The 57,671-nt window shown below is 62.0% G+C and carries 49 protein-coding genes and 2 pseudogenes (2 of these 51 cut by a window edge); 21 read left to right on the top strand and 30 right to left on the bottom strand.

Annotation, left to right across the window (positions count from 1 at the left end; genetic code table 11):
* Positions 1-129: the end of a GntR family transcriptional regulator gene (locus ABQM86_RS00820; protein WP_207595627.1), read on the top strand. The gene continues 570 nt to the left of window position 1, outside the view; only the last 129 of its 699 coding nucleotides appear in the window; its start codon lies off the left edge, out of view; the stop codon is at positions 127-129.
* Here the strand turns inward: ABQM86_RS00820 and ABQM86_RS00815 are convergent, their stop codons facing one another.
* Entirely contained in the window at positions 130-855 is a 726-nt protein-coding gene (locus ABQM86_RS00815; protein WP_207595626.1) for a LysR family transcriptional regulator substrate-binding protein, read from the bottom strand.
* Between the two features lie 33 nt (positions 856-888).
* Here ABQM86_RS00815 and ABQM86_RS00810 point away from each other — a divergent pair, with 33 nt between their 5' ends.
* Positions 889-1,338, top strand: coding sequence for a DUF5997 family protein (locus ABQM86_RS00810; RefSeq protein WP_280625351.1), 450 nt, complete (start codon positions 889-891; stop codon positions 1,336-1,338).
* Between the two features lie 52 nt (positions 1,339-1,390).
* On the opposite strand, the gene ABQM86_RS00805 is transcribed toward ABQM86_RS00810, so the two are convergent.
* Entirely contained in the window at positions 1,391-1,774 is a 384-nt protein-coding gene (locus ABQM86_RS00805) for a VOC family protein (RefSeq protein WP_369745711.1), read from the bottom strand.
* A 100-nt stretch (positions 1,775-1,874) separates the two neighbouring features.
* Here ABQM86_RS00805 and ABQM86_RS00800 point away from each other — a divergent pair, with 100 nt between their 5' ends.
* The 4 genes from ABQM86_RS00800 (at position 1,875) to ABQM86_RS00785 (ending at position 5,548) form a co-directional block, all read left to right on the top strand.
* Positions 1,875-2,438, top strand: a complete 564-nt coding sequence (locus tag ABQM86_RS00800) for a hypothetical protein (RefSeq protein WP_280625343.1) — start codon at positions 1,875-1,877, stop codon at positions 2,436-2,438.
* Between the two features lie 112 nt (positions 2,439-2,550).
* Positions 2,551-3,669 carry an iron ABC transporter permease gene (locus ABQM86_RS00795; RefSeq protein WP_207595622.1) on the top strand — a complete coding sequence of 373 codons (1,119 nt, stop codon included), beginning with the start codon at positions 2,551-2,553 and terminating at the stop codon, positions 3,667-3,669.
* A complete protein-coding gene (locus ABQM86_RS00790) occupies positions 3,666-4,487 on the top strand; it encodes an ABC transporter ATP-binding protein (RefSeq protein WP_337340142.1) in 822 nt (273 codons plus the stop codon). Before ABQM86_RS00795 ends, ABQM86_RS00790 begins: the two co-directional genes overlap by 4 nt.
* A gap of 41 nt (positions 4,488-4,528) precedes the next feature.
* On the top strand, positions 4,529-5,548 hold the full coding sequence (locus ABQM86_RS00785) for an ABC transporter substrate-binding protein (RefSeq protein WP_369745710.1): 1,020 nt from the start codon (positions 4,529-4,531) through the stop codon (positions 5,546-5,548).
* A 53-nt stretch (positions 5,549-5,601) separates the two neighbouring features.
* On the opposite strand, the gene ABQM86_RS00780 is transcribed toward ABQM86_RS00785, so the two are convergent.
* The 7 genes from ABQM86_RS00780 to amiA form a co-directional block, all read right to left on the bottom strand.
* Positions 5,602-7,263, bottom strand: coding sequence for an amino acid ABC transporter ATP-binding/permease protein (locus tag ABQM86_RS00780; protein WP_369745709.1), 1,662 nt, complete (start codon positions 7,261-7,263; stop codon positions 5,602-5,604).
* On the bottom strand, positions 7,260-8,978 hold the full coding sequence (locus ABQM86_RS00775; protein ID WP_369745708.1) for an ABC transporter ATP-binding protein/permease: 1,719 nt from the start codon (positions 8,976-8,978) through the stop codon (positions 7,260-7,262). The genes ABQM86_RS00780 and ABQM86_RS00775 overlap by 4 nt, the downstream gene beginning before the upstream one ends.
* Before the next feature lie 13 nt (positions 8,979-8,991).
* Entirely contained in the window at positions 8,992-10,071 is a 1,080-nt protein-coding gene (locus tag ABQM86_RS00770; RefSeq protein WP_369745707.1) for a hypothetical protein, read from the bottom strand.
* 68 nt (positions 10,072-10,139) lie between these two features.
* Entirely contained in the window at positions 10,140-11,531 is a 1,392-nt protein-coding gene (locus ABQM86_RS00765; protein WP_369745706.1) for a YcaO-like family protein, read from the bottom strand.
* Positions 11,528-12,637, bottom strand: a complete 1,110-nt coding sequence (locus ABQM86_RS00760) for a CocE/NonD family hydrolase (RefSeq protein WP_369745705.1) — start codon at positions 12,635-12,637, stop codon at positions 11,528-11,530. Before ABQM86_RS00760 ends, ABQM86_RS00765 begins: the two co-directional genes overlap by 4 nt.
* On the bottom strand, positions 12,634-13,365 hold the full coding sequence (locus tag ABQM86_RS00755) for a hypothetical protein (RefSeq protein WP_369745704.1): 732 nt from the start codon (positions 13,363-13,365) through the stop codon (positions 12,634-12,636). Before ABQM86_RS00755 ends, ABQM86_RS00760 begins: the two co-directional genes overlap by 4 nt.
* A gap of 74 nt (positions 13,366-13,439) precedes the next feature.
* A complete protein-coding gene (amiA, locus tag ABQM86_RS00750; RefSeq protein ID WP_242703463.1) occupies positions 13,440-13,541 on the bottom strand; it encodes a streptamidine family RiPP in 102 nt (33 codons plus the stop codon).
* 104 nt (positions 13,542-13,645) lie between these two features.
* Here amiA and ABQM86_RS00745 point away from each other — a divergent pair, with 104 nt between their 5' ends.
* A complete protein-coding gene (locus ABQM86_RS00745) occupies positions 13,646-14,869 on the top strand; it encodes a YncE family protein (protein WP_369745703.1) in 1,224 nt (407 codons plus the stop codon).
* Positions 14,866-16,599 (top strand): prolyl oligopeptidase family serine peptidase, encoded by a 1,734-nt coding sequence (locus ABQM86_RS00740; RefSeq protein WP_369745702.1) that lies wholly within the window; start codon positions 14,866-14,868, stop codon positions 16,597-16,599. Before ABQM86_RS00745 ends, ABQM86_RS00740 begins: the two co-directional genes overlap by 4 nt.
* On the opposite strand, the gene ABQM86_RS00735 is transcribed toward ABQM86_RS00740, so the two are convergent.
* From ABQM86_RS00735 to ABQM86_RS00725, 3 genes are all read right to left on the bottom strand, one after another.
* Positions 16,571-18,085 (bottom strand): APC family permease, encoded by a 1,515-nt coding sequence (locus ABQM86_RS00735; RefSeq protein WP_369745701.1) that lies wholly within the window; start codon positions 18,083-18,085, stop codon positions 16,571-16,573. The genes ABQM86_RS00740 and ABQM86_RS00735 overlap by 29 nt on opposite strands.
* Before the next feature lie 23 nt (positions 18,086-18,108).
* Entirely contained in the window at positions 18,109-18,990 is an 882-nt protein-coding gene (locus tag ABQM86_RS00730) for a universal stress protein (protein WP_369745700.1), read from the bottom strand.
* A 104-nt stretch (positions 18,991-19,094) separates the two neighbouring features.
* Entirely contained in the window at positions 19,095-20,522 is a 1,428-nt protein-coding gene (locus ABQM86_RS00725) for a flavin monoamine oxidase family protein (RefSeq protein ID WP_369745699.1), read from the bottom strand.
* A 55-nt stretch (positions 20,523-20,577) separates the two neighbouring features.
* Between ABQM86_RS00725 and ABQM86_RS00720 the strand changes: the two genes are divergently transcribed.
* Entirely contained in the window at positions 20,578-21,285 is a 708-nt protein-coding gene (locus ABQM86_RS00720) for a TetR/AcrR family transcriptional regulator (protein ID WP_369745698.1), read from the top strand.
* A gap of 274 nt (positions 21,286-21,559) precedes the next feature.
* Here the strand turns inward: ABQM86_RS00720 and ABQM86_RS00715 are convergent, their stop codons facing one another.
* The 3 genes from ABQM86_RS00715 to ABQM86_RS00705 all read right to left on the bottom strand — a co-directional run bounded on the left by ABQM86_RS00715 (position 21,560) and on the right by ABQM86_RS00705 (position 22,392).
* Positions 21,560-21,844: an SOS response-associated peptidase family protein gene (locus ABQM86_RS00715; RefSeq protein ID WP_369745697.1), complete on the bottom strand. Its 285-nt coding sequence runs from the start codon at positions 21,842-21,844 to the stop codon at positions 21,560-21,562.
* Positions 21,799-22,005 (bottom strand): SOS response-associated peptidase family protein, encoded by a 207-nt coding sequence (locus ABQM86_RS00710; protein WP_369745696.1) that lies wholly within the window; start codon positions 22,003-22,005, stop codon positions 21,799-21,801. The genes ABQM86_RS00715 and ABQM86_RS00710 overlap by 46 nt, the downstream gene beginning before the upstream one ends.
* Positions 22,006-22,068: 63 nt before the next feature.
* A complete protein-coding gene (locus ABQM86_RS00705; RefSeq protein ID WP_369745695.1) occupies positions 22,069-22,392 on the bottom strand; it encodes a hypothetical protein in 324 nt (107 codons plus the stop codon).
* A gap of 144 nt (positions 22,393-22,536) precedes the next feature.
* On the opposite strand from ABQM86_RS00705, the gene ABQM86_RS00700 reads away from it, so the two are divergent.
* A complete protein-coding gene (locus ABQM86_RS00700) occupies positions 22,537-22,881 on the top strand; it encodes a hypothetical protein (RefSeq protein ID WP_369745694.1) in 345 nt (114 codons plus the stop codon).
* A gap of 340 nt (positions 22,882-23,221) precedes the next feature.
* Here ABQM86_RS00700 and ABQM86_RS00695 read toward each other — a convergent pair whose 3' ends face one another.
* Positions 23,222-23,371: a hypothetical protein gene (locus ABQM86_RS00695; protein ID WP_369745693.1), complete on the bottom strand. Its 150-nt coding sequence runs from the start codon at positions 23,369-23,371 to the stop codon at positions 23,222-23,224.
* 80 nt (positions 23,372-23,451) lie between these two features.
* Between ABQM86_RS00695 and ABQM86_RS00690 the strand changes: the two genes are divergently transcribed.
* Complete coding sequence (locus ABQM86_RS00690) at positions 23,452-26,190, top strand: RHS repeat-associated core domain-containing protein (protein WP_369745692.1); 2,739 nt, start codon at positions 23,452-23,454, stop codon at positions 26,188-26,190.
* A 1,434-nt stretch (positions 26,191-27,624) separates the two neighbouring features.
* Positions 27,625-28,494: pseudogene (locus tag ABQM86_RS00685) on the top strand (YhcG family protein); the annotation flags it as partial.
* A 283-nt stretch (positions 28,495-28,777) separates the two neighbouring features.
* Here ABQM86_RS00685 and ABQM86_RS00680 read toward each other — a convergent pair.
* On the bottom strand, positions 28,778-30,478 hold the full coding sequence (locus tag ABQM86_RS00680; protein ID WP_369745691.1) for an AAA family ATPase: 1,701 nt from the start codon (positions 30,476-30,478) through the stop codon (positions 28,778-28,780).
* Positions 30,479-30,798: 320 nt separating this feature from the next.
* Between ABQM86_RS00680 and ABQM86_RS00675 the strand changes: the two are divergent.
* Positions 30,799-31,371, top strand: a pseudogene (locus ABQM86_RS00675) (LCP family protein); the annotation flags it as partial.
* Between the two features lie 388 nt (positions 31,372-31,759).
* Complete coding sequence (locus tag ABQM86_RS00670) at positions 31,760-33,223, top strand: sugar transferase (RefSeq protein WP_369745690.1); 1,464 nt, start codon at positions 31,760-31,762, stop codon at positions 33,221-33,223.
* Here the strand turns inward: ABQM86_RS00670 and ABQM86_RS00665 are convergent.
* Complete coding sequence (locus ABQM86_RS00665) at positions 33,217-34,602, bottom strand: O-antigen ligase family protein (protein WP_369744947.1); 1,386 nt, start codon at positions 34,600-34,602, stop codon at positions 33,217-33,219. The two genes, ABQM86_RS00670 and ABQM86_RS00665, sit on opposite strands and share 7 nt — an antisense overlap.
* Before the next feature lie 84 nt (positions 34,603-34,686).
* On the bottom strand, positions 34,687-35,796 hold the full coding sequence (locus tag ABQM86_RS00660; RefSeq protein WP_280623401.1) for a hypothetical protein: 1,110 nt from the start codon (positions 35,794-35,796) through the stop codon (positions 34,687-34,689).
* A gap of 410 nt (positions 35,797-36,206) precedes the next feature.
* Here ABQM86_RS00660 and ABQM86_RS00655 point away from each other — a divergent pair, with 410 nt between their 5' ends.
* Genes ABQM86_RS00655 through ABQM86_RS00640 form a run of 4 tightly spaced genes read left to right on the top strand, consistent with a single transcriptional unit; the run spans position 36,207 to position 40,460 of the window.
* The gene (locus tag ABQM86_RS00655; protein WP_369744948.1) at positions 36,207-37,232 is read left to right on the top strand and encodes a glycosyltransferase; all 1,026 of its coding nucleotides are present in this window, start codon (positions 36,207-36,209) and stop codon (positions 37,230-37,232) included.
* The gene (locus ABQM86_RS00650; RefSeq protein ID WP_280623403.1) at positions 37,229-38,272 is read left to right on the top strand and encodes a glycosyltransferase family 1 protein; all 1,044 of its coding nucleotides are present in this window, start codon (positions 37,229-37,231) and stop codon (positions 38,270-38,272) included. The genes ABQM86_RS00655 and ABQM86_RS00650 overlap by 4 nt, the downstream gene beginning before the upstream one ends.
* Positions 38,269-39,327 carry a polysaccharide pyruvyl transferase family protein gene (locus ABQM86_RS00645; RefSeq protein ID WP_369745689.1) on the top strand — a complete coding sequence of 353 codons (1,059 nt, stop codon included), beginning with the start codon at positions 38,269-38,271 and terminating at the stop codon, positions 39,325-39,327. Before ABQM86_RS00650 ends, ABQM86_RS00645 begins: the two co-directional genes overlap by 4 nt.
* Positions 39,324-40,460: a hypothetical protein gene (locus tag ABQM86_RS00640; protein ID WP_369744952.1), complete on the top strand. Its 1,137-nt coding sequence runs from the start codon at positions 39,324-39,326 to the stop codon at positions 40,458-40,460. The genes ABQM86_RS00645 and ABQM86_RS00640 overlap by 4 nt, the downstream gene beginning before the upstream one ends.
* Before the next feature lie 28 nt (positions 40,461-40,488).
* Here ABQM86_RS00640 and lepB read toward each other — a convergent pair whose 3' ends face one another.
* The 4 genes from lepB to ABQM86_RS00620 all read right to left on the bottom strand — a co-directional run bounded on the left by lepB (position 40,489) and on the right by ABQM86_RS00620 (position 44,184).
* Positions 40,489-41,193, bottom strand: coding sequence for a signal peptidase I (gene lepB / locus ABQM86_RS00635; protein WP_369744953.1), 705 nt, complete (start codon positions 41,191-41,193; stop codon positions 40,489-40,491).
* Positions 41,194-41,195: 2 nt separating this feature from the next.
* The gene (locus tag ABQM86_RS00630) at positions 41,196-42,314 is read right to left on the bottom strand and encodes a PqqD family peptide modification chaperone (RefSeq protein ID WP_369745688.1); all 1,119 of its coding nucleotides are present in this window, start codon (positions 42,312-42,314) and stop codon (positions 41,196-41,198) included.
* A gap of 152 nt (positions 42,315-42,466) precedes the next feature.
* Positions 42,467-43,108, bottom strand: a complete 642-nt coding sequence (locus ABQM86_RS00625; RefSeq protein WP_280623408.1) for a hypothetical protein — start codon at positions 43,106-43,108, stop codon at positions 42,467-42,469.
* Between the two features lie 191 nt (positions 43,109-43,299).
* Positions 43,300-44,184: a helix-turn-helix domain-containing protein gene (locus tag ABQM86_RS00620; RefSeq protein WP_369744957.1), complete on the bottom strand. Its 885-nt coding sequence runs from the start codon at positions 44,182-44,184 to the stop codon at positions 43,300-43,302.
* A 140-nt stretch (positions 44,185-44,324) separates the two neighbouring features.
* Here ABQM86_RS00620 and ABQM86_RS00615 point away from each other — a divergent pair, with 140 nt between their 5' ends.
* A complete protein-coding gene (locus ABQM86_RS00615; protein WP_280623410.1) occupies positions 44,325-45,854 on the top strand; it encodes a polysaccharide biosynthesis tyrosine autokinase in 1,530 nt (509 codons plus the stop codon).
* Positions 45,851-45,994 (top strand): hypothetical protein, encoded by a 144-nt coding sequence (locus tag ABQM86_RS00610; RefSeq protein WP_369745687.1) that lies wholly within the window; start codon positions 45,851-45,853, stop codon positions 45,992-45,994. Before ABQM86_RS00615 ends, ABQM86_RS00610 begins: the two co-directional genes overlap by 4 nt.
* 360 nt (positions 45,995-46,354) lie before the next feature.
* Here the strand turns inward: ABQM86_RS00610 and ABQM86_RS00605 are convergent, their stop codons facing one another.
* The 4 genes from ABQM86_RS00605 to mobC form a co-directional block, all read right to left on the bottom strand.
* A complete protein-coding gene (locus ABQM86_RS00605; RefSeq protein ID WP_369745516.1) occupies positions 46,355-48,976 on the bottom strand; it encodes a LuxR C-terminal-related transcriptional regulator in 2,622 nt (873 codons plus the stop codon).
* A gap of 1,584 nt (positions 48,977-50,560) precedes the next feature.
* Positions 50,561-51,793, bottom strand: coding sequence for a hypothetical protein (locus ABQM86_RS00600; protein ID WP_369745686.1), 1,233 nt, complete (start codon positions 51,791-51,793; stop codon positions 50,561-50,563).
* A gap of 30 nt (positions 51,794-51,823) precedes the next feature.
* Positions 51,824-53,461: a relaxase/mobilization nuclease domain-containing protein gene (locus tag ABQM86_RS00595; protein WP_369745685.1), complete on the bottom strand. Its 1,638-nt coding sequence runs from the start codon at positions 53,459-53,461 to the stop codon at positions 51,824-51,826.
* Between the two features lie 2 nt (positions 53,462-53,463).
* On the bottom strand, positions 53,464-53,856 hold the full coding sequence (gene mobC / locus ABQM86_RS00590; RefSeq protein ID WP_369745684.1) for a plasmid mobilization relaxosome protein MobC: 393 nt from the start codon (positions 53,854-53,856) through the stop codon (positions 53,464-53,466).
* A 221-nt stretch (positions 53,857-54,077) separates the two neighbouring features.
* Between mobC and ABQM86_RS00585 the strand changes: the two genes are divergently transcribed.
* Positions 54,078-54,380: a hypothetical protein gene (locus ABQM86_RS00585; RefSeq protein WP_011777147.1), complete on the top strand. Its 303-nt coding sequence runs from the start codon at positions 54,078-54,080 to the stop codon at positions 54,378-54,380.
* A 297-nt stretch (positions 54,381-54,677) separates the two neighbouring features.
* On the opposite strand, the gene ABQM86_RS00580 is transcribed toward ABQM86_RS00585, so the two are convergent.
* From ABQM86_RS00580 to ABQM86_RS00570, 3 genes are all read right to left on the bottom strand, one after another.
* Positions 54,678-55,280 carry an Imm26 family immunity protein gene (locus ABQM86_RS00580; RefSeq protein ID WP_280628196.1) on the bottom strand — a complete coding sequence of 201 codons (603 nt, stop codon included), beginning with the start codon at positions 55,278-55,280 and terminating at the stop codon, positions 54,678-54,680.
* Complete coding sequence (locus ABQM86_RS00575; RefSeq protein WP_369745683.1) at positions 55,237-56,532, bottom strand: IS110 family transposase; 1,296 nt, start codon at positions 56,530-56,532, stop codon at positions 55,237-55,239. The genes ABQM86_RS00580 and ABQM86_RS00575 overlap by 44 nt, the downstream gene beginning before the upstream one ends.
* Positions 56,533-56,932: 400 nt before the next feature.
* On the bottom strand, positions 56,933-57,671 hold the 3' portion of the coding sequence (locus tag ABQM86_RS00570) for a zeta toxin family protein (RefSeq protein ID WP_369745682.1). 284 nt of this gene lie beyond the right edge of the window; the window shows 739 of its 1,023 coding nt (coding positions 285-1,023); the start codon falls outside the window, past its right edge; its stop codon occupies positions 56,933-56,935.

The raw sequence follows: 57,671 nt of genomic DNA, 5'->3' as shown, positions 1-57,671 counted from the left end.
GACTGGCTCACAGAAAACGAGCGCATCTGTTCAGCGCTGGAGGCTGGAGAGCTGGAACGGGCCGGCGACCTTCTTCTGGCCTATCTCAACCGTTCAGAGCAGCAACAGACCGCAATTCACGGCGCGTAGCTAGCGCTTGCCCTTCTTGCGCGAACCTTTGCCCCGGCCCTTGTCAGGATTCGGGGCGTAACGCTGCGCGACTGCAGGCTTCCTGGGGCCTCCCCCGCGGCGGTCGGGCTTGGGTTCCTTCTTGGGCTTCTCCTGCTGGGCCGAGGGTTGGCGTGAACTCTGCGCGGTCCGCCCACGCACAATTCCAATGAACTCCTCGATCACGGGACTGTCGGTTCCAACCAGCCAAGCCAGGCCGATCTGCGTCCCGGGAGCGCCGGTCAGGCGGCGCATAACGGTGTCCTTGGCGTTCAAGTGCCGTGCAACTGACATTGGCAGGATCGCCAGCCCAGCACCGGACGCGACAACCTGGAGGGCCATGTCCGGCCCGCCCATTTCCTCGATGTCGAGGAAGTTCTCGTCGGAAAGATCTTCAAGTGCCACCTCTTCGAACACGGAGATCTCGTGCCCCTTGGGAGCGACCACCACTGGCTGCTCTTCATAAAGAGGGATGACGTTCAGGCCTTCACGGTCCACGGGCAACCGAACGAAGCTCAGGTCAGCGGAACCGTCATGCAACACCGAAACCTGGGCGTCGTCGTCGGACATGAACGAGTGCAACGGAAAGTTGGGCATGCGCTCTTCCCACCGTCGGATCCATTTCCCAGGGGTCACACCCGCAACGTAGGCGAAGCGGAGGCCGGCAAGGGGCCCGGTTGTTTCGGCGGAATCTTCAGCGTCTGGCACACACTCACAGTACCGGCCAGATACCCTTGAAGCATGACGTCCTCGAACTCCCAGTCCATGAAGCCGGCAACAGTTGCCAAGAAACTCGGCATCTACCTGCCCGCTACACCCCAAGAGTTCCAGGATTCGTCCATCACCCGTGACGAATTCGCCGAACTCCAGGCCAATCCCCCGGAATGGCTCGCCGAACTTCGCCGGAACGGCCCGCACCCCCGCCCGGTCGTCGCGCAGAAGTTGAACGTCTCCATCAGCGGCCTCGCCCGCGGCGGCGTTGAAGATGCGCTCACGACGGCGGAAATCACCGAGCTGCTGCAGGCTCCGCCGCAGTGGCTGGTCACCGAGCGCGCCACCCACGCTGCCGTCCGCTCCGAAGCCCAGCGGGTCAAGGACGAAGCCGCCAAGAAGGCCGCCACCAAGGAAGCCCGGGACAACGCCGCCGCAAAGCGCGACGCCCCGAAGACCTCCAAGCGCGACCACGCTTAAGTCTGTCTGAGCTGTGGCCGGGACCAATGGTCCCGGCCACAGCTGTTTAAGCTCAGTCTTGGTGAAGCTGAATGAAGTTGCCGCACCCGTCGTCGAAAACCGCACTGACGCCTGAGGGATCCTCGGTGGGCTCGCCTTGGAAGGTCACACCGGCAGCCAGCAAGCGCTCGTACTCGGCCTGGACATCAGGCACCCCGAACGTAATGGCCGCCAGCCCGGACTCGTGCAGGGCGTTCATGTAATTGGAGGCGATGGGGTTGTCGCTGGGTTCCAGCAGCAGGCCAGGCGACGTGCTGTTGTCCGCTCCGGGATCCTTGATGATGAAGAGGTTGTACTCGGGCATGGCCATCAAGGTCTCGAAACCCAGCGTCTCCGTGTAGAAAGCATGGGCTGCTGCCGGGTCTTTGACGTGGATGCTGCACATTTTCAGTCTCATGTTGCCTAGGCTACGCCCCGGGGCAACATGACCCCTCGCGCCAACGCGGGCACTGCCGCATACTGAAGGCAAAGCAGCGAATTCGCCTGGAGGTGGTCCGATGCCCGCCATGATGCTCCTGTGGGGTGTTGCTCTGGTTCTCGCAACCGCAGCAACCACGTATGTCCTGCACAGGAAACTGACCTACGGCCGCGGCGCGGAGCCGGACGGGCTTTTTTGGGACGTGTTCGGCGGGCTCGTCGTGGTGGCGCCCGCCATCTTGGTCCCCGCGGTGCAATGGCCGCCGGCAGGGCTCATCATGATTTCCATCGGCCTCGCCACGGCGGCAGCAACCTTGGTCAGCATCCGCAAAGTGGAACGGATCCACGCCGCCGAGCCCCGCCGTCGTGCCGGTTTTGCCGACGACGCCGCCCGCCACGAGTACGTCCTGGAGCAGTGGAGCCGGTATGAACTGGACCCCGCACGCACCATCGATTTCCCCGCCATGACGGACGTGAGGTCAGCGGAGACTGCTGCGCTCACCCGGGCCATGCGGGAGGCCGAATACTGCAAGGTGACGGCTGGAACTGACTACCGGGCCGCCGTCGAACGCCTCGCAGAGGCGCTCGAAGAAGCTGAGCGCGCTGCAGGGGTCCCCGCTGCCGGAGTGCCCGCGCCGAGGTAACACTCAACAGCAATCCCACCCGACAACACGGGCACTGAGTACCAACCCGGCAATCACATATATGCGAATCATTCTCATTTAAGATAGTGTCAGGGCGTGATTGGACTCCTCCATGACCGCTGACCTCGAACGCCCAGTCAGCGGCAACCGCCCCGCCCCATCAGCCGGCCCCGCCCGCCCACGCAGGTCAGTGCTTGAACGGTTGCTGACACCAATGCTGGTGCTCGGAATCGTTGTGCTTCTGGTGGTTTCGGGCAGCACCGGGCCGCTGCAAACAACGTTTTTGGAATCGCTGCGGATCATGGCCGGGCACCTGATCCCTGGCCTGCCATGGATGTCGGACGGCTCGCTCACCGTGTCCCAGGACCAAGCCGTGTGGAGCTTCCGGCTCCCCCGGGCGCTCCTGGCCGGCATTGCCGGGGCCAGCCTCGCGCTGGCCGGAGCCCTGCTCCAGGCGAACGTCCGCAACCCACTCGCCGAGCCTTACATTCTGGGTGTTTCAGCCGGGGCGGGAGTGGGAGCCGTTCTGGCCATCGTGGCAGGCTCGACGGCGGTGGGCGGGCTGGGCTTGAACGCGTCGGCATTCGCGGGAGCTGCGGCGGCGACGGCCCTGGTGTACTTGCTCGCGAAACAGGATGGCGTGATTGCACCCTCCCGGCTCATCCTGGCAGGCGTGGCGTTGGGCTCACTCCTCTCCGCGATCACCAACTTCCTGACCATCACCACCGACGCCCAGAACGTCTACAGTGTGCTGTTTTTCCTGTTGGGCAGCGTTTCCGCAGCCACCTATCCGCAACTGCTGCTGCCGGGCGTGGCACTCGTGGCCATCAGCGTCTTCGCGATGTTCCGATCCCGCGCGCTGAACGCCTTCTTGGCCGGCGACGAAACGGCCACGGCCCTGGGCGTCAACGTGGAATCGCTGCGCCGGACCCTCTTGCTGGCCACGGCATTACTGACTGCCACCACGGTTGCCGTGTGCGGCGGCATCGGATTTGTTGGCTTGGTGGTGCCGCACGCCGCGCGCATGCTGGTGGGCTCCGATCACCGCCGCATGCTGCCCGTCACCATCTTTGGCGGGGCCCTTTTCCTCATGCTCACTGACCTGCTGGCCCGCACGGTGGCGCAACCGGCCGAGATTCCCTTGGGCATCCTCACCGCTGCCGTCGGAGCGCCCTTCTTCCTGTGGCTCATGCGCGGCAACGGCGCTGTACGGGGTGGCATCAAACGATGAAGGTGGAATTCCTCAACGTCAGCATCGCCCTTGGCGGCACTCCGGTGGTTCACGACGTCACTTTTACTGCACCCAGCGGCTCCGTGGTTGGCATTCTGGGGCCCAACGGATGCGGCAAATCCACTCTTTTGCGTGCCCTGTACCGGGTGAACAAACCCACCTCGGGGACCGTCACCATAGGCGGCCGGGATGTCCGCGCCCTTACCTCCCGGCAGGCCGCGCTCCGCGTGGCCGTGATGGCCCAGGAATCCAGTCAGGACTTTCCCATGACGGCCCGCGAGGTTGTGATGCTGGGCCGCGCCCCGCATCAGCGCGGGTTTGGTGCGGATTCAGACCGGGATCACCACCTCGTCCACCAAGCAATGCTCGACGTCGGAGCCTCCTCCCTGACGGACCGCTACTTCGCGGGGTTGTCCGGCGGGGAAAAGCAGCGGGTCCTCCTGGCGCGGGCACTCGTTCAGGAAGCACCGGTCCTGGTCCTGGACGAACCTACCAACCACCTCGATGTCGCCTTCCAACTGGAGCTCATGCATCTGGTCACTTCGCGGGGAAGGACCGTGCTGGCCGCCCTGCATGACATGAACCTGGCGGCTGAATTCTGTGACCAGGTGGCAGTGCTGCAGTCCGGGCGGCTGCAGGCTTTCGGTCCGCCGTCAACGCTGCTGGACTCCCAACTGGTCCGCCGCTGCTTCGGTGTTGAATCCCGGACGCTGGAGCATCCTTTGACCGGGCGGGCGCTGATCGCCATTGCAGCGAAGACGCCGGAACAGACGCCCCCACCCAGCCAGGATGCGGACTTCTCCGCCGCCCGCCATTGAACGTACCCATCACCCGATACAACCCAACTGGAGGCACACACATGAAGAAATCCACCCTGCCCAAAACCGCTGCGGTCCTGAGCGTGATGACACTCAGCGGAATGCTGTTGTCCGGCTGCGGTCAAGCAGTCAGCCAAACACCTGCCAAGGAAAACGCCGGTGTCGCCGCGCAGCCCGCGGGAGCAATCGAGAACTGCGGCCGCACCCTGACCTTCACCTCCGTGCCCCAGCGGGTGGTGGCCATGACTCCCGGACAGTCCGAGCTGTTGGTGAAGCTGGGCGCCGCGGACAAGGTAGTGGCTGAGGCACAGAGCAAAGGCAGCGAGCTGCTGCCGGAACTTAAAGAGCGCGGTAACGTGCAGCAGTTGAGTGATCAGATGCCGCCGTCGCGCGAAGTCCTGTTGGGCGCCAACCCCGATTTCGTCTACTCCCCCACAGCGTATGAGTTCACTGCCGAGCAGGGCTTTGCGAGCATCGAACAACTCAAAGCTGCAGGCGCTGAGTCCTACATAGCAACGGCGGGCTGCATGGAACGCCGGAGCAAGGCCGAGGTCAAGGACATCCTCACGGATATCGAGAACATCGGCGCTGTGGTTGGCGCGGGTGAGCGTACGTCAGCCGTTCGGACGGAAGCAGCTGAGATGCTGGCTTCGGTTGCATCCAAGGTGGAAGGCAAAGAGAAGCCCACCGTGGTGGAGCTGTTTGTTGAGGGGAACTCCATTGCGGCCATCGGGGCGGGAATCGAGTACGACATGATCAAGACTGCCGGTGGCGAGAACCTCTTCAGCCCGTCCGATGAAGCCTTCGCCACGTTCTTCTCTGCCATGATCTCTCCGGAGACACTTGTACAGAAGAACCCCGAGGTCATCGTGTTCACCACCTTGGACAAGGCCCACGAGGACACCACCCGCACCTTCCTTCAGGAGAAGTTCCCTGAGGTAGACGCAGTGAAGAACCAGCGATTGGTGGCCGTCGACTCCGATGACGTCATGCCCGGAACCTGGGGCAACCTCCGCGCCGTGGAGCAGATCGCCAAGGGCCTCCACCCCGACGCGTTCTAAGCCCTCCAATTCCCCCGCCCGAGGAGACGGGCGGGGGAAGCGGGAGCGGGAAGCTAGCCCAGCTGCACCCGCCGGTGGCATGCGGCCAGGGTGGACTCCCTGTGGGACACGGTGATTACCGTGGTGTCGCCGGCGATTGCAGCAACAGCCTCCACCAAGGCACGCTCCGAGGCAGGGTCCAGGCTGGCTGTGGTTTCATCCAGCACCAAAATCTTCGGCTTGATCAGCAGGGCCCTCGCCAAACAGAAGCGGGCACGCTCACCACCGGACAGGCTCACCCCTTGCTCGCCGATCACAGTATCCACGCCATCCGCCCATCGTTCGCCAGCGAGCGGAAGCCCGGCCAGGTCCAAGGCTGACAGGACGTCGGCTTCAGTTGCCGTGGGCTGGGCCAGGCGCATGTTGTCCAGGACGGAACCATGGAAAACCGGGGCGTCCTGCTCCACCAACGTGACCATACGCCGGAACGACGCCTCGTCCACGGCCCAGGCGTCCACGGACTCCCCGCTGCGCGACACCAGCGAGATACTCCCCGAATCCGGCACCCACAGGCGCACCAACAAACGGGCCAACGTGGTCTTTCCTGCGCCGGATGGGCCGCTGATCCCCACATGCTCGCCGGGCGCCACGGACAGGGACGTCGCGCGCAAAGCCGGCGCGCCGTCGTCGTACGTGAACTGCAGGTTCCGGACCTCCAGACCCAGCGGCCCTTGGGGGTTGAACTCCACGAGGGGCCCCGAAACTTTTGCGGCCGAGGGCAGGCTGATGCCCTCCCCAACGCGCTGGGCGCTGGCACGGTGCGGCTGGAGCTGGGTTACGGTGGCAACGCCCTCGGCCACTGGAGCCAGGAGAGTCAGAGTGCCGGCAACCAGGGCGGGCAACCACACAGAATCCAGTCCGGGTTGTGAGATGGCGGCGACGAAGACCGCCACCACGGTGCCCAGGACACACAGCTCGCGCAAGGACGCTGCCAAGGCAAGGAAGGAATTGAGCTTGCTCTGGCCGGCATCCACTGCCAGGCTCTGTTCCTTTAGTTGGCGTTGCGCGTGCTCCCGCAGTCCGAAACCCAGGATCTCGCGGGTGCCGGCCAGCAGGTCCACGGCGAGTACCGACACCCCGGATCTGGCCTCCTGCACCCTCGCCCCCAGCACGGCGCCCCGGCGCAATCCCGGGAGCGTCACCGCCACCAGCGCCACGAACCCCAGCAGCAAGGCCACGGCCAGGCCCGGCCCCAGCGGCCACACCGCAGCCACCCCGGCCACGAACAGCACTGCGGAGCCAGCCAGCTGGGCAACCGTGTGGGCGTAGAAGAACTCCAGCTTTTCAACATCGCCCATGGCCGTGGCGGCGAGTTTTCCGGTGTGCTGGTCTGGCTTGCGGGAAGGGACGCCGCGCGCGAAACCGTCAAAGAGCGCCATGCGCAGCGCGGCCAGGATCCGGTACGCAATGCTGTGCGAGATGTCCATCTCATGCCACGTCAGCACCGCCCTGAACACCACGGCCGCCACCCCGGCAACCCACCATTGGGCGGCTGCGGGCTCTTGCCTCATCACAGCCAGCGCCACAACGTAGGAGCCCACAACAGCAAGGAGAATGAGGGCCAGGTTGTTCAGGATGCCCACAACCGCGGTCCACACGATCCCTGCCCACTCGCCGGACATGTGCGGAACCAGGCCCAGGAGCGGGTTGTGGGGCGTGCGTGCGGTGAGGCTCATAGCGTGGCTGCTTCCTGTTGCTGTGTGTGGAGTTGGCCGTCTGCCAGGCGGAGTACTGTGTCCGCGGCAGCGAGGGCTTCGGGCCGGTGGGCGATCATGAGCACAATCCGGCGTCCGGCTCCGCGGCGTAGCCCCTCCAACACCTGTCCTGCGAGCTCGGTATTGAGGGCGGACGTTGGCTCGTCCAGGAGAAGAACCGGCCTGTCCACCAGGAGTGCCCGTGCAATCGAAAGCCGTTGGAGCTGGCCTCCCGAGACGGATCCGCCCCCTTCGGACAGCACAGTATCCAGCCCGTGGGGCCACTGCCGCAGATCGTCTGCCAGGCCGGCAATCTCCACGACACGCTGGATTTCCACCTCCGTAGCTGCAGGCGCCACCACACGGAGGTTCTCCCGGATGGTCCCCGGAAAGAGGTAACTGCGTTGTGAGACCACGCTGACGTCACTTGGCCTGAGTGGTTGACCGTCCAGGCGGATGCGGCCCTCCCCCGCCGGCAGGAACCCCAGCAGAAGATCGAACAACGTGCTCTTCCCCGCCCCTGACACCCCCGCCAGCGCGGTGAGGCCGCCGGGCTGGATCTCCGCCGACGCATCCCGCAGAACCCAGGGGTCCGCAGCTGAGTATCGGAAGCTCACGTTCTGCAGAGTGAGACGACCGGGAGGCACGACGCCGGGGCGCATCCCGGGCGCGGAAGGGTCTCCTTGCGCCGATCGCGCCTGCCCCTCGCCCGTCAGCGTGCTATCGCCGCGGGCGTCCGCGCCTCCCGCCGCGTCAATACTGCCCAAGGCCGAGAGCCCCAGATACCCGGCATGCCATTGCCGTGCAAGATCCCGTACCGGCCTGAAGACTTCCGACGAGAGCATCAGCAGGAAATACGTGATCGCCGCAGTCTCCGGTCCGGGCAACGGCCGCTGCCCCAGCGCTGCGTACGCGGCCAGCGCGGCGGCGACCAGCATCCCTGACTGGATTCCGAAGTCCGCCAACGCCGTGTCCACCAGGGACGTGCGCATGGTGGACACGGTTGCTTTATGAAGCTCTTGGGACCTGTGATGGAGCCGCGCCCTGGTCCGGGGAACCGCGTGAAGGATCTTGAGGGTCCGCATCCCTTGAAGGGCCTCCAGGAAGTCGGCACTGAGTGCCTCGTAACTGTCCCAGTGCTGCTTTCCGCGTTTCGCCAAGGCCTTTCCCCAGAGCTTCGGCGCACCAACAGCCACGGCCACGGCAAGGGCCAAGGCGAGTGCCAGCAAGGGATTCAGGCACGCGATCCAGACAAGAAGCGCGGGCACCACTATCTGCACTTGGAAAGCGTGGGGGATGTACTGGCTGATGTAGCTGTCCACTCCGTCCACACCTTCGCTCAGGGCCAGCCGCCGGGCTCCGCCGCGGTCCGAGGTATCCCTGAGTCGTTCGGGCTGGAGCAGGCTGTCGGCCAACTTCCGTCGTACCTGCAATCGCACCCCGGAGCCCAAAGAACTGGCAAGCCGGGCGTGGAACTGCTGGATCACAAGGCGCCCCAGGCCACAGGCGAGGACCCCGGCAAGGTAGGGAGTCAGCGGCACGTACGTGCCGCCGTCGGGGTTTCCGGGAACCCGCACCAGAACCACCAGCGCCGCCAGGGCCTGTGCCAGGAACCACGCCTGCAACCAGTAGCTCGCCGTGGTGACGCAGAGCAGGGCTGTCACTCCAGCCAGCCGGCCGCGGTGCCCAGCCGTCATTTGGAAGAGCCTCTTATTGACCAGCATTCGCGGCCCTTTCGTGGTTTGTGGTGAGTGGTTTCCGGATTGCTACGCCCAGCCCATGGAGTGTGGTCCAGCCGCAGCGGGAGCCGGTCCAGCCGCCCACCGGACGAAATTCCAGGGGCAGGTCCGCGCCAAGCGCGGTGTAGAGGATATGAGCGGCCAACGTGGCGGTCCACCACATGGCAGCCGGGGTTGGCGTGCCCAGGATCTCGAAAACCAACAGGGCGTCGAGGCTCCTGACCCAGGACTGCCCGGCACATCGATCGGCCAGTTCCGGATCACGGAGCGACTCCGCGGACAGGACCCGGGCACGGCAGGACGAAGGGGCTGCCTGCGGGAAGGAAAGGAGGGAACGCTCCAGGAGTTCCCCAACCACCCGGCCTGCGTCGGCGGCCGGGCGGGCACGCAAGCGGGATAACCCACAGCTCCTGCGGACAGCCAGCTGCGCCTCCGAAACCCCGGCGATCCGGTCATGGCGGGGCTGCTGGCACCTCGCCGGGGACACTCCCAGCGAGACCGTAGCCAGCGCGAACTCCGGAACAGAGCCGGGCCAACGGCGGGGTGCCACGGCATCCCACCGGGCGTCCACATCCCGGGCAGCGGCATGGTGAACCAAGGCCACCGCCGCGTAGGCAGTATCCGCGATCAGCAGCGGACCCGCACGGTGGTGGTACTTCGCCAGGGTGCGCTGCGGCAGCACGGTCAGCACGACGACGGCGCCCCGCGCGGGTGCCCGCAGACCCCCTTGGGGTGGGGTACCGTCGTCGTGGTTCCGCAGGCGGAGCAACTCACCGCCGCTGCCGTTGAAGCCGGTGCCGTTAAACACGTATGTTCCGGGCGGCACGTCGCAGCCTTCCCCGCAGAGGACCCGCAGTTGCACCGGGTAGCACCCGCCGGCCGACGGCACTGGGCGTTTCCGCACCTTCCCGGGCAGGCCGGTGGCGGGATTCGGGTGGAAGTCCTCGCTCCACCAGATGGCCCGCAGCATGGCGGCCACCGGGAGCCCATCATGCCGCTGGCTCTCAACTGTGCCGGACGCCGGGGAATCTTGAGGGCCGGGCGGCTGCACGGGACCGGGAACCTCGTGGCTCCAGGCTCGGGCAAATCCTGGGGCTAGGAGTACGTGGGGGACGTCCATTACATGTGGGGAGGTGGGGTGAGGGTGAAGTCCTCAGGCAGGGCCGGCGCCGTTTCACGCCACCCGCGCTCCAACGCCGCTGTGGTGAACCTGGGGCAGCCGAGGTAGGCGAAAGCGGCCGGCGCGTTGGGGACCAGCCCTCCCACCACGGCGCGGACAACACTCAGGCCGGTCGCCGCGACGTCGGGAGTGGTCAGTTCACGGGTATAGACGGTGTGGCCGGCCCATTCCAGCCGCCTGTAGAGCTCCGGCATGGACACGTCATCCACGGCGGCAATGTCCACCAGCCCACCTGCGGGCTTGGTGAAGCGTTCCGCAAGGACGTGTGTCCGGGGATCAAGCCACACCTGAACATGCGCACCGAGGTCGCGGACTGAACCGAATCCGGGCCCCACGTCGTCCAGGTATTGACGGTCTTCACGGTGTTCCAAGTACAGCCCCTTGGCCATGAGCCCTGCCGCCACCGCTTGGAACACCCAACCATCGGCGTCGGTGGCACCTTGGGAGTAGATCCAGGTGTGGACAGCCTCCAGGACTGCCTTGCGTGCCGCTTCAGCGGGTTCGTTCTTGCAGGAGAATCCGGCGGCGTACAGCCCCGTGTCCGGATCGAACACCAGGGCCGCCATGCAGGGTGCGAACTCACTGGGCATTTCCACCACCCAGTACTGCAGCCGGCAACCGGCCATGGCGTCCACCAGTCCGGGAACACTCTCCGGCCTGATACCGCGGGTGGGACCGCCCAAATGCCACCACAGTTCCAGGGCGTCGCGTTCGATGGTTTCCAGCACCGCCCTGTCCGTGGCATCAGCGCGGCCCTGCCCGGTGGCGATCCCCGCGTAGTTCAGATGATGGATCCGCGGGAGGTCACGGAAGCGCCGTTGCCGCCAGTTCAGGAGGGTGAGGCTCGCAGGAAGCCACACCTCCGAGCTGTCCGATTCCCGCCTGCACGCTGTCCACAGCGCGGGAGTATCGGCGTCGAGGTTCCGGTAGGGGAATGCCGCACGCTCCCGCTGCCAGTCCGCGAATCGCGGCAGTTGTTCAAGCCCGACGGCGGCCCGGCCTGACGCCGTCAGCTCACGGGCCGTGCCGGTGAAGTAGTGGTGGTCCGGGAGGTCCGCGGGAATGAAGTTGCCGCAGTACCGTTCCATGCCTTCGGCGACGGCCGCGATCCAGGCTTGTCGGCTGTCGCCGAACGTGGTGCCCAGTGAAACGCGGTCGGCGGGCCAGTCTCCCAGCCACCGCGCGTTCGATACCTCCGCGGTCATGGACGTGTATGCGGGTGGGGCGTTCTCCGGGGTGAGAACGGGACGGACCCTGCGGATGATCCCGGTCTGCTCGTCCACCAAAGTGTGCAAGGGAAGCAGGCCCAGGGTTTCGGCTGTTGTGGTCATGATTCTCCGTGGTTGTTCAGGTGGTGCGGCAACGTCTCGGGGGTCGCAGGCGCCCAGTGCCATGTGTGTGGCTGGTCGCCGGGTTGCCACTGGAGGACTGGTGGGCGGCGGTCTCCAAGGGGCCCGGGCTGGGCGCCGGTTGGATCCCAGGCGCTGGCGGCAGCCAGAAAGTCCTTGATCCGGGCCATCAGGCCACCCTGTTGGCGGAGTGCTGCGGCGGCTCCGGCGCCGAGGTCGTTGGCGAGTCGGTGTCCCCATGGTCCCCAAAGGGTTTCCACCAAGGTCCGCGGTGCTGCACTGCCCCAGGCCCTCACCAGGTTCGCAGCTTCGGCAACAAAGAAGTCCCGTTGTCCCGAAATCATCAGGAGCGGCGTGTTCAGCTGGCCATAAAGGGCGTGAAGATCGGCTGGTGTGGCGTCCCAGAGCCGCTTCCAACCAGCGGTGGACCCCGGACCATACGTGGCGTCATCCATGAGGTTGTGAATCATCCAGTCCATCCCGCGCTCCTCAGCCTGCCGGTATATCCGCCGGAGCTCTGCGGCAGGTAAAGGGTGGCGGGACTCCTTGCCGAAACCATGTTGGTGCCACCAGCCAATCCGGTCCCGCAGGCGCGGTGTGCCATCAGGTTCCCTGGCTGTTTCGCAGAGGCCCAGCGCCGGCACCATCGCCACCACGGCCAGGGGTTTGGGAGCGGCTGCCACCGGACGCCGTGTTTCCTCCGGAGCCCGTTCCTTCTCCAGAACCCGTGCTGCTTCAACTGCGCAGTGGGCATCATAGGAGGCTCCAGCCAGAATGAGGGGGCCCCTGAGCAACCCGTTCCCGGCGAGGTAGCGGACGGTTGCAGCTCCGTCCGCGCCCTCCTTGTCATAGGGATTCCATGCGCCGGCGGACCCGTAGCGCCCCCGGACGTCCTGGACCACTACGTCGTATCCGGCACGGCACCAGGCGTGGGCTTGGGCCGCGTACTGGGTCCGGCCGTAGGGTGTCCGGATCAGGACCGCCCCTTGGGCTTCCCCTTCCGCCGGTGCGCGGTAGTGGTCTGCGGTGAGCCGAACGCCGTCGTCAGCGGTGATGTCCAGGTGATCCGGCGCAGTGGCGGGTCTCATGGCAGCGGAGCCCGCAAGCCCTCGCCCAGGCTGGCGGGTTCCGGGAAGGGCAGAACGGGATGTTCGCTGGCTGCCAACGTCAGGGTGTCCAGCCGCCAGAGCGTACGGCGGTGAGCGGCAAGTGACGGCGAATTCCTTTGCCAAGCGGTGATGATGGTGAGCAGTCTGGCCGTGAGCAGGTCCATGGCTACCCCTTGGGGAGCGAAGTCCGTGGCAGCAGCGGGCGTATCCAGCCAGGCCCTCAGTTCGGCGGCGGCCGGTGAGGCTGCGAGCCTGCGCCGGAGTACCTGCCACCCTGTTGGGTCTGCCGGTTCAAGAGACAGCGGATCTACGAAGACCAGGTCGCCTTCTCCGTAGAAGCGGAGCACGGCCGCACGGCCCCCCGGCAGTGCCTCAAAGCGGTTCCGCTCGGCGGGCGTAGCTGCCAGGTGGAGGAGGAGTCCTACGGAGCCGGGTCCCCGGTCGTCACCCACCGTCAGTTCAACCCCGGCCTCGTGGAACACCGGCAGGAGTGCGGCAGCAACGGGTTCGGGGGCTACCAGCCCGATTCGCTCCCGTCCGGCGAGGGGACGCGCACCAGCCTGGCGGCGTTGCAGCAGTTCGTCGCTGATGCCCGTCACCAGGTTCTGGCCACTGCCTGCCGAGGGTGGGAGATGAAAGAAGGCGCCGTCACCGCTGCGGATGGTTGATCTTCCCGCGACGTCAAAGCTGTCTATTGCGGTGCCCATGGTTCCTTCCAAGAGTTGCGGGGGTGGAGCTAAGGGGGTGGGCGCGCCGGCGCGCCCACCCCCTGGCTTAGTGACTAGTCGAACGGGTTCTCGACCAGTGCATTCGAGTGCGTTGCCGACAGGTGTGCCAGCTGCTCGGTCTCTTCAACTTCAACCAAAACCGTGGTCTTTTCCATGGTTGGTCTCCTTTCGGTGGTGGTGGTTGCCTCCGCTGTTGCGGCGACAACGTCACACTATAGTTAATGAGAACCATTCTCAAATTAAGTGAAAGGGAGAGCCAATGAACTCCGAAGTTTTGGTGGTCGCCGACCAAAAAGCGGGCAACGTACAGTTCCTGAATCCGGTCACCGGGGCAGTCCAGCGCCGCCTGGACTCCGTGGTCCTGGCGGAGCACGCCGGGTTCCTGCCGTTGGGAGGCGGACGATGCGCGTTCATCGACGACGCCGGAGGTGCCCTGGTCATCGCCGATGCCTTCACCAACACCCCGCTCCGCACCATTCCCGTGGCCATCCCGGGTGAGCACCTGGCCTGCGACCCCTCGGGCCGCTTCATTGCCGTCACCACCGGGCTTGGTGTCTCCTGGGAACCTTGGAGCGATCTCCTCACGGTTGTGGACCTGGAGTCCGACGGCGGACCCACCTCACGCCGCATCCGCACGAGGGCGGGGGAGCCTGGCGTCGTGGTGGGCGAAACGCCAGAGGGGCCTGCCGCCGTCGTGCGTCACCGCGAACCCGGCGGCATCGAATCCTTCAGCGTGGAGCGGATCCTGGCCGAAGGAGTGCACTGCCCGCCCATGCAAGGGCTGCGGGCTGAGGCCTCCCCCGACGGCCACGGCGACGCCTTCGATCCCGTCACGGGCACCATGTTCGTGGCCACGGGCCAGGGCCTGGAACGCTTCGACATCCGCAAGCCGCAGCCGGAGGCCCTCCAGGCCATCGCGTGGGATGCTCCCGGCCGCGCCTACTTCCTGCGCTTCTGCCCGGGGCGGCGTGTCCTGGTGGCCGTCCTTCGCCACGGTGGCGGGGAGCCCAGAGACTGGGCCCAATGGGGCAACACTTTGTGGGTGCACAACCTGGATACCGGGCTGACGCAGACCACACCACTGGGCCAGGGGTTGGTCTTCCGTTTCGCGCTGACTGCCAACGGCATCGCGACCGCCCGCGTCCATCCGGAGGGCGACGAGCTTTCGGTGCACCACCTTGGGCCGCTGGAGGCAGGCCCACCGGCGCTGCGGGGCACGTGGGATCTCCCCCGCATGGACGGCGCCCCACGGCCCGGCAATGAACCCTGGGACAACGCCGAACGACGCGCCATTGCCGCCTCACCGTCCTCGGAACTCGTCGCCGTGACCCGCGGTGGACATGGCGAACTGCACGTAGTGGACACATCAGCGGCCGGTAGCCCCCTGCGCACCATCACCCTGGGCAGTCCCCTGCACGACGGCGGCCACCTCGCTTGGGTATCTGCTGTGGACGCAGCGCCGGGCGACACGGTGGGACGGTGAATACCCTCGAGGAGGCCGTTCCTGGCAGAGGACTTCGGCCGCATTTCCGTTCCCTCCTGGAACGCTGGGACTCCACACCCCGCCAAGGGCTCCCCCAGTTCGCCGGCGGACAGGCTGCCTTTCTTTGGCGCGGGCCGGGCGAAGCGTTTGCGTCCTTGCACTTGGCAGCCGAGGCCGGGCTACGGGATGCCTGGAATGTTCGCCGGGCCCACCCGGGTGTGGCTGCGCCGCCCGGCGTCCGGCTCCCCACGGCACCGGGCACCATTGTCCGCGGATTCACCATCTCCCCTGACGGAACGCGTATCGCGGCCTTGCTGAGCACCTCCGCCAGCGAACTAGCGGAAACCTGGATCCTCGCTGCCGGGACGCAGCCGGTCCACATCCCGGGCGCGACGGCTTGGTACGCTGCGCCGGTTTGGGAGCCAGACGGTGGCGGGATCTGGGTCTTGACCGGCAAGCCGCCCTGCCAGCAGATCATGCATTGCCCGCTCGACGCCGGTCACCCCCAGGAGCTCCCGTTTCCAACGGATCTTGGCAGCACCACGGGCAGCCGGCTCTCGCTGACGCGCGCCAGGGGGAATCTCCGACTGGCGGCGAAGAACCCGGGGACCGGGACAAGAGAGTGGGAGTTGGAATCAGGGGCCTGGCATCCCACCGCCGCGCCCGCCGGCGGGATCCGCGTGGAACTGGCCTCCGACCACCACGGCACCACAGTCACACTGGATAGCCGCCCCGTGTACCGTTTATCCCCAGCCGAATACGTCTCATCCTTCGCCATCCAACCCCATGCCGATGGCACTGACCTCTGGCTCCAGACGGCCTCCCCGGAACGTCCATCGGGGGTTTTCTGTGTGGATGAACCGGTGCGCTCGAACGAAAGTTCCAGAGACCCCAGCGGCAACATACTCCATCAGAGGGTCACAGCGGTGGCGAGTGACGGCGTCGGCATCCCCCTGGTCATCTCCGCACGGGCTTCAGACCTTGGGCCGGACGGCCTCCCGGCGCGGCCACTGCCCCTGATTCTCACGTGCTACGGCGGTTTTGGCGTGACACACAGGACCGAGGCCGAACCCAGCGTGCCGGCGTGGCTGGAGAGCGGCGGGGTGTACGTGGCTGCGCAACTACGTGGGGGCGGGGAAATGGGCCGGGACTGGCATGAGGCGGGCCGGGGTCCACGGAAGATGCGGACCATCCAGGACCTCATCGACGTGGCCGGATTCCTTACATCGGCCGGTTGGACGACACCTGGGCAGACCGTGCCGTTCGGGGCCTCGCATGGTGGCTTGGTGGTCACCGCAGCAGCCCTCCTGTCCCCCGCCTCATTCGGCGGAGTGGTGGCCGTGGCTCCGTTGCTGGACACCGTGGACCTTCACCGCCATGGCTTGGGAAAGCAATGGCTGCACGAGTTTGGCGCCGACGGGGAGTGCTCTGACCATGATCGGGCGGCCTACTCCCCGGTTCATGTGGTGGGCGGGCTTGGCTCCGCCGCCGGGCTTCCGCCCCTCCTGTGCTGCCTCCTGGGGCGTGACGAACGCGTGGACAACAAAGCCGCCGTGGAGGTTGTTACCGGAATCCGCGAACGCGGGGGCCGGGCCTGGCTGCTCCAAGAGGACCGTGGTGGTCACGGCCAGCGTGCAGCGCCGGACGTACTGGACTTCTCCGCTGCCGTGCTCGCCTTCGCGGCGTCCATTTCCCGCGAGGCTACGCCCGGGTCAGAACCTTGCCCTTGAAGAACTCTGGCCGCACCCTGTACATCACCAGCATGATCACGACGCCCAGCAGGATCACGCCCATTCCCAGGACGAACACCAGCCCCACGCCGCCCACAGAGGAGCCTGAACCATACTCCGGGTCCATTGAGTCCATGGCCGTCTTGACGAACATGACCAACAGGATCACGCCTCCCAGCAAGGGCGCCAGGAACCTGAAGAAGAACGAACGCGCACCGCGGAATGCCTCGGCCCGGAAGAACCAAACGCAGGCCAGTGCTGTGATGCCGTAGTAGAAGCAGATCATCATGCCCAGAGCTGTGATGGTGTCCCACAGCGCATTCTCGGACACGGTGCGGGTGATCACGTAGAAACCGGCGGCGGCGATCGCAGCGGCGATGGTCGCGAAGCTGGGCGACTTGAACGTAGGGCTGATCTTGCCGAACTTCGGCGAGATGGCGCGGTAGTGGCCCATCGCCAGCATGGTTCGGGCCGGGGAAACGAACGTTGACTGCAAAGATGCCGCGGAGCTGCTCAGAATGGCCAGCGACATCAGAATCGCGAAGGGACCCATCACTGGACCGGCAAGCACGGCGAAGATGCTGGACTGGTTTTCCGGGTTTCCGGCACCCAATCCGGTCTCGCCGACGCCGGCGAAGGACAGGGTAGCCAGTGCGACGGTCATGTAGATGACCACGATGACCAGCACTGTGATGGTCGCGGCGCGGCCTGGGGTCTTCTCGGGATTCTTCGTTTCCTCGTTCATGGTGAGGGTGACGTCCCAGCCCCAGTAAATGAAGATTGAGAGCGACACACCTGCGGCGAATTGTGAGAACGAGTCCACGGCGAACGGGTTGAACCAGTCAGGTGAAACAGCGGTGGCATCGAAGGCCGTGCCGTTTGCCACGTGGGCAAATGCGGAGACTGCAAACCAGCCCAGGACCAGCAATTGGAAGGCCACCAGCACGTACTGGACGCCCTTGGTGGTCTCCATGCCGCGGTACGAAATCCAGCAAGCCAAGGCGATGAACACCAGCGTGGTGGCGATGTTCAGCGGAAGGATCTTGCTGAGCTCACCGAGTTCCGGGTTGCTGAAGATCTGGGCAAGCATCAGGTAGAAGAAGTCCACCGCCACAGCCGCCAGGTTGGAGAGGACAATGATCGTGGCCGCGATCAGCCCCCAGCCGCCCATCCATCCGATCCACGGACCGAAGGCGCGCGTGGCCCACGTGAAGGAGGTACCGGCGTCGGGCATTGCGTTGTTCAGTTCGCGGTAGCCCAGCGCCACCAGCAACATGGGGATGAAGCCCACCAGGAAGATGGCGGGCAGGTGCACACCGACCTCGGACACGGTGGGGCCGAGGGCCGCGGTGAGCGTATAGGCGGGTGCGATACAGGAAACGCCGATCACGACGGCGCCGATGAGGCCCACCGATCCGGCCTTCAGCCCTTTTTCACTCAGGGCTGGCGATTCTTTCGACTGGACCGTCTTTGGTGCAGTTGACATGGGTTTTGCCTCTCAGGCGATTGCTAGGCGCTATGGCGCGTGTAGTCGCGGGGAACCACGATCATGGGTACAGGGAGGGCACGCAGGATCCGGTTTGCGGTGCTGCCCAGGAAAGTGGCCCGCTGCTGGGCCAGGCGGCTGGAACCGATCAGCAGGATTTCGCCGTCTTCCCAGTCGAGTCGGTCAACGGCTTCTTCGATGGTGCGCCCTTGGGCTACGACGATCTCCGGCTCTTCTGTTACGGATCCCGCTCCGCCGCTCGCGTCTGCGGAGCTTCCGACGGCGGCAAGCCGGTCGGCCGCATGCACCCAGGCGGCGTCGGCCAACCCAGGCGAGTTACCGCCGTCGAGCGCCAACAGGGAGACGAGCCGCAGTGGAAGGCCACGGTCCCGCGCAGACTCCACTGCGACGTCGAGCAGTTCGTCAGCACCCGGCCGGGTTCCGAAACCGCAGCTCAAGCGCGTGATCGGCTCGGTGCGGTGATAGCCGTGAGGTGCCAAAGCCACCGGCACGGGCGACGAGTGGAGCAGCGAACCCGCCACAGAGCCGATGGTGAAGCGCTTGAAGAGGCCGCTGTTGGTGGCGCCGATGACCAGTGCCGCAGCGTCGAATTCCACGGCGGCATCGATCAGCGCCTGGGCCTCGGAATCACCGCGCCGGATGTGGGCGCGGGCAGTGACGTCGTCCGGAACCAAGGCGAGGCCTTCATCGAGCCAGCGCTGTGCCTGCTCGTTGAGGATGTCGTCATAGCCGGTCTCAGGCGGGTAGACGGCGTTGAACGGGGAATCTTCCGGGATCACCAGAACCAGATCCAGGCTGACATCGTGGTTCCGGGCCAGCGCAACGGCAAGGTGAACGGCGTCGTGCCCCCTCGCGTTGGCGGTGTAGCCCACTACGTAGCGCATGGTGGTCCTTCCTGTGGTGCTTAAACCGGTTACTGCTTAAACAGTGGAGCCGGCAGGCCGGGAATGGTGCTCCCCCCGGCCTGCCGGTGCTCGTACGAAATGCCTTAGGCGACGGGCAGCGCGCTCAGCTTGTTGGCCTCAACAATGCGGGCGGCGGTTGCCTGGCCCATGCGGACGGCGCCGTCGACGTGCTGGTAACCCTCGGCCGCGAGGTCGGAGGAAGACCAGTAGATCGGTCCTACGTTGGCGTGCTGGTCCTTGCCGTAGCGGTGCAGGCCACCGAGATCATAGCTGGAAGCGTAGGCGCCGCGGGTCCATTCTTCGGAGCCCCAGTCGGACTCGTAGTAGACCTCGGGCGTGAGGGCCTTATCGCCCAGGAAGCCGGCGATGGACTCGAGGATGGCCTTCTTGCGGTCCTCGGCGCTGAGTTCGAAGACGGCGTCGGCCTTTTCGTCGGATACGAAGCCCACCAAAGTGCCGCGGGTGTCGCCATGGTTGGTGTTGTCGTAGACCTCCTGGACCAGCGCGCCTGCGCTGAAGCCGGTGCCGGAGAGTCCTTCTTCGCGCCAGAACGGGGTGTCATACACGGCGTGGACCTTGATGACCAGGCCCAGGGACTGGTGCTGGTGCATCTGGTGCTGGCGGCGCGGCAGCGGGGGCTCGAACGAGACACGGGAGTACAGGTTCGGCGGCACGGCCATGATCACGTACCGCGCGTTGACGGTTGCCTGCTCGGACACGACAGTCACGTTGTTGTCGTCCCACTTGATGGTTCGGACCGGGCTGTTGAGGACGACGTCGTCGCCCAACTCTGCTGCCTGCAGCAGCGAGACCTGCTGCATACCGCCGATGACGCGCTTGTCCAGGATGAAGTCCTCGTCCGTCAGGTGCGTGAACGAGCCGGCAGAGGCGGCCATGAGGACTGCCTGCAACGCGGAGAAGGCGTGGGCAGGCTTGGTGAGCATGCCGCCGGCGATGAAGAGGCCAATGTTGTTGCAGGCCTCTTCATCACTGGAGTTCTGGCGGAGCCAGTGGTGGAAGGAGATGGTGTCCAGCTCGCGTGCCTTGGGGTGTGCCCAGGGCTCGGTGGGGCCGATCTCGGCGGCGAGGCCGTCCAGGATGGCGACGAGCTTGTCCATCTCGGCCTTGGTGGTTTCGTTCACCGGGAAAGTGTCACCGGTGTACTGCGTGCGCTTGCCGTCTGCGCCGATGTAGACGGACTCGCCGTCGCGGTAGCGTGAGTACATTTTCAGTCCGAGCTCGTCCAGCAGCTCCATGAGCACCGTCTGGTCCGGGGAAACCCACTGGCCGCCGATTTCCAGCATGGCGCCGTCGATGGTGTCGGTCCAGGTGCGGCCGCCCACGCGGTCGCGTGCTTCGAGCACTGCGACGCTGAGTCCGGCCTTCTTCAATTCGCGTGCCGCCGTCAGCCCTGACGGTCCGGCACCGACGATCACAACGTCGCGATCAAGATTCTGCATGATGTCCTCTCCGTGGCCGTCCATGGTGGCTGACCAATAAATGAATGCCATTCATTTATATCCATAGTAGCGTTGGAGTCGGCCGCTGTGAAGGCCCGATGGAATAATGCTGGGGACACAGGCAGCAGAAAGGCTTCCGATGCCCGCACCAACTCCCGCTCCTTCCGCGCTCCCCGCGCGCCGCCGCGCCGGTCGGCCGACCGCGGCGGTCCTGGACCAGGACGGCATCACGACGGCGGCACTCGACTTGATCAGCAGTAAGGGTTACGACGGACTCACCATGGCGGCCCTCGCACGTTCCCTCGGCGTCGCGCCTTCTGCCCTGTACAACCACGTAGCCTCCAAGGATGACGTGTTGCTGCTGCTGGAGGACCACTTGGCGGCGATGGTGGATGTCTCAGCCTTTGGGGTGGAGCCGTGGGATGTTGCCGTGCGTCGTTGGGCGTGGTCCTACCGGGATGTGTTCTCGGAGCATACGCCGCTGATCCCCGTGATTGCAGTACTTCCGGTGGCCAATGCCCCGAAGACCCTGGCCATGTACGAGGCCGTGACCGCAGGCTTCCGGGACGCCGGATTCCCCGAAGAAAAAATCATCTCGGCAATTGTCGCGTTGGAAGCCTTTGTGTTCGGGGCCGCTTACGACGTCACCGCGCCGGAGGACATCTTCGACGCCGGCCGCCTCGCCGAACAGGTCCCCAACTTCACGGCCGCCGTGGACCGGCTGGCCATGGAACAGCATGCGCGTCCCACTGATGTTGCTTTCAGTTTGGGACTCGAGGCCCTGATTACGGGTTTCGGGGCGCTGCGGGGGTAGGTTTTTTAGGCGTTGAGGGCCGCGCCGCCGGCAAAATATCCATTTCGTATCCCGTATCGACGCGCGACTTTTCTCCCTCAGAGGGCGTAGTGACCGGTAGCACCATCGTCGCTGCCCCGTACCCTCACGCCTCAAAATCATATGTCGTCGAAAATGGCCGAAATGGTGCAGGACTAAACGAAGCGAGCCCGGCCTTTCAACGATGCGGCTCGTTGGCTGCTCTTCGTGAATTCACGTTAGGCAGGGCAATATTCTTTGAGCGTCCCGCTTCCCGTCACTCCGCCGGGTGGATCAGCTCGGGTCCGTTATTGCGGACGCTGTTCAACCGGGTGCTGACGATCCGGGGTGTCAGCGTCGGTTCGGGCAAAGAGTCGAGCAGGTGTTGGACATCGGCTTTGTCGGTCAGGCCCGGGTCGTGCCATTCCGCGAAGCGGTCCTTTGGGATGACAATAGGCGATCGCTCGTGAATGTGGCCCAAAGCGTTCTGGGTCGTTGTGGTCAGGACTGTGCAGGTCAACAGCCACCGTTCGGGATCGTCCAGGACGGCGCCAGACCCCACTTTGCGATCAGCAGGCGCCGGTCAAGGGTGCCCTCATCCAGGCGCTCTGCCACGATCGGCACGTTCTGGGTCGGGGCCACGTTCCAACTCGGCCCTGGCAGGCTGCCTTCAACCTCCTTGGCCTCAAAATGGCTCAGAAGATCGCCCGCTGCTTTGGACATCACTTATCTGCCGCACATAAGCCCATTCTGCCCACAAACCCCAAGAGCGGAGGCCCCTTGGGATCAGTTCTCTGGATCGACGTGTAGAGGCATTGGCGGCAGTATCGGGATCGGCCGGGATTCTAAAGGGTCTCCAGCCAGAGCGTCCCCCGCCTTTGTATGCAACATCATCACTCCCCTCATTGCGTTCTCCTGAACTGTCTTGAGAAGGGCCACCAGCTGCTCTACCTCCACCCGGTGCTCAAAGTAGGTAACAGTCTTCGTGTCGGAGAGCCAGGATAAAAAGTTTCCGTCTGTGTGCTTGTGGTCCCCAGCACTCCGAAGTACGAGCGGGCCTTCGGGGTTGTCCAGTATGAACTTCTCCAGCCTTTCATCGATGTGGACCATGGCGTCGCGTAGTTCCTTTAGCGTCTTGAGGTCGTCACTGACACCGGCGATCTCGCGCAGAACCTCACCTCGTTTCGGAAATGCCCTGTTCAGACGCTTGTGCCGCGATGGCAGCGGCCACAGAAACGTGCCCACCGTCGCGGAATGAGAGATCAGCAGCTGAATGTCATCCCACGGGTCTTCGGATCCTTCAAGCAGCCGTCGCCCGGCCTGGTAGGCAGAAAAAGCCTGCACACTAACTTCGAAGAGCAGCGAGGGGAACCTATAGTTGTGTTCATAAAAGGGGGCACCATGGAGTTGCTAGGTGTAGTAATTGCAGCAGGATTGTTGATCGTTGCGGCAATCGCGCTTTATCTGTTGAGGCGGACCAAGCAGCGGCCGGTCGATTCGGATCCGGAGTCAGAACGTGCACTCCGGGATTTCCACCGTGGAAAGACCCTCGGTCACTCCCATTACGTCGGGCTGGACAACACGGGCCACTGGAGGTAGCCGGGCCGGGTATAAACCGGGACACTGAGGCATGACTGATCCGGTACCGCGGCCCGGACCCGGCCGGGCTCGTCGTGGTCTGAGGTGGTTTCGCTGCCTGGCGGTGCTGTTCACCGTGGCCGCTGCGGCTTCACTCGTGCTGGTGGCCATTGATCTGTTCATTGGCCGGCCCGCGGCAGGGGATCTGTTTATCGCCAGATTAAACGCCCTGGCCGCCGTTGTGTTGTGGCGCTTTGTGGCTAACACGTCGATGCATGACGAAGGGCCGGCCTTGTGGCCGGCCCTTCTGGTTTCCTCGGACAAAGGAAATCTGTGGTGCAGCGTCGTTGCTGTAGTGGTGTTAGAGCTTGTGGTGTTCCTGGGTGTGCGCGAAATCGACCGGCCCCAGGGGTTCGCCGGCGGTGAGCAGCTGAAGTTCGATGAGGTCTTCGAGGACGCTGGCGTCCGGTGCTGGTTTGTCGTCCTCGGTCAGGATGTATTCGGTTCCCATGCGGCTCTCCCAGGTGCAGTGCCGACACGACCACCATCACCGGGCCTGGCAGCGAAGCCGCCACCACCACCGTAAACAACATGAGCGGCAAGGTACTCACCCGAAAGCTCTTCCACGGCGCCACCGCGACCGGAACAGCAGACACCTCCACCTACAGCTACGACGCGCTCGGCCAGCTGACCGGCATGACGGACACCGTCGGCAACGACTGGTCCTGGACCTTCGACGCCGCCGGACGGGAAATCTCTGCAGTCGATCCGGACTCAGGTGCCCGCAGCACGACGTACGACGCGGCCGGCCGCAAAGCCAGCACAACGGACGCGGCCAACGCTGTCATCGGGTACGTCTACGACGATTTGGACCGTGTCGTGAAGAAAACTCTCGGAACCGGAGCAACAGCCCCACCCCTTGAGACCTACACCTATGACGGGAACAAGAAGGGCCAGCTCAGCACCAGCAAGCGTTACAACGGGGCAGCGCTAAACCAGGTCGTCACCACGACACTGACCGGCTACAACGCCGCGTACCAGCCCGGCACGGTATCGGTGCAGCTTCCAACAGCTTTGGACGCCGCCGCACCGACGTACACCACCACCCGCAGCTACACCTCCACCGGGCAAATCGAGCAGGAAACCCGACCTACCATTGGGGCGATGCCCGGTGAGACACTGACCCACGTCTACAACACCTTTGATCTCCAGACTTCGGTGTTCAACGACAACTGGGACACCTTCGTCGGGGACACCCAGTTCAACCACCTGGGCCAAATGGCCCAGTACGCCCAATACGACAACAACAACACCGTCGGCGGCACCGCCAACACCACCGGCCGGAACCAAGTCAACTTCACCTGGGACGCCACCACCGGCCGCCTCACCAACCAGTGGTCCACGAACAACACACGCAACGTCGAAACCGACCTGGGCAAAACCACCTACGCCTACAACCCCGCAGGAAAAATAACAGCCCGAGAACTATCGTTCACGAGCCGTCCATCGACACCCTCGGACTATCAGTGCTATAGCTACGACCACGCCTCCCGGCTCGCCGCCGTATGGACGCCCACGGCCAAGGCCTGCACCACAGTGCCGGCTTCGACGGACACCGCCGTCGCCGGCATCAGCGGCCCGGCTGGGTACGCCCAGACGTACACCTACACCCCGGCCGGCGACCGTGCCGAAGTCAAGCGCTTCAACAACACGGGCGCCCTGGCCGTCAAGGAAACCTATACCTACCCCGCAGCCGGCACCGCAGGGCCCCACCGGGTCACAAAAATCGACAGAGTGCCAACCGCTGGCACTGCATCCACCCAGAACTTCGCCTGGGATACCGCCGGCAGGATAATCGACCGGGCCGGCCAAGCACTCACCTACACCCCCGACGGACACTTGGCCACCAGCACCGGGGCTAGCACTGTTCCGGCGAACCCAAACCCTAACGCCACCACAGCGACGCCACCATCGGCTACCTCCGCGATCGCTGCCGCGCCCGGTGAAAGGTTCTACGACGCCGACGGCAACCTCGTCGGCATCAAGGACGGCACCGGAACCACCATCACGGTCGGCTCTGTGACCGCCCACACCAGCACCACCAACGTAAAGACAGCGACCTGCACGTACACCTTTGCAGGCAAAACGATTGCAGAACGCACAGTCTCCGCCGCCGGAATGAAGCTAGTCTTCGTCATCGGTGACACTGTCAACACTGCCCAAACCATGACCCTGCCCACCACGGGCAGCGGCCCAATCACCACCATTTCCCGGTACACCGACCCCCTCGGACTCACCCGCGGACCGAACGCAACAGCAACGGCGAACAACCCCTATGCCGCGGCACCCGTCACGACAGCCGGAGTGGCATCCAACGCAGCCAACTCCGCAGGCTTCGGGTCTGTCAACGGCTACATCTCCGGGCTTGATGACACCGTCAGCTCGCTGACCCACCTCGGCGCACGGGAAATGGATCCCGTCACGGGCATCTTCACTGCACCAGATCCCATCCTCAGCACCGAAGACCAACGCGGGTTCACCCCCTACACCTACGCCTTCGGCAATGTCATCAACACTTCCGACCCCAGTGGCCTCAACCCCACCTGCGACTGCGACGATGACCGCAAGGGTACTTACTCCTACAAAGGCAACGGCCAATACAACGACGGAACGCAGGTCGTCCAAGAGCCTTGGTACATGAAACCGGCCGACATCTGGTCATGGTTCAACAGATTCAGTTCAGCCGCCACGAACTACCAGCCCAAATGGGTTACTAACGGGGCAGGTAGGCAGGTTGCCCGGGGTGCCGACCTGGGCGACCCAGCAACTCAAGCGGCCACAGCAAAGGCGTGGCAGAGTTTCCTCACCTTCGCCGAACAGGAAGCCAGTGCTGCCGGCGCGGGCGGCGTTGCAAAGGGTGTCGGGTGGGGCGCCAAAACAGCGGTAGGTGCAGCCAAAATTGCGGCCGGCGCATCCGCCGCAACAAAGATCGCTCCCTTTACATTGAAGTCGCTGGGAAAGTCCTTGTACCAATCCCCGGCAGGCCTCATTTATGGACCCAGCAAAAATCATGGGCACAGGCTCACCCATGTCCTCCAACATGCCTTCGACGACCCAACAAAAAAGCTACACACCAGGTTTTCCAGCGGAATGGGCGCATTAAAGACAGTGGACGAAGCATGGCTCCTCAGGGGAGGCCCCGTCCCGGGTAACCCCAGCAAGTATATTGTTCCTATGGGAAAGCAAGTAGGTGCCGGCGGCGAAACAAACGTCACGATCATCGTCAGACCCGGCACGACTGAGCTAATTACGGCGTTCCCGTCACCATGAGACACGAAATCGTGTGCCCGAATTGCGGGCAAGACTGGGTCAAACCCTATCGAATTAAGAAGACGGACGAGCTCTTCCAGCTCTGTGATGAATGTGATGCGGTTTGGGCCATAGGAATCGAACCCAACTTGAAGGCTCTTTGGGACTTCAGAGCGTTCATGGCAGTGCGTGGATTGTCTGATGTGGAGGACGAAGTCGAGGAAGTGGACTTGACGTGAATGCCATCATCACAGGAACACGTCCCCCAGCCTTTCCATCCCTGTAAGCGCCTTCATCGTCTGTCCCGTGTGTCGTCAGAGTCATGTTGAGACGCATCGGGTGAAGGCGACCGGTGAGGTGATTCAAGTCTGCGACGAGTGCGACTCGCTCTGGAGTGTTGGAACCGTGCCAAACACGACGGAGTACGACATCGTCGAAGAATTTTTGAGGGACCGCGGGCTCAGTCCCCTCTGGGATGAAATCGAGAAAGTGGACCGGCCGTAGTGTGCTCATGCGATGCATCAAATACAGACGGGACGGCCTACTCCGCGGATGACTACGCCGTGTGCCCAAGGTGTGGGCAAGGCCGGGTCGAAAGCCAGCGCGCAAAGAAGACGGGAGACGTCTTTCAACTCTGCGATGAATGCGACGCGGTTTGGCCCGAGGGAGTTGAGCCCAATCTGGCACAGTTCGGTACTTTCGACACCTATACGGCTGTTCGTGGACTGCCCGAAATCGGGGAAGTCGAGACAGTGAATTATCGTGAATTCCATGCCGTGGTGAGTAAAGACGAAGTCATCCGTAAGTTGCTTGTTTCGGGCCTAGCCGACTGGGTTTCCTTGCATGACGTCGTGTGGTGGGGCACTAGAGGCACCCTTAGCCCAAGTACGAAGCGGGTAGTCCTGGACGTCCTTCACTCCGTCTATTCGGAGGGGCTCATGGTGCCTGGAGAGCTCGGTGAGACGGGTTTTGAGGATTGGGCACCCCCCTTAGAAACATGGGTTATTCGATCAGAGATGGCCCTCGACGCCCTAGAGTGGCGACCAATGGGTGAAGGCTTTTGGCTGCGGCTAACGCTGGGGGAGAGACCCTCGCGCACCAATATGAAGCCGAAGGAGAGGACCTCGCGGAGTAGTAGCGCCTCCGGCGAAAGCGTGGGTTATTCGGTCAGAGATGGCACTCGGCGCTGTGGACTGGCAACCTTTTGGCCAGAGCTTCTGGTTGAGGCTAACACCGCGTGGTGAGACCCTCGCACGCCAGTATGAAGCGGAGGGAGAGGATCTTTCGACCTATCACACCCGCGGAATGCGCCGGAACGAAGCACCCTACCGAGACGCTATGAACAGCCGCATTGCCTGAGGTCCGTGAACACCCGGCTCGGGCGCATGTTCGGGAGGCAACAGGTGGAGCTGAATTGGTGGATGGACGATGCCACCAGGCCACTCCGAGAATGTGGGGGTCATGGGACGTCTGGCCGAGGACCTCCGGGCAGAGTTCCCCGAGATGAAAGGGCTGTCACGGTCCAACCTCTTTTACATGCGGGGCTTCGCCTCGGCCTGGCCGGAGCCAATTGTCCAACAGGCTGTTGGACAATTGCCGTGGGGTCACATCACGGTACTGCTGGACAAACTGGACAATCGACTTGACCGGGATTGGTACGCCGGCGCCGCAGTTGAGCATGGATGGTCCCGCAACGTCCTGCTGAACATGATCATGAACCGGACCCTGGAAAGAACCGATGCGGCGCCGTCGAATTTTGTCCAACGGCTTGTTGGACCCGATTCCGAGCTGGCCCAGCAGGTCGCCAAGGACCCCTACAATTTCGAATTTCTGGGTCTCTCAGGGGAAGTTGCCGAGCGGGATCTGGAACTGGCATTGACCAGCCGGATCACTGAAACCCTGCGTGAACTCGGACCCGGATTTTCGTTCGTCGGACGGCAGGTCCACTTCGATGTCGACGGTGACGACTACTACGTCGACATGCTGTTCTTCCACATGGACCAGAACCGGTACGTGGTGATCGAACTCAAAACAGGAAAGTTCCAGCCGGAGTACGCCGGTAAACTGAACTTCTACGTCGCCCTTGTCGATGACATGCTTCGGCGCGACCATCACAACGAAACCATTGGCATCTTGATCTGCGGCACCAAGAACGACAGAAGCGTCAGGTACAGTCTGGGCCGCTCCACATCTCCTATGGCCGTCGCGGCCTACACCTACGACAAACTCCCCACAGCCGAGCAACAGGCCCTGCCCAACGAAGGCCATCTCGTCGCGGCCCTCGAATGGGCAGAACCTGACGAAGGAGAGCCGCAACCCGGCTAGGCGCCACCGCTGACCTACCAGATTCAGCAGAAGTTACTGACCAATTAGCAAACCAGAATGTCCAAAGAACTTTGGACATTTGACCTTAGCCACCATCGTCGCCGGTGCTGCCCACCACTTAACGCCGATAAGGGCCCATACGTCGTCTTACGGATGGACAGAATTACTATTGGGCCGCCAGGTCACTTGGCGGCCTGTCCGGCGGCTGGACGAATGTCGCCAGCACGCACCCAAGCGACTACGCGCGAGGTGACCGAAAGTGGGCCAACCATTCAGGATACAGTTAATCGCCGCCGTCAGCCTTGTTCAACTGCAGGAAATTCGAAGGGGTATCTCGTGAAAAGTCGACCCACTGACCGCTGAAGGCTTCTGGCTTTTTCACCGTGATACGGTGGCGTCCGTCGCCGAGAGGTGTCACATCCACCAACCGGGAGTCGCTAATTGAGGATCCTCCTACGGGACTCGTGAACTGCGTCAGCGGTTCCACGCGTAAGGCCTCCATGATGGCGTGGGCGATCCGTTCAACTGCTGCTCCCAGCAGTATCTCAACGTCGCCCATGGCATCGAGCTCAAATGCACACCACCTGGCAACATCGTCTATTGGACCTGGGCGGGACGCAGCTTCTTGGGCTACCTCTCGTCCCTTTGCTGTGATAGACAGCACATCTTCAAGGGTTCCCTGCGGATGGAGCCAGAATCCTGCATCTCGCCAGATATCTTGAAATTGGGTGAGGCGGGCCTCATGCCCTGTACCAGGAGCAACGCTAGCTGCTAGCCACGCAGCCCTTTGTTTCGGGCTGGCGGGGACACTTTGATTATTCATCTCTTCGATGAGTGGACGAAGGATGACGTGTGATCGGGGCGGCTCAGCTAGCAAGACACTCCGATACTTGGATACGACGTCCGGGCTGCGGTCCATAACCGCTTGGACTTCAGATGCTAGACATGCGTCCAAATCAGCTACCGCGCGAACATCAAGGCCAAGGGAGTGCGAGATCGCAAACCAAAGTGCCACCGCGCCGCTTCCTCCGCATTCAACCAGATCAGTCTGGGCTACCACTTCAGGGGGTTGTGTTCTCTCGAGAGAGGTAGTGAGTGCTGCAACGTCGTGGACGCCTTCCACAAGGACCGGGCGCGGTGAAAAGACCAACTGACTGATCAGTTGGGGGTTAGTTTTGAGGGAGGAGGTCACTCGTCCTTGGAGCTCGGTACCCACATGGTCGATGAGTCTCTGGCTCGGTCGATCCGCAGAAAAATACCATACGGCGCCTAGGTCCCCGGCCGTCGCCGGCTTCAACATTGTCGGCTCATGTGTAACGACTACAGCCCGTGAGTTCCTTCGCCGACACTCATTCTCGAGTTCGCTGAGCCAGAGGCGTGCCATGGCCGGATGGAGGTGGAGTTCGGGTTCGTCGACGACCAAGAGAGTCCAGTCTTCTCTGTAGGCGGCGGTCAGCAAGATCACAAGCTCGCGTAGTCCGTGCCCCTCGTCACGCAGCAGAGAGTACTCTGATCCGCCTACGCGAATGTACGGATCAAGGTACCCAGCGCTTTCTCGGAGTTCGATAACTCGCCCCAATGCCCGTCGCAGAAATGCTGCGACGCGCAGCCAGACCTCAGGCTGATCTTTTAGCGCGTAGAGGGCGCCGACGCCGCTGCCCTGAGCGGACAAACCAGCGGCCTGGCTGCGTTCGGTGTCGCCTAAAGGGACCCCCTTGTATGAATCCATCGCGGGGACCGACGTCCAGCCCCAGTTCGAAAAGCTCATCAATCCCGAAAGACGATCAGTTGACAGATACGACCCACCTAAGTGCTCGGCGACAAGCTTAGCCGTACGTGACTTACCGCTGCCGTTTCGACCGACAAAGTACGAGACAGGGTATTCCCATCCCTTAGTCTCGAAGAAGGTGTCGGACGTAGTGCCTGGAAATACATCATTGAAAGCCAGCGTCACTTCGGAGAGCGGATCGGGAGCCTGCGTCATGGCCCCATTGTTTCATCACGTCGCGACTAACAACGTATGCGGCCCAATGCTCGGGCCACCTCCAGCTAACCTTTCGCGTATGTCGGTGGTTGAATCCACCGACTCTTACCAATTTTGTGCAAAAGGGAGACCGGGCAGAGCTTCCTGAACCCTCGTCTACTCCCGTTAGTTAAACGCCGATAACGGATATTATGTCAACTAGGACTCCGCGTACGTCGTCTGATGCATCAATTCGGCTGACACTTGCCCCATAGCACGGTCCTCAATAACTACGGTCGCACACGAGAAATTGGAACATGGCGGAATAGGAATCCCTCTTTCAGCAACGCATCGACCACGTGGCCATGGTGGACTTCGAAGGCTTCAAGGGCCTCACAGACGCCCTCGGCGGAGTGGAAATCGACGTCAAGATTCCTTTCTCACCCAACTCCGGCCCCATGAAGGGCCATGTCTATGAAGCCGGCCCACAGACGTTCAATGGCGATGAAGCACTCGCCTTTGTCCGCGAACGGAAGTCCTTCAGCGACGGGGACTACCAGCGGGTGCGGAACCAGCAGGCCTACCTCAAAGCGATCATCAGCAAGACCATAGCCAGGGAGACCCTGACCAACCCGATCACGATCAACAACATGGTCTCCTCAGTGTCACCCTTCATCAGCGTGGACAAGAGCCTGGATGCGGCCGCAATCGGAAGCCTTGCCCTGGGAATGAAAGACATCCGGGCCTCCGACACCGTGATGTTCACCCTCCCGACGCTGGGAACGGGCACCTCTGCCGATGGTCAATCCATTGTTGTAGCGGACACCACCGCAATCTCTGACATCGCATCAGCGCTGGCCAAGGACCAGTTGGGCCAGTACGTGACGGCGCACGGCCTCGAAAAGGGCAACTGACCAGTCGGGATTCACCGCCGTCGACGCAAAAAGTACCATTGATTGCGCAATATGGACTTCATCAGCAGCCTTTGAATGCGCGAATATTATTATTTTCTGCGCGCAATAGACCTTCCCAGCAACCTTGCAATTCATGGCTTGAGGTAAATCACGCAGTGGGCATCTGCCGCAATTTGAGATGCATCTAAAGTCCCTTTACGATTACTTTTAAACGTCAAGTCACACCGCCTGGTGTTACGACGCATTCAACTTTGTTGCTCCGCAGGGGGCGTTGGGGGCATGGCTATGGGGGCTGGTTCGTGAATAAAACGGTTGTGTTGTGGTGCGGGGTATCACGGATCACCACAAGGAAACTCCGCGCTGACACTCTGTTCTTGAGCTGACCGCAATGACTGCCTTTGTTTCTGCCTCCCGCGACGTCGCTTTCGCTGCGGGCTCTACATGGTTGCGCACCCAAAGCATCAAGATGAGATTCCTTGATCTTGCCTGCATCGTCATAGCTGTAGGTGGAGCCCATCTGCTGCGGTTCGGCACCGAAGATGTGACCGTTGCCGGCGGAGACGCGGAGCTGTCGTACTCGGCGCTTTCCGTTGTCCTCATTCTCACGTGGACTGCCGCGTTGGAGTTCGGCGGCACGAGGGACCGCAAAGTCCTCGGCACCGGAACTGATGAGTATAAGCGGGTCGCCGTATCATCACTGTGGCTCTTCGGATGCCTGGCAGTCGTCTCCTACGTCTTCCAACTCCAGACGGCACGGGGATACGTTTCAGTAGCTCTCCCCCTTGGCGTCGTGCTGCTCCTTTTGGTCCGGTTCGCCCAACGGCGGACCCTGCACCGAAGCCGGCTTGAGGGCCGGAATCTTCACAAAGTGCTCCTGATCGGTGCGTCCAACAACGTCAATCACTTGTCAGACAAGCTGAATCAGCACATAGTGTCCGGGTACAAACCCGTTGCAGCCCTCCTCACCGAACCAGGGTCGACGGCCAGAACAAATTTGCCCGTCCTTGGCTCCTCTCCCAGCGTGGACATGGTCCTCGACTCCATCGGTGAGTCCGGAGCAGACACAGTGGCGGTCTGCGGCGGGGCACACTTGGACCCTGCCTTCCTGCGGCAGCTGGGGTGGGCACTCTCCGCCCGCGACATCGGCATGATCGTAGCCCCTGCACTCACTGACATCTCTGGTCCCAGGATCCACATGCAGCCGGTAGCGGGGCTACCACTGATCCATGTCACAACACCGAAGCTCAGTGGCATGAAGGCGTTCGCAAAACGGGCTTTGGACGTTTGCCTTTCCTCCTTGTTGCTCCTGCTGCTCTCCGTGCCGATGCTGGTGATAGCCATCCTGGTCAAACTGGACAGCCCCGGGTCTGCCTTCTTCTTCCAAGAGCGGATCGGCAAAGGCGGCCAGTCCTTCAAAATGATCAAGTTCCGCTCGATGCGCAACAATGCTGAGACCTTGCTGGAGGCTTTCCAAGCCCAAAGCCAGGACAGCGTCATCTTCTTCAAGATGAAAGACGATCCCCGGGTCACCCGTTTGGGTGCATGGATTCGGCGATACTCCATCGACGAGCTGCCACAACTCCTCAACGTGCTCAACGGAACCATGAGCCTTGTTGGCCCGCGCCCACAGGTGGCCCGCGAGGTGGAAATGTATGACTTCGCCTCCGTCAGGCGACTCTTGGTCAAGCCGGGCATGACCGGACTGTGGCAGGTGAGCGGCCGCAACGATCTTTCACTGGAAGAGTCCATCCGCCTGGATCTTTACTACGTTGAAAACTGGTCCTTGGCCCAGGACATCGTCATCCTCTTCCGGACGGCCAAGGCCGTGGTTGGGAAAGACGGAGCCTACTGACCCCGTGTTTCCATCAACGGTTGCTTCGACTCGACGTCGTCAGCCGCCAGAAGGGCGAAGAATGTCCAGATCGGCAAGAACGTCCATGACGACTGTGTGGAGACACCAAGGGCTGTGAAGACAGCCAGCATGCCCAGCAAGGATGCATTCCTGAAGTTTCGCCACAGAAGGACCAGAATAAGGAGTCCAAAGGCGATAAGAGCGACGTAGCCAAGTTCAGCCGCTACGTGGGCGTAGGCATTCTCCGCAATGGGACGCGTCTGGTCCGTGGAGTAAATCCACGGCAACTGACGGCCGCTGACATATTGATCGAAATAGGCGCCATAGCGTCCAGGACCCACTCCAAAAATGGGATTGTCGGAACTCATATCAAAGGAAATCTGGGATTTCACTCCGCGCAGGTTCAATGACGTTGTGGCGTATTGGTAGTCCGGAGCAAATTCGGTAAAACCGATCTTTGCCAACTGCCTGCCAAGGGTGGTCCTCAGGCTGTCAGAAAAAAGCAGCGCCAAAACCCCAACCAGTGCCGTCGCGATCAAGGGAACCAGCACCTTGGAAAACTTGAGGATGACTATCATCGCAATTCCAACAGCAAGTCCTGCATAAGCCGTGGTCGATTGCGAATACAGAATTGACAGGGCCGCAACCACCGCAGCCAGGTAGCTTCTGTTGTACAGGGCCACCAAAATTGCTGCCCCGGCGAAGAAGCCCAGGTGTTGCCCCTCCAGGAAGGGTCCTGAACGAAGAGTCTCCACCGTGTCATCGACGCCCAGTGTCCGGAAGCCAAGGGTGCCGATCAGTTGGGTGTTTCCGGACAGGGCTGAGGCCCACTGCATCAGGACTGCCGATCCGCAGAGCCAGATCGATGCGACGATTGCCCGCACAGTCCTTTGTCGATCCACACGCCGGAGGACAGACCAGTAGCACAGCGCCAGAAGAGCGTATCCGCTGTACAGAAGGAGATCGGTTTCGTAGCCCCTGTCATAGCCAACCGATCTGAGGCCACCGCTGCCGGGGGTGAAATTGACCAAGGCAGAGAAGACGGTCGCAATGGCAAGGACAGCCACGGCCACACTGGCGAGGTCCCGTTTTCTCCTCATGGATCTCCGGCCAAGCACATACGTGGCGATGCCCATGATCCCGAAAATTTCACTGATCTTGAGGGGGAAACCCACCGGCACGGTCAGCGCATACTGGAACGGCATGAAGACAACGCTGAGCAGCATGAAGCGCTGGAACCACGGCCCTGTGGTCGGTATCTCCCCAAGAGTCTCCGGCTTGGACCTCAGCACTGGTGGCTTTTCCGGTGAGGCGTCCGTGCCCTTCGCCGCGATGTTCGTGCTCACAGCGCCCGCACCGTAACTGATCTGATTCCGCATACAATCGCCCCTGAATTCCTTCGGCCCCCATGACCGATCATTCGCCCTGCATTCCCGCAAACTTCACTCGTTCAACACCCTCTCCTACCAGCGGAAGAGCTTCGCAATCCGCCGGAACCTGGCGCCGACGAGACTTGGTGTGGAACGTCCCGCCCGGCCGTCGGAAGCTGCCAGGACCTCAGCCTGGGGCCATACCGCACGCCTGATGAAAAGCAGGCGTTCTTCGGCTGGAAGGGAGCGGAAGATCATCCAGTAGGCCCGCCACCAGCCTTTGCTTTCCCGCCATTTCCAGTTCAGGGGAACTTCGTGATCAACCCGAAGATGGGCCGTTGGGAAGGCAAGCCGCAGGGCGGGCTCGAGGACGGCTGAAGCCTTCACGCTGTTGGCAAACTGCAGCACCTTTTCTCCCCCGAGCCTCAGCGTTTCAGCGTGCTCTCCAGCTCCCACCGCCGTTTTCCCATGCCTTGCTTCCGGCCGGAGATCGTGGAGGGCGAAGATGACTGCGTGTGCCGGGAGGTCGGGCGTCAGCATCGGTACCCCCGCGAACAGCGTGGCTTGAGAGCTTTCCCTCACCCTGCCGAAAACGGCAGCATCGTCTTCCGCGCATCCAGGAATGTGGCGATGCACGTCCAGCTCACAGCCCCACGACCCAGGTTCAAGGGCCACCGAATGGTTGAAGGAGAGCCCGGACCACTGGTCCGTCCTTCCGTTCCAACCCCATGCTTCGAGTGCGGAGCAAAGAACCTCAAGATGTGCGGGATCGGCCCAAACATCCACGTCACCGGAATGCTCCCTTTCCCGCAAACCTTGGCGGTGGAGCATTGGCCCCTTAATGGATATGGCGTCAACTCCATGGTCGCGGGCCACGCTGGCAACCAACGCGTAGACCATCTCATGGACGGGCGAGGACATCCACGGCACCCTGAGTTCGAGTATCCGTGCCGGATGTGACGGGTCCTCGGATGCGATGCCCGCCGCCGCGAACTCCCGGACCAAGGCCTGCTCAGCATCATCGAGGCCAGTGTCAGGCACCGGACCATCCATAAGCTTCCGCCAGAGGACGGCCGGCACGTCGGCCAAACCTATGGGTTCCGACGGCATTGTTGGCAAAAGCATCAGTTCAACGTCCGTCTGATTCTCGTGCCAGCCACGGAGGTCCAGTGCGCCATAGGCGATTGCTACCCAGCTCGTCATTCGCCGCCCTCCCCTGGGACCGTGTGAACGGCGTGGAACAGCTCGAGATTCCCGCACGCATCTGTAATTTTCAGTCCTGATAAATCTACCGCAATTAAAACTGCCGGATTAATCAGGACGCTTACAGTAAACAATCCGCACAAACCCGAATATGCCCGGGCATCGGTTATCCTTGACTTTGGTCGAACACCAGACGGGCTCCGTTGTTGGTACCTCCCTCACATCAGATTTAGGGTGAGGCACTGCCGCGGGCCGGGAGTCTACATCTGATGCGCCGATGAATGGGGGAGCGTGGCAATCTTGGAATTTTGGCATGGGCTTTATTACCAGCCGTGCAATGGACAAATCGACTCGGCGTTCACGCAAGCAGGTGCCGGTTGGTAGCCGCTGATTCCAGTCGGATTCTTCATGTGGTTGACCGCATCGATGGCGGGGTGCCAAAAGCTGTCCGGAGCTACATTGAAAACAGCCCCAAGGAGTTCATCCACCTGGTTTTGTCGCCTTTTCAGAAAGGGCAGCCCGCCCCTGTGTGGCAGGGCTTGGCCGTTGAGCACCACGATCTGGGGCCAGGGCTCTTCAAACGCATTGCCACGGTTGGTACCACCGTCGACCTGCTGATGCCCCAGGTGGTCCACGCGCACTCCAGCTTCCCCGGCCTCTACACCCGCGCGCGGCGCATAGCGGCACCGGTGGTCTACGAACCTCACTGCTTCAAGCATGACGACCCAAACACTTCTCCAGTGAAGCGGGCACTCTTTCGAGGTGCCGAGAGATTCCTCGCACCAAGGACCTGGAAATTCGGGACACTGTCTTCCCACGAAGAGAACCTGGTGCGTGCGCTTAGCCCGTCAGCTACCTGCGTCCCCATCCCAAACCTGCCCACAGTCGCCTCCCGCTCAGCCGGGCATGGGCCCCTGACCAGTCAGGCCGTACCGGTGATCTCCATGGTGGGAAGAATCGCCCGGCAGAAGGACCCTGTGTTCTTCAGCGATGTTGCCGCTGCTCTGCGGAGCAAGGTGCCAGCCGTGCGCTTTCAGTGGATTGGGGATGGCGATCCGGAACTGCGAAGAGGCCTTGAACAGGCCGGAATCCAAGTCACCGGCTGGCTCGACAACCACGGAGTGGCCGAATCCCTCGCTTCCAGCAGCGTCTACGTTCATTCCGCCGCGTATGAAGGCTTCCCCCTCAGCATCCTCGATGCCGCTGCCCAGGGCGTTCCCATTGCTGCCCGCAGCATCAGCGCCCTCGGAGACTCCGGCTTGCTGCAAGCAGATGATGCCGACGGAGTGGCCGGTCTTGTCGCCGCCATCCTCAGCGATGCCGGGACAAGAGAGCTTGCGCTGGCGGCGAACCGTTCCCTGCTGGCCCGCATGAATCGTTCGACCCTGCACACTGCTCTTCGTGACCTCTATGACCTGAAAGGGCCTGATCGTTGAACCGACTCAAGCAAGTGTCGTTCCCGTCCCGGATTCTCTCCCGCCACGTTGGCGGAAACACCACCTATGCACGGGAGATCGCCAAAGGCCTTGAGCTGAGGGGCGTCGAGATCAGCCAACTTCGCTCATCGAAACGTGCGGCACTCACCGCCCTCATGGAGACATGGCAAGGTCTTACGGTGCCCGCGAAACCTGGCTTTGTATTGCACTACAGCGCTGACACTGGCCCGCTGCTGCCCACCCGCGCTCCCTCGGTGGTGACCGTGCACGGTGTTGCGAGCCGCTGGATCACCACGGCGAGATCGGCCCGGCAGGAAATGATCTGGCGAACCCGGGTCCAGCGGGCCATTCAATCAACGGATGCGGTCATCACTGTCTCCAAGTCCAGTGCAGACGATGTTTCCGAGGTGTTCGGCATGGACCCGGCCCTTATTACGACGATTCCCCACGGCATCGACACTGAATACTTTGCGCAGCCACGGGCTCTTAGCGACCGGCTTCAGCACCTTCGCTCCACTCCCTACGTGCTTTACCTCGGAAACATTGAACCCCGGAAAAACCTGATTGAACTTGTACGTGCGTTCTCGCTGCCCCAACTTAAGGATCTTGGCGCAAAATTGGTGATCGCGGGAAAACCCGCGTGGAACGCGGCTGAGACCATGACCGCGATTGAGTCTGCTGGAATCGAGCATCTGGGTTTCGTTGATGACGACGAGCGGGTGGCACTCATGCAGCATGCAGCCCTCTTCGCCTTCCCCAGCCTTTACGAGGGCTTCGGATTTCCCGTTCTCGAAGCCATGGCCTCCGGAACTCCCGTCATTTGTTCGGACCGCGGCTCCCTCAAGGAGGTGGCAGGTCCGGCCTTCCTGTTCGAAGACACCGATGCCGACTCAATCGCCCGTGGCATTGCAGGGGCTCTCGGCAGTTCCGCAGGAACCGGGCACTCACGGGATGCCGGCTTCGCTTGGGCGAAACGCTTCAGTTGGGATGCCAGCGTGGACGCGCATACCGAGGTCTACGAGCAGGTGTTGCAGCGATGAAAGTCCTCATTCTCCATGGCTACAGTGCTGACAACATCGGCGACGGCATGCTGGTCACCGAAGCAATCGAACTCCTCACCGCGACCTTCCCGGCCGAGGCCATCGATCTCACACTGTTCGCTTCCGATCCTGGGAGTTTTGATCTCCCTGGCGTCTCACTGCGTCGAAGCAAGCCGTCCCTCCGCGGCTATGACCGTGACTACCTCGCGACCCTGCGGAATCTCGACAGCTTCGACCTCATTGTGGGCGTTGGCGGTGGGTACCTGCGCGGCGGAAACTGCGTTGAGCTGGCCAAAGCGCTTCTGGTCCATGGTGTCCAGTTGCGGGCAGCCAGCCGGCATGGAGCAAAAGTTGTCTATCTTCCCCAAAGCATCGGTCCCCTGAGGCTGGGCAGTGCCCCTCGGTTCAGGCGGCACCTGGGCCGGCTCAGCCGGGTCTGGGCCCGCGATGACCGCACGGTCCAGGAGCTTGGGCTGACGTCTGTCGTCCGACGCGTGCCGGACATGGCAGTCCTCCGCGTTCCGGCCCGGACCACACAGCCAGTGGAAGCCACTCCTGTGTACTCGGTACGAAACCTTCGTGGTGGCCTCCCTGCTCCCATCATCGAGCTGGCGGGCTTGGTGGGGTCCTTCGACGGTTACGTACAGAGTCAAACCGGTGGAAATCAGGACCTCTCCCCCATGCAGAGCCTCAACCCGCGGCGGATCCTCAGCCGCGGGGATTTCCTGAATGGCGCTTCCGCCAAACGGGTGGTGGTTGCCGTGCGCTTGCACGCTGCCCTCATGGCCTTGCAGGCGGGCCACTATGTTATTCATCTGTCGTACGAGCGAAAAGGCTTTGCTGCGTTCGAGGATCTGGGCCTCAAAGAGTACGTCCACAACGCGTTCAGTTTTGATCCGGAGACGGTTCACGCCCACATTGACCGTCTCCTGAACAGTGAGACGGCCCGCGAAGAATACGACGCTGCGGTCAACCGTTCTGCCGCAAGAACGGACGAGGCCTACGAGGCACTGGGGGCAAGCCTTCGGGACGCGGTCTTGGGCGTCACGGCATGACCACTGCTACGGTCACCCGGAGCAACGTGCTCCAACCGCTGGTCATGGTGGCCTCAGGAGCTGTTACGGCCATCGTCCCAGCGGCATTCCAGGCCGTTGCAGCCCGGCTTTTCGCCCTTGAAGGCCAGGCCCAGATAGCACTTGTCCTAAGCATCGGCGCCTTTTGCGCCGGTGTGATCGCCGCGGGTCTGCTCGAGCCACGAATGGCCGATTCCCGTTTGGCCGACAAGACGTACATCCCGGCCTGGGCCACAGCGTTGGGCGTTGCGGGAACACTGGCAATGGTCATTTTCCCCAGCTCAATTGCGGTCCTGGCGTTTGGCCTGCCCTGCGCCATGGTGGCCCTCCAGATAGGGCGAATGCATGCTGCCTATACGGCTGGGTGGAAGATGGAGGCCTTGACTGCTGCCGCGTTGGTCCTGGGTGCGGGCACTTCCTTGGTCCTTGCACAACAAAATTCACCGTGGGCGGTCTCTGTTTTAGCCGCATCCATGGCAGCGGCCATCGTGATCAGGGCCCTGAGGACCCCCTATAAAGCGTCGGGGCGCCCACGTTTGGCCCCAACCGCCTGGATCACCCTTGAAACTGCCATGGTGGCCCTGGTCCCGTTGGGCATTGTGGCCACGGTGTACCTGCTTCAACGGGATGAGGAAGCTGTTGCCCTCAAGGCGACCATCACGGTCCTCGGAGCACTCCAGCCCATCCTCGGGTACATGCGGACGCGGCTGCTCGGAGCGGAATCGAGAAGCCTGACGCTGGGCATGTCCGCCCTCAGCGTCCTGGCCATTGCGCTCATCCTGGTCCTGGAGGTTCTTGGCGTGTTCCAGGCCCTGTTCGGCTCTGCCTGGAACGTGGTGACTCTCGGTGCTCTGTCACTGGCGTGTCTTTGGAAACTGGTCAGCATCCCCGGCACCCTTCCCTTCACCTACCTGCGTCGCGCAGGGATGGTGGGCCAGGTTTTCTGGATCAGGATTGTGTCGTCGTTGTTGTATCTCGCAGTCAGCGTGGCCTTGATCCTCTGGAGCGATTCACTGGCGGTGCTTTTCCTGGGACTCACCATTGTGGAATCGGTGACAGGTGTATTGCTGTACGCGAGATACCGTTCGGTCTCCAAGGCGCTGCAGCAGGCCTGACACGTCGGTCCGGTTGGCAGACGTAGGGTCAGGAATCCAAGGCTCCCCACTTATCGAAGGGGAAGACGAGCCAATCCACACGGCCCGTAATGTCCCCCCGGTGAACAGTTCTGACGCAGTCGGGAGGGGCCGCGGGGTTTCTGCATGCTGAGACGGAATCTTCCGAAACAGAGCGGTGATCCCCCAGCAGCAAATACTGCCCCTCACTGAGGATAAGTGGCGCAAAGCAGCGCGGTGACTCTACCGCCGTCGAGCAGTCAAGAGATCCCGCGTGGAGGGGGAAATCCTGATGAATGTACGGTTCACTGATGGCAACCCCGTTGACCTTGACCGCACCAGCGGCATCACAGCATTCAACGGTGTCACCGGGCACCCCGATGATCCGCTTGACCAAGTACTCGGTGTTGCCAGGGCCAATGCCGGTCAGTTCACCAAACCAGCCCACGCTGGTGCGCAGGAAGCTGCGGTCAGGCGCGGGCCCCCAGCCCGGCGGTTTGCGGAAGACAACCACGTCCCCGCGTTCAGGCACTGAAGCGAAGTACGCAGTCCGGTTTACCAGCACGCGGTCGCCGACGTTGAGGGTCTGCTCCATGGAGCCGGTGGGCACGTGATGGATCTTCACCAGGAAGCCTTGGACGAGTGCCACGAGGATCAAGGCCAGCAGCGCATGGCTCCACGGCGAACGAAGCAATCGACGACGCCGGCTGGCAGCTTTCGCAGTATCGGGACCCATTGTTATGGGGCCGGGGAGCGAACGAGCAGGCCGGCATCCGCGAGAGTTGAAAGAATCCCCACCACTGCTTGTTCGAGCTTCTGCTCAGGTGGAGCACCAAACTGGCGCTCCACCTCCCGTGCAAGCGAAGCAAAATCACGGCCCTCACAGAGCGACTTCCAGACCAGCGGCCCCACTCCATCAAGGACGTGGACAGTTCGGTTGGCGTCCAGGACGGCGGTCAGCCCACCGGCTTCCACGGCGTCCAGCACCGGGGCAGGTAGATATGACTCCGGCGCCAGGGGACTCACCACGCCCGTGGTTTCCCCTGTGGGCAGGACGGCCTCCCACGCCTCAGGCGGCTCCCACGCCATCAGCTCAGGGATGAGGGGCAGGACCTCAAAGGCCTCACTGTAGGTGACCCGCCGAAGCGCGCCGCAACGATCGACGTGCGATGCAATGGTTTGGAGCGGTTTGTCCATGTCGGCCAGATAGCTGATCTCCGGGACGATCTCGACCAGGGCTTCGCATAACCCCAACGTCTCAATCCGGGGCGCACCGGAATAACCATCGCGCCGGGAAACCAGCACCAGCCCGGCAAGGGCAAGGGACGCAGCGGGCAGCTCACCAAGACCCAGGACAGAAGGGGCCAGTTGCTTTTTGTACGCCTCGCCGGGCTGGATGACGGACAGAGGTTTCCGGTAGGGATGCACTGTACCGTCGGCCTCGATGCCTACGGTTTCATCGGTGACGTAGCCATATTTGGCACCGAGGTGCCGGGCCAAGGTGGTCTTGCCCCTCCCGGACGGACCAATGAACGCCAGCACCTGACCGGAGGGGTGCGCGATTCCGGCGGCGTGCAGCATCAGCAGGCGGCCGCGTTGTGCCTCGATAGCTGCCAATGTTGTGTGGGTGGAAAGCTCCGCTACGGAACCTGGGAGCCCGTCGTCGTCCGGGAAAGCCCAGAGAAGCTCGGCGACAATATCCTTAACAACCGGGATCGCTTCCTGTTCAGGCATGGCATCGGACCAGGGCCTGTGGAGTTTTTCGAAGCGCGCTTCATCAAACTGTTGTCTCGAAAAATCGAATCGAATCCTGACTAAACCGCCCAGCGCATTGACCAGGATCTCATCAGTCTGCATTTCCTCCACCTAAGATCAGCCGGCCATACCAACCGAAAAGGGATTACCGTTGGAGGCCTTCAAATACCCTAATCCGCATTCCCGGAACGCACGAAAACGCGCCAGCCCTTCTGACTGACGCGCATTCGCCTGAAATGTTCTTCGAAAAGGCCCTAGAGGAGACCCGCACCGACGGGAACGGAGATTTCGCTCGTGGCAGTAAGGGTGCGGCCACCAATAACCACGGTGACCGTGACGGGGAATGTTGCCAAAGCGCTGATACCAATTCCAGTGCTGACACCCGCAAGGCCGAAGACGATGGGAAGGTTCAGCGTGCCATTGCTGGCGACGGTGACGGGAACGTTGTTGGTCCACGTCGTAGCCGGGAAGCCGTACTGTCCAATAATGGGGGCCGACTGGTAGACGGCAGTGCGCTGTCCGGCGGTAGTGAGGGTGCCGTCGAAGGAGTACACGCCAAAGCCGCGAGCCCGGCCAACGCTGATGTTGATGCCGGCAGGGCGGGCAACAGACACTGTCACCGCGGCAGTCTCCGTCACGGCACCCGGACCGTTGGTGAAGGTCAGGGTGGTGGGAACGGTGACCAGGGCCGTGGCCGTGAGCGTTCCGCCGCCGTCCAGCAGGGCGAGGGAAAGGAGCGAAGTCGAGGAGGCCGTAAAGGCAAGGCTCAAAGTGTTCACGGACGCTACGGCAGCCGGGGCGGCGACGGCGGCAGCAATGACCGGCACGGACCAGGCGGCACCCTTGACTACGGCGCGGCGGGAGTGCGGCTTGGAAACGGTGACTTCGTCGCTCATTGTTCTTCTCTCAACTCGGAATGAAAACCATCGGTTGGAATCCAGCACATGCCGAGTTCCCCCATCAGGGATAGACATTACCCACGTGTTTTTGCCGGAAAGTCCAGATCTGGCCCTCGCCCGAAGTTTTGTCGCTCAACGGTTCAAGGTCTGCGCGGAACGTCCTCTGTGCCCGCCACAAACGTGAATCTTCACGGCTGGGAAGCGTCAACGCCCCGGCGTTCCCTGAGATCCCGCGGCCCGCAACCATACAGCTCATCCAACGCCCTGCGCAGGGCGGCCGTTGTACCGAATCCGGTCTGCTCGGCAATTTGTTGGACGCTGAGGACGTCATAGCGGGCATCCGTGAGCAGCGTTCGTGCCAACCTGCCACGCTGCCTGCGAATCTCCGCGGCAATGGAGTTTCCCACCTCCGCGAACGCGGCCTGCACCCGCCGCAATGACGACTGGACAGCCTTGGCCACGGCCTCGGGATTAAGCTCCCGGTCAGCGCATCGCTGGGCAATTACCGCCATGGCCTGGTCCCTAAGCACCGACGTCAAGGACGTGGAATCCCAGGAAACTCCACAGTGATCCAGCAGGAGGCTGCCCGTCAGTTCAAGCAGGATCTGCTCGGTGGCGTACAGCTCAATGGCAGAACCGTGCCGGGCAGGCTGATTCAGGATGGCCCCGATGAAGGCCTCAGCAGCAGCATCGAGCCGGGAGCGGACGGGGGTGACGGTTACGCTGTCCAGTGCATGGGGGACGAAAGTCTCCGCCGCGCTTCTCTGGATCCGGATCCGTTTAGCGTCCGCGTCCCCGACGAATGGCGAGGGCAGGCCCCTGCCGCCAGGGACAACAACAACCGATTCGCCGCCCGGGAGGTGCGTCCCTGAGTGGGGATCCCGGATAAGGCCGGACGCGACGAAATAAATGTCCACGGTGTCGTCATGTCCCGTGGCATCGGGGGCAGTGAAATCGCCCGAAAGTGAGCTAATGGTCAGCTCACCAAAAACGCATTCGGCATGCCTCTGAAGACCGTGTTGATCCTGCGCGAAGTACACCGCTCCCATTTGGAGAAAGTCAGTATCCTGCATTTGTCATAAACCCCCCATCCCACCGCGAGGTGGGTATCCCCTTTAGGTCAGCACGTTACGATACTTACAACGCAGTGCAAGAACTGCGTTCTTTTTGTGTCGACGTGTCGACGCCACACAGCATCAGGGGGACCAATTTCATGGAGCTCACGGACTATTGGAAGGTCCTGCGGGCACACTGGATTTCAGTGATTGCCATTACCGTGTTGGGTGGAATAGTCGCATTCGGCTGGACTTTGACCCAGACCAAGGTCTTCAGCGCCGATGCCAGCGGCATCATTTCGGTAGGCGTCAATAAAGATCTTGGTACGGCCATGGCCGGCGAGAGCTACTCCAAGTCCCGCGCAAAGTCCTACTTGGACGTCGCGAAATCCCGGTCCGTGGCGGAAACCGTCATCCAGGACCTCAAGCTCCAAGGCACCACTCCTGAGCAACTGATCAGCCGTATTTCGGCCCAGAACCCGCAGGACACCGCCACCCTCAAATTCTCCGCACAGGCCAGCAGCCCGGAGGATGCCCGCGACCTGGCCGAGGCCTGGGTCCGGGCCGTCGGGGAGCAGGTTGCCGAGCTTGAAAAGGGCAGCAACAGCAGTGAGACCTCCATCGTCAGTTTCCGCTCGCTGGACGCCGCACAGCTCCCCACCACTCCGACATCCCCCAATACCAGGCTCGCGCTGATGATTGGCGTCGTCGCCGGCCTGCTGCTGGCGATCGGGTACGCACTGCTGAGGAATATCTTCGACCGGCGCGTCCGTTCTGCAGTCCAGCTCGAAGCCGAGACCGGCGTCGCCGTCATTGGAACCATTCCGTTCCACAACAATTTCGACGGCGTCAACCGCCTCGTGTTGTCCCGCGGCGGTAACGATCTTGAGAACAAGAACCATCAGGACTACGCCGTAGCCGAGGCCATCCGCGAACTGCGGACCAACCTCCAGTTCATGGACGTGGACGAGCCGCCCCGCATCATCGTTGTCACCTCTGCCCTCCCGGGGGAAGGAAAGACCACCGTGGTGGCCAACCTTGCCCAGACCATCGCGGCATCCGGCCAGCGCGTTGTTGTGGTGGACGGCGACCTCCGCCGCCCCACCGTGGCCAAGACGTTCGGGCTGCTGACCAATGTAGGGCTCACAGATGTCCTCATCGGCAGGGCCACCCTCAACGACGTCCTGCAGCCCTGGGGCGAAAGCGGCGACCTCTTTGTGCTCGGCGCCGGCTCTGTACCTCCCAACCCCAGCGAACTTCTGGGGTCCAACGTCATGCGGGCCCTACTTGAGGACATTGCCAAGCACGCGATCGTCCTGGTGGACGCCCCACCGCTGTTGCCCGTCACCGACGCAGCGATCCTCACCGCCCGCACCGACGGAGCCCTGGTAGTCAGCCGCGCAGGCAAGACCACCTACGACCAACTGAAGCGTGCCCTGCAGAACCTCGAACGCGTCAAGGGCAGGCCCCTGGGTCTGATCATCAACGGCGTTTCCCGCAAATCCTCCAAGGGCGAGGACTACGGCTACCAGTACTACACGTACTACAACCGCAAGGACACCGGTGAGGAAGCGGCCAAGGCCAACCACGTTCCCGCCACGGAATCGACTCCCGTGGCCGCGACAGAGCAGGTCCAGCTGACCGACCAGCGCCGTGGCCGCCGCCGCGAAAGTACCAACGCCCTGTGAGCCTGACCAACCAAGGTGCCCATCCGCCGTCGTCCATTCTGACCGTCTGCACCGGCAACATCTGCCGGTCGCCGCTGGCCGAGCAACTGATCCGCGCCCAGCTCCATGACAACGGCCTCAGCAGCCTTCAGGTGATCTGAGGTGTGATGGTCGAAGTTCCCGGTATCCCGATCCGGTGATAGGCCAGCTCTTCGGAGTATCCATCCACAAGGGACCTATGTCCTGCGGATCCCGACAGCTAATGCGCGCACCAGGGTGGTGGTCCCCTCGCCCGCTTTCCAGAGCTCACCGTCGGCGGACCTCCGGCCCAGCGGCAAGGTCTCGGTACTGCTCACTGGCTGGAACGGACGCACCTTCACTGATCTAACGCACTTGGGACTTAGGAGTGAAAGTGATCCTGACGGCGGATGCCGGCGTCGGCGAACAGAGGCCTACACCGTAGGGGAGACGCATCAACAGGCTCACACAGCAACCGGAACGGGTGTGGGCCATTGGCTGTCTTACAGCTCGACTTGGTGTTCGTTTTGGGAAGGGCCGTGTGCGCCGAACCTGTGTTCACTCGCCCCTTTGGAGAGCAATCGTCGTTCTGGCGTTCTGTGGCGTCTAAGGAGTCCTAAGTGTTCGGCTGCTTTGATTGCTTCGCGTCGATTGGTGACGCCCAGCTTCCGGTAGATGCCCTTGATGTGTGTTTTTACAGTGTTCGGGGATATTTGCAGGTCATTGGCCAGTTCCTGCGTGGTAGCGAAGGTGGGGAGGAGCGCGAGCATCTGACGTTCCCTTTGTGTCAGCAGCGTGGTTCCTGCCGATGGGGTGGCTGTAGTGGCCCGCTCCAGAGTCCTGATCAGTTCTTCGTGAGCTAAGAAGTGGTGGCGCTCACGGAAAAGGGCCGACCGCACGAGGGGCCCGGCGAAGTGCAGTCCCCGGGAAATACCGTGCCTCGTTCCTAATTCCAACGCAGCCAAAAGATATTCCCTTGCTTTGAACGGTCGTTCCTCTTCAAGTTCAATATGCGCGGCCAGTGCCAGGCCGGTGATCTGCCCGAGGGCGCTTTGGCTTTGAACAAAGCCTTTGTTGACGGGAGCCAACAGTTTCCTGGCTTGCTCCAAGCGGTTCGTGCGTAGGAGTCTCCACGCAGAGATGATGTGCAGTTCTCCGGTGATGCCTTGATGCCTCCGCAAGTCCAAGTTCAACTGATGCAACGCATCGTACCTCTTTAGGGTCAACAACATCTCTGACACCTGGAGCGCGTTGATAGCAACGTCCCAGGGCGGCACCTCTTGGGACATGTCATGCCGTACCCTGTCGAGTAACTCCAATGCTGTCTCATCGCTGGATTGATCCCCTTGGAGCCAGTCAAGAATCAAAGCCAGCTTTGCCGACGACTGTCCAATGGCGGGGGCCACGGTTGGCCCCAACCCGACGAAGGCGTTGTGGTAGGCGGCTTCGGCATCGGATAGCTGCTGGTACGCGCACCACGCGGCCACGAGCCGGGCTGGTCTGCTTCGGGCGTTGTAACGCAGTCCTGCAGATTCCGCTTGGAGGAGTGCTTGGTCGGCGTTTTCCTTCGCCCCACGAAAGAGCTCTTGGGTGCAGTCGATTGCCGCTGTGAGCGAAAGAGCGTCAATCACGACGACCGGGTTGGGATTTCTGATTTCCAGGGCCTTTGCATACTCGGCTTCTGCTCGTGCTTCCTCGTTACGGTTCAGGACAAGTAGAGCTGAGGCACGGATCCGGGTGACGAAGTGGTCCATGTCGGGATCGGGCGCATCGGGTAGCTGTTGGAGGGTGCGGAGGGCCTCTTCAGTCTTGCCTTCCGCCAGTGAGATTTGGGCGCGCAAAACGTGGTGCAGAGCTTCGAAAACCGGATCAAGTTGTGGGATGTCCGCTGCTGCGGCGCATTTCTGGAGCCACGCTTTGGCTGGTTCCATGATGCCGGTCAAGAAAGCCACCTGTGCTTTGAGCAGAGTCAGTTCCGCCGATGTTGCAGGTCCGATCTCATCGATCAAAGCTGTAAGGGTTGTGAATTCGCCTGCCCAGAGCAGAGGGAGTCCGGAGTTCTTTACCGAGGAACGCAGCAACGCTGGGTCCTGGCTTCGACCTGCGTGGCGAAGGGCGTCCTTATGTCGACCTGTCTGCTGATACCACCGGCTCATCCGTGCACGAACGGGCAAAAGCTCAGGGTCGGCGTTGGTGCTCAAATATTGCTGTAGGAGTCGGTGAAGGCGATAAGTTTTGATACCCGCGACAGTCTCTGAGCCCAACAGGCCGCTCTGGGTGCGGACAGTCTCAATAAGTGTTTCCCCATGTGCCCCGACGAAGGCGTGGGTGAGGTCTTCCGCGGTGAACGTTTCCAACACGGACATGACGGTCATGTACCACCGCACATCCCTCGGATAGGAGGTGAAGAGTGGCTCGATGAGTTTTTCCATCAGCGGATCGTTGCCGGCTGCATCCGGGGTGGTATTGCCGACAGCGGCGTGGCGGAGAGCAAGTATGACAGCGGCCGGCCAACCTTCAGTGCTCTTCAACAGGGCATCGATGTTCAACGGAGTAGCTTTTGTAGCCAAGGCTACTTCTTTGCGGCGAAAATCGAGGTCAGCACGGGTGATTTCAACAACGTTCTCTGCTGCGTGAAGTTTATATAGCTCGGGCACCGGTGGCAGCGCCCGTCCAACAAGGAGGAACCTTAGATTCTCCGGTGCGTGATGAATCAAATAGTCAAGATTCTGCAGGGTGCTCGGATTGCGTAGTTGGTGACACCCGTCCAGCACCAGTACCACCGTTCCCGGAACATCGGACAGCTGGATCAGCACTGTGTCTAGGAAGGCGTTATCCCTTACATCCGGGCTCGGCAAGGCGGCGCCTCCGAGGGCAAACCCAAAGGAGCTGGTCAGAAGCGACCAAAAGCGGTCGGGCTCGTCATCACCCGGATCCAGGGACAGCCACGCCGTCACCGTGTGGGCGCCGGCGTGCCGGACCCATTGAGCGGCCGTAACGGTTTTGCCGTACCCTTCGGGACCGATGATGGTCCCCACAGCACGGCCAGCTGTCAGCTTCTGAGAAAGGGTTGAAATGATGCGGGGGCGTGGAAGTTCGTCAACGGCCGCATTCGGCGGCCTCACTTTGTCTCTCAAAACCGTCAAATCGTGTATGTGCATTCCATACCCCTCAGATTTCCCACGGCTACTCATCCCGAGGGAAAAGTCTGCTTTCTTTGGTGAGCCCAGTGTGACCTATCCAGGCCCGGGAGGCCAGCAAGTATGTCGGACTTGGGGCCTCGTCCACATCCGCAAGGTTGCTACGCCTTGGCTACCGGTCCGGGCTCAGGCGCCTCTATGGACCAGTCTCTTGGATTGGTGATCAGCGCTCTGCCTTCGGTGCTGCAGGTCAGGCGGAGCAACCTCCAAAGCCCGCCTGCCTGCAGGAGCAGCGTGGATGACGGAAGAGTTAGCTAGTTTTCGTCTGAATCGAACATCACCTTAAGGGCTTCTTCATCGACGTGGCTGAGGTTGCTTTCCAACAGCTCTCCCTTGGTAACGGCTACATCGCTGGCCTGGACGACACCATCAGTTCACTCACACACCTCGGAGAACGCGACCTCGACCCCAACACCGGGACTTTCACAGCCCCCGACCCAATCCTTCCCACCGACAGATCAGAAGGATTCACTCCGTACACCTACTCATTCGGCAACACCACCAACGCCTCCGACCCGACAGGCCTCTACCAAATGCCAATATGCGACTGTGACTACGGCGGACCGGCACCACGCCTAAGGACCTCACCCCCGCCGCCAGCCGCCGCTCCCCCGGCACAACAAATCACGACTCCAACACCGCAGCCGGCCCCTTCTACGAGGGCTGGACAGGCTCCCTCTGGCAAGTCCGCAGCGGTGGCACCGAAACCGACACCTCAGCCGAAGGTTGCCTCTCCTCAAACATCCTGCTATTCGTTTGGTTGCGTGAACAAGGACGCCATAGCCCAAGGATGCTATTCGTATAACGCCTGTGGACAAGCTCCGCCCGGACCAAATCTTGCCCAACAATGCTCAGGTCAGAAGCTTCTGTTTGGCTTCGGATTTTCCACAGGCAGTGCAGTTGGTCAAGCCGTCTATGCAAAGGCCGACGACGTAAAATGGAATAGGCAAGTCAAGGGCGGAATGGTCGCTGGCCTATTGGTCGGCTTGGGGAACTCCTTAGTCGATTGCGTTCCCTGGGGCAATCCAGGCGGGACTCGCTAGTGGTAAGTCAGAGCGCGCAAAGGAGTCATTCCGTGACAGAAAAACACCGCAGAGTCCGTCGGTGGGCGGTCGGCGGGCTCATTGGGCTCATGATCGGATACGCACTATCTTTGCTCTTTCATGGATTCAACTTCGGTGCTGCTTTCCTAGCATGGTTATGGGTGCTCCCGGCCATGCTGGGTGTGAGCTTATATGGTGTATGGAAAGAGATGAAGGACAACTCCGAAAACTGAAAGTGACGGTACATCCGATATTTCAGTCGCTAGGGCCCAACTCAGTGATTGGGATGTCGGCTAGCCGTGGTGGCCTTCCACTCTCGATGCCGCCTATTTGGTTGGACCTTGGATTGACCATGGGCTCCGATTCGTCCTGGAGTACTTTGAGTGGTCAGGAGACAGCCAGAGCGAACCAAACGTGCTTAGGCCACCCAGTAATCTCGGTTGCCCTAGCTTTACTTCAATGCTGTCTATTTGGACGGGCCGCTCTTGAACCGCTCAGCGCCCTTGGAGGCCCCCGTCCGGGTCTTTCTGGCCTTCGTCGCTCCTTTGCCCAAGGTGAGGGCAGTGCGGGGGTGGGTGGCCTCGCTGCGGGCGGCGGCGAGGCGGCCACGGATCTGCGTTTCGTTGGCGCCACTGCCGGTTAGGGACTCGGCGAACTTCTTGTGGTGTTCAGCTGAACCGTAGTCGCTGGCGGAGGTCGTTCCTGTTTTCAGACTCTGGTCCTTTAGTCGGCTGCTGTCGTTGCCGGTGACGCGGTTTTCGATCTCCCGGCCGACGTCTTCCATGCGGGCGAAAAGTTCCTTCTCTGCTCTCTCGTATCGCTGTTCCTGGGTGGACCATTTGGATCCTTTGAATCCGCCCTCTGCCAGCAGTCTGGCTTCGTGGAGGTTCTTGGCTGCGTCCACGAAGGCGGGGTCTTTGAAGTGTTCCTCGCTCGCACCGTTCATGTTGGCCGTGGTCTCCTTACGGAGCTGGTCGATGTCGGGTCCGTTGATGCCGTCCTTGCCGATCAGGTACATGCGTTCCTTCACGGCGGCATCCGCTACCTCCAACGCTTTGGGTGTCTTTGCGTTGTGTGCCTGCTGAAGGGCTTTGGTCAGCTCTGGGTTTGCCAGGTACTCCACCGGGACCTGGTGGCGTTCCATCTCCGGTGCGAGTTTCGCGGCCTGGGCACGGAGTTCTTCGGCGCGGGCGGCTGCCAGAAGCTGCATGGCCTTTTCGTGTTCAGCAGCCGCTTTACGTGCTTCTTCCTGGCTCCGTGTCAGGGCGTCCTGGCGTGCCTTCTCTGTGGTGACCGTCTGGATGCCTGACTCAAGGTATGCGGTGTCCGCGCCGACGTCGTGGGTGTCGATGCCGTACCGCGCTAAGACTTCCTGGCGAATCCTTTCGGACGCTGCCAGAGCGGTGGGGTCGTGGTCCTTCCACGCTTCTGCGACGGTGTGGGCGGTAGCGATGTCGGACGGTTGGGCTGTGTCCCACCACTGCTCCTTTTCAACCGGTGCGAGTGCTGCGTGCGCTGCACTGCGTTCGGCGGCAAGGCGTGCTTGGACTTCGTGAGCTGCCTGTGTGTCCAGGTGTTCCTGCTGCCGCTGAGCTTCCTGACGCTTACGAGCCAGAGTCTCTGCAATACGGGACGCGATCATCAATGATTGCCGCAGTCCGCCGTCTACTACATCGTCGATTCCGTCTGATTCACTCATGGTGTTCCCCTTGCACTAGTGGTGTGATTCTTATCGGTCGAGGCTCGGGCCGGCATCGCGACGGCTGGGCTGATAGGTCTTTGCTGGTGCAGCGGTTGGCGTGGTGGGCACTGCGGATCCGGGACGGAAGGGAACCATGCCTCGGCGTGCGATATCAATTGCACGTGGCGGCACCGTCGCCTCAGCTGATTGCTGCTTATCGGCATCCACTGGTACCGCCTTGGGCATGGTCCCGGTGAACGGTGCAAGATGGTCTTCCACCACTGAACGAATGCGCTGGGCTTCCCGGGTCCGGCCGGACTGTTGATGCATTTCGTACACGGCGAAGGCGGTGTTGATCAGTTGCACCATGAGTGCCGTCTGCGCGGCAGTCTTGTTCTTGCTCGATGCTGCCATGAACAACATCGCGGTGCCTGCGATGGATGGCAGCGCAATCGGTTTGCTGTGGGTCTTGGGTGCACGGAGCTGGGCGGTGCGGGACAGTTCAGCGGCCGTAGCCGCCAGCGGTCCGGGTGTGGGTTCGAGACGGTGTGACCATGCCGCAAAGGCGCCGGAAACTTCCCGTGCTGCCTTAGCCCATGTGGCGTGATCGTCACGTGGAATGGACCGCAATTGTTCCGCCAGGGCTGTGGCGTTTCGGGTGTACTCCACCCATACCTGCGGCGACAGGGTAGCTTTCTCAGGTCCGGTCCTGGAGACAGTGCGCTTGTTACGCGCAGCGGCATTCCACTCAGCTGCAGCTTCGGTGGCAAGATGCGGTGAATCCATCCACGCTTCACGCAAAGCACCAAGCTTCAAGTCCGAGGCGAGCGTGCCGCCACCGAACCAGATAGGACGCTCCCCGGCCTTGGGCCGTTCAGCCACCGAGTAGCCAACAATGACGTCGGTGGTGTTCTTCGCGTAGCGGGGGCGAAGCAACATGCCGGTGTCACGGGCCCGTCGAACAAACTCGCCTTCCGTTCCAGATGCGCTGGCACTGGCGCGCACCTTTCGAGCCAACGATGAGCGGTGCATCTCGCGTTCGTCCCGCACGGCCGTGGCCTTCTCAGCACGGTCATAACCACGGGTGGCATACACGCTGGAGAGCTGTTCAAGGCCGTACTTAACTTCCAGTTCCCGGCAGGACTGCTGCGCCTTCTTGTAGTCCCCGTGAGTGGAAGCCTTGGTCCCATCTTCACGAACAAGTGAGACCGCGATGTGGATGTGATGATTACCATTTTCGCTAGTGCCGTGGTTCACGGCTGCCCAGCGGCACTGGGCCTTTCCACTGGCCGCAGTGAAGCCCATGGCATCAACAAAATCATTGGCAATGTCGCCCCACTGCTGGTCCGTCAGCGCACCCTCCTCGGCCCGCAGACTCAACGAGCAATGCCAGACACTGGCGTCCCTGTAGCCAACGTGAACGCGCTCTTTCTTTGCAGCGTCCCAGGCGAAGTCCTTCACCTGAACGGAGACCCCGAAAAGCTTGCGCGGCTGGTCCAGGTGCTTGGCAATAGCCAGGGCATCATCCCGGTCCAGAACGCCGTCGTCATACCAACTCATGATGGCCGCATCACCTGCCACCAAGTGAGGGTCGGTGTGCGCATTCTTGGTCTTGTCAGAGTCCGTCGATGCCAGATAAACCATGAGCCCGCCCATGCGCGAACCACGTGTGATGTTCGGAATCATCTCTACATCAACCCCTCAATGGCCCGATCAATTCGCATGGCCACCGAACGAAGATGCTTCAACGCTTCACGGGCCTCCACGGGGAACTCACCCGTCGCATTGCCCTGCCGTGCGAGCTGGTTGATGTTGTTCGAAGAACGCGCCAACAGGTTGTGCAACTGCATCAGTTCAGCACCGATGGCACGGCGCTCGGTCGGTGAGTCGGTACGTTCTGCCAGGGCCGCCGAAACCAGCAGGTTCGGCACGGTCACTTTCTCCCGTTCGGCCCTCGCCACGAGAGCCGCTTCCTCTTCCACCGTGACCCACACGTCACGGCGCTTCTTCGTTCCTGCCGGAGTGTTCGCACGACGACGGCGGGACAGATTGGGGCGGTGAGTGTTCTCCTCTTCCGACATCCCAATCCCTCCCTTCAAAGGCCCAGCGCAGCGACCCCGAACCGGGACCACACTGACAAGTGTGCCGTACTCGACCGCCAGTGTCGAGGACGCCAAGCCACTTACACCCGTGTAAGTGTATAGCTTGCTCGCATGGTTGAGTTTTCGCGTTTTCCTCACCCATGTGCGACGCGCCAAAAACCATACCTATCGGTGTCAGTCAGGGCCGCTAGACTGGCCACATGGACATCAACGACATTGCCGCCAAAGCGGCCGCGAAAATTGACGCTGCCAGGGACGCCAAGGTCAACGCTGTGAAGAACGCAGCAGCCAGCAGCGTCGAACTTCAGGAAGCCGCACAGCTGCTCGCAGCAGCCGAACAAAAGTACGCCAAGGACTACCAAGCTGCGCTGCGTGCCGACTGGACCGAATCGGACTTGCGCGGCTTCGGCCTCGACACGCCAGGTAGGAAGGCCGGCGGACGACCGCGCGGCAAGAAGACCGCCCGGGAAACAGCGCCTGCCTCGGTGGCATCGGAACAGTAACCCCTCGCCCACATGGACACGGCAAAAGCTAAACCCTTCGGGCTTTTCCCGCACACATGACGCTCCTATAGCTGTCAAACCTGAGGTACGGGTAGGTCGCGAAACCGTTGTCGGCACTGCTTCGGCTGTCCACAACCGGGGACAATTCTTATGGGTTATCCACCGCTACGGCGGCCGGGGGAGCTACCCAATGGCTCCCAATAATTCAGCCGTGGATAACCCGAATAGCCCCCAGCCATGGACAGCCTCAAGGTCATGTTGAGTGCCTGGTTGACCCGGTAGATGTAGGGGTCAACCTTAGGGCTGCGCGAGTAGGCCCGTAAGAACGTTCTCTACGTATCCAGCACCCATAAGTCCGTCTTCGGGCTTTCCCTCATTGTCGCCACCGGGTACTGCTTCTTCGCCCAAGCGCCGGCTGGGGTCGGAGTCATCGTAATGCACCTGAATTGACCGGCCAGTGATCGGTTCCGTCCGTGCGAAGACGGGCATGGGCCACTCTTCCGGCACCCAGCCAGCCATGGGGCCAAGTACCTCCCACTGACCTTGCTTCAGGCCGAGGTAGCTGAACCTTCCGATGAGGACGGAGTCGTTCGGAGACAGGTTCTTCACGTCTGACAGCATTGGGACCTGCGCCCATCTCTGGGCGAAGAAGTAGCCGAGCAGAATGCCTTTAGAACTCATGCGAGCGACGAGCCCTACGCCGTAGCCCCCGCCGTTCAAGGGCACCGCAAAAAGACTTCCCGGACCATACTTCGGCTTTGCCACTACTCTCCCACTCGTCGATTGAAAATCTTGGGGTGCTTGCCTGTTTGTCGGCCCGCTGTTAATAGCATCGGGTATGGAGTCCCCCGAGAACTCACATCGCCATGCTAGGTGATCGGAAAGCGCGAGCGTCTTCATCATCTCGCAATGCTAGAGAGCGCGGAGTGTTAGCGGATCTCTCTTGGTCGTTCAGCCATCGCCGGTACTCGGCGATAAGCGCGTCGTTTCTCGATTGCCCACGCTCCAACCGTGAAAGGTAGGACGGCCATTGGTTGAGGTGTGCAGCTGCGTTTTGCAGAGTCAGCCCAAGCTGTATTCGTAACCGCCGCACGTCGGCTATCGAGGGCGCCGGGGCCGGGTTCATAATCTGTCGATACAGTTCTCTTGCAACGTAGCGTTTGAGGCATCGCATAATCTCGCGCTTACTCTTCCCTTCATGGGTCCGCTTCGCCACGTACTCCTTTGTCCTGGCATCCGACCCCATGCGCACCAAGACAACATGGTGCAGGGCCTTATTGGCGTTTCGGTCACCGCCTCGACTCAACCTGTATCGGCTTGTCTTGCCCGAAGAAGCGGGAACGGGCGCGACCCCTGCCAAGGCCGCGAATTGAGCTTCATTGCCAACGCGTTCTCGGTTATCTCCGATTGTCACGAGCAGCTGGCTGGCAACTTCGACGCCCACTCCCGGCAGATCGCAAAGCAACGGAGCGTATGCGTCCAGAAGTTCCTTCAACGCCGAATCGGCCTCGGCAATCTCGTCGGTCAGTGACTGATACCTCTTGGCCAATTTCTTTAACGTCCAGGCAGTCACGTGGACCGGATCTGCCAAGTGGCCAGCAGGCTTGGCACGCGCCATCGTCCCGATCATCGCAGACGTCACCATGCCCCGGTACTTCTCCCTCATCAGTTCAGGTGCCGAGATCATGATGTCCCTGATCTGGTTGATGGCAGCAGTTCTCGATTTCATCGCTGAGGAACGAGATGCCCGCAATAGCCGCATGCACTCAACCGGGCCATCCTTATGTTTGGGAACAGCGGTGCAACGTTCTGCCAAGACGGCCTGAGCAGCCTGGTAGGCATCGAGGGGGTCGGACTTGCCCTTCAACCTTCGATGCTGCCGGTTGGGCTGGTTCACCTCCACCACTGTGAGGCCTTCAGACCGTAAAAGCCTAGTAAGTCCAGCGCCATAGCTGCCGGTGCATTCAACTCCCACCGCAGCGACTTCACCGTAAGACCGAGCGAACGCAACGATAGCCCGGTAGCCTGCGTCGGTTGCACGAAATTCCTGGTCCCCCAAAGGCCGGCCATACTCACTAACAACGGCCACATGATGGGCATCTGCGTGGGTGTCCACACCGACAACGACACGCACTTCTTCCTGATCCGGCATAGGGCCTTCCCTGACGAGTTGAGAATCACGTGACCCAGGTGGGCAGACAAAACGGTAAGGGGATCATGGTCAAGCTCCTATCAAGTCATGACCGCCCAAGCCACGCGAAAAGACTTGAACCAGCGGACACGACATGTGCAAGACAGCACCCCGAGGAGCACGTCAAATGGACGATGAGCCACGCCGGTTCAAGACCAATACCATCATTACCGATGGACGACAGGGACCAGCTGACCGCCTGCACACAACCGCCAGGCCACCACACCGGGCAACCTCACCGAACACGACCGGCGGACGTGCACAGCCTCCAGACCATGCACGTCGTCCAATGCAATGACGAACCTGCCTCAAGAAGGTCATCGCAACAACTCACGTCTCATCCAAATCTGAGTAACGCCATCTAGCGTCCGAAGTCGGTCTCTTTCGGGGTTAGGCGGCGTTGGCTTTCCGCGCGCGGCGTCGACGCAGCTTTAACTGCGGCCAGGGTCTCACCGTCAACAAGCGGGCCCCCGCCTGTGACGCGGCCCTGGACAGTTTCGAGTTTCGGCGCCCCATGCTCATCACGGACTCGGTACACAACGTATTCACTGACGCAGCCGTAATCCTTCGCCACGGCTGCGGCATTAGCTGCACAGATCGATTCCTTGTCATCTGCTGCAGCGAACAGGGACGCCGGGAAGGATAGGGGAACCCAACGTCCTCCCAGGACGGCGTCGCGATCAACGGCCGTGCCATTCTCGGCGGCAAGGTAACCACGTTCCCAGCGGCCGAGTGTTCGGGCCTCGCTCAAAGCTTGGGTGGTTTCCACATCGGCTACCTTCACGTCGTAGCCGGCAGTCTGCAACACGTCCATCTGCATGCGAGCGTTCTTCTCACCGGACAACGTGCCATCAATGACAATGTTGTCCCCGCGGTCAATGGCATCCCGAATGGCCTTCTTTGCCAGAATGGAGGATTCGTTGTGAACCAAAGCAGCCAGTTCACGGGGATAAAACTTCTCCCCCTTTGCTTCCAGTTCCCGTACCTCGTCAGGAACCATGTAGCTCTCATAACTGCCGTCAGCCCGAGCCTGCACCAACAGGTCGTCTTTAAAGTCGTCAGGGTTGATTGACAACCACTGCTCTGGACGCGTCCGGGTT

The sequence above is a fragment of the Paenarthrobacter sp. AMU7 genome (assembly GCF_041200195.1).
Lineage (GTDB): Bacteria > Actinomycetota > Actinomycetes > Actinomycetales > Micrococcaceae > Arthrobacter.
The sequence above is the reverse complement of the archived record's forward strand: the minus strand, read 5'-3'. Positions and strand labels throughout refer to the sequence as shown.

Excerpts from the sequence above, each read along its gene's own strand:
- ABQM86_RS00810 (WP_280625351.1), top strand. The coding sequence starts at position 889 with ATGACGTCCTCGAACTCCCAGTCCATGAAGCCGGCAACAGTTGCCAAG.
- ABQM86_RS00805 (WP_369745711.1), bottom strand. The coding sequence starts at position 1,774 with ATGAGACTGAAAATGTGCAGCATCCACGTCAAAGACCCGGCAGCAGCC.
- ABQM86_RS00800 (WP_280625343.1), top strand. The coding sequence starts at position 1,875 with ATGCCCGCCATGATGCTCCTGTGGGGTGTTGCTCTGGTTCTCGCAACC.
- ABQM86_RS00795 (WP_207595622.1), top strand. The coding sequence starts at position 2,551 with ATGACCGCTGACCTCGAACGCCCAGTCAGCGGCAACCGCCCCGCCCCA.
- ABQM86_RS00790 (WP_337340142.1), top strand. The coding sequence starts at position 3,666 with ATGAAGGTGGAATTCCTCAACGTCAGCATCGCCCTTGGCGGCACTCCG.
- ABQM86_RS00785 (WP_369745710.1), top strand. The coding sequence starts at position 4,529 with ATGAAGAAATCCACCCTGCCCAAAACCGCTGCGGTCCTGAGCGTGATG.
- ABQM86_RS00780 (WP_369745709.1), bottom strand. The coding sequence starts at position 7,263 with ATGAGCCTCACCGCACGCACGCCCCACAACCCGCTCCTGGGCCTGGTT.
- ABQM86_RS00775 (WP_369745708.1), bottom strand. The coding sequence starts at position 8,978 with ATGACGGCTGGGCACCGCGGCCGGCTGGCTGGAGTGACAGCCCTGCTC.
- ABQM86_RS00765 (WP_369745706.1), bottom strand. The coding sequence starts at position 11,531 with ATGACCACAACAGCCGAAACCCTGGGCCTGCTTCCCTTGCACACTTTG.
- ABQM86_RS00760 (WP_369745705.1), bottom strand. The coding sequence starts at position 12,637 with ATGAGACCCGCCACTGCGCCGGATCACCTGGACATCACCGCTGACGAC.
- ABQM86_RS00755 (WP_369745704.1), bottom strand. The coding sequence starts at position 13,365 with ATGGGCACCGCAATAGACAGCTTTGACGTCGCGGGAAGATCAACCATC.
- amiA (WP_242703463.1), bottom strand. The coding sequence starts at position 13,541 with ATGGAAAAGACCACGGTTTTGGTTGAAGTTGAAGAGACCGAGCAGCTG.
- ABQM86_RS00745 (WP_369745703.1), top strand. The coding sequence starts at position 13,646 with ATGAACTCCGAAGTTTTGGTGGTCGCCGACCAAAAAGCGGGCAACGTA.
- ABQM86_RS00735 (WP_369745701.1), bottom strand. The coding sequence starts at position 18,085 with ATGTCAACTGCACCAAAGACGGTCCAGTCGAAAGAATCGCCAGCCCTG.
- ABQM86_RS00730 (WP_369745700.1), bottom strand. The coding sequence starts at position 18,990 with ATGCGCTACGTAGTGGGCTACACCGCCAACGCGAGGGGGCACGACGCC.
- ABQM86_RS00725 (WP_369745699.1), bottom strand. The coding sequence starts at position 20,522 with ATGGCATTCATTTATTGGTCAGCCACCATGGACGGCCACGGAGAGGAC.
- ABQM86_RS00720 (WP_369745698.1), top strand. The coding sequence starts at position 20,578 with ATGCTGGGGACACAGGCAGCAGAAAGGCTTCCGATGCCCGCACCAACT.
- ABQM86_RS00710 (WP_369745696.1), bottom strand. The coding sequence starts at position 22,005 with ATGTCCAAAGCAGCGGGCGATCTTCTGAGCCATTTTGAGGCCAAGGAG.
- ABQM86_RS00705 (WP_369745695.1), bottom strand. The coding sequence starts at position 22,392 with ATGGTCCACATCGATGAAAGGCTGGAGAAGTTCATACTGGACAACCCC.
- ABQM86_RS00700 (WP_369745694.1), top strand. The coding sequence starts at position 22,537 with ATGAGAGATCAGCAGCTGAATGTCATCCCACGGGTCTTCGGATCCTTC.
- ABQM86_RS00695 (WP_369745693.1), bottom strand. The coding sequence starts at position 23,371 with ATGGGAACCGAATACATCCTGACCGAGGACGACAAACCAGCACCGGAC.
- ABQM86_RS00690 (WP_369745692.1), top strand. The coding sequence starts at position 23,452 with ATGAGCGGCAAGGTACTCACCCGAAAGCTCTTCCACGGCGCCACCGCG.
- ABQM86_RS00680 (WP_369745691.1), bottom strand. The coding sequence starts at position 30,478 with ATGACGCAGGCTCCCGATCCGCTCTCCGAAGTGACGCTGGCTTTCAAT.
- ABQM86_RS00670 (WP_369745690.1), top strand. The coding sequence starts at position 31,760 with ATGACTGCCTTTGTTTCTGCCTCCCGCGACGTCGCTTTCGCTGCGGGC.
- ABQM86_RS00665 (WP_369744947.1), bottom strand. The coding sequence starts at position 34,602 with ATGCGGAATCAGATCAGTTACGGTGCGGGCGCTGTGAGCACGAACATC.
- ABQM86_RS00660 (WP_280623401.1), bottom strand. The coding sequence starts at position 35,796 with ATGACGAGCTGGGTAGCAATCGCCTATGGCGCACTGGACCTCCGTGGC.
- ABQM86_RS00645 (WP_369745689.1), top strand. The coding sequence starts at position 38,269 with ATGAAAGTCCTCATTCTCCATGGCTACAGTGCTGACAACATCGGCGAC.
- ABQM86_RS00640 (WP_369744952.1), top strand. The coding sequence starts at position 39,324 with ATGACCACTGCTACGGTCACCCGGAGCAACGTGCTCCAACCGCTGGTC.
- lepB (WP_369744953.1), bottom strand. The coding sequence starts at position 41,193 with ATGGGTCCCGATACTGCGAAAGCTGCCAGCCGGCGTCGTCGATTGCTT.
- ABQM86_RS00630 (WP_369745688.1), bottom strand. The coding sequence starts at position 42,314 with ATGCAGACTGATGAGATCCTGGTCAATGCGCTGGGCGGTTTAGTCAGG.
- ABQM86_RS00625 (WP_280623408.1), bottom strand. The coding sequence starts at position 43,108 with ATGAGCGACGAAGTCACCGTTTCCAAGCCGCACTCCCGCCGCGCCGTA.
- ABQM86_RS00620 (WP_369744957.1), bottom strand. The coding sequence starts at position 44,184 with ATGCAGGATACTGACTTTCTCCAAATGGGAGCGGTGTACTTCGCGCAG.
- ABQM86_RS00615 (WP_280623410.1), top strand. The coding sequence starts at position 44,325 with ATGGAGCTCACGGACTATTGGAAGGTCCTGCGGGCACACTGGATTTCA.
- ABQM86_RS00600 (WP_369745686.1), bottom strand. The coding sequence starts at position 51,793 with ATGAGTGAATCAGACGGAATCGACGATGTAGTAGACGGCGGACTGCGG.
- ABQM86_RS00595 (WP_369745685.1), bottom strand. The coding sequence starts at position 53,461 with ATGATTCCGAACATCACACGTGGTTCGCGCATGGGCGGGCTCATGGTT.
- mobC (WP_369745684.1), bottom strand. The coding sequence starts at position 53,856 with ATGTCGGAAGAGGAGAACACTCACCGCCCCAATCTGTCCCGCCGTCGT.
- ABQM86_RS00585 (WP_011777147.1), top strand. The coding sequence starts at position 54,078 with ATGGACATCAACGACATTGCCGCCAAAGCGGCCGCGAAAATTGACGCT.
- ABQM86_RS00580 (WP_280628196.1), bottom strand. The coding sequence starts at position 55,280 with ATGAAGACGCTCGCGCTTTCCGATCACCTAGCATGGCGATGTGAGTTC.
- ABQM86_RS00575 (WP_369745683.1), bottom strand. The coding sequence starts at position 56,532 with ATGCCGGATCAGGAAGAAGTGCGTGTCGTTGTCGGTGTGGACACCCAC.